The following is a 57,671-nucleotide window of genomic DNA, read 5'->3' on the forward strand; positions in this document are numbered from 1 at the left end:
GGATTCAATCCGGATGAAGAAATCGGTCTGGGAGCACACAAGTTCGATGTAGAAAAGTTCGGATGTAAATGGGCTTATACCATGGACGGAGGAGAAGTGGGAGAACTGGAGTTTGAAAACTTCAATGCCGCTGCTGCCAAAGTACATGTAAAAGGACGTAACGTACATCCGGGATATGCCAAAAACAAAATGATCAACTCGCAACTGGTGGCTCATGAATTCATCTCCATGCTGCCTGCCAACGAAACTCCAGCTACTACCGAAGGTTATGAAGGTTTCTATCACCTGATTGGTATGGAGGGGGAAGTAGAATCGTCTACCCTTTCTTACATCATCCGTGATCATGACCGTCAGAAATTCGAAGCACGGAAAGCTTTCATGCAGGAGTGTGCTGCAAAACTGAACGAAAAATATGGCAATGACACAGTTTGTGTGGAACTGAAAGATCAGTATTACAACATGCGCCAGCAAGTGGAACCGCTGATGCATATCATCGATATTGCTTTTGCTGCCATGCAGGAAGCTGGAGTAGAGCCTAAAGTAAAAGCAATTCGCGGAGGTACAGACGGAGCACAGCTGTCGTTCAAAGGACTGCCTTGCCCCAATATCTTTGCCGGAGGACTGAACTTCCACGGACGTTATGAATTTGTTCCTATCCAGTCGATGGAAAAGGCCATGAACGTAATCGTCAAGATTGCCGAACTGACTGCCAAAAGATATTAATCAAGACAACAACTCATTATCATATTCACGTGGGCCAACGGTATTATTCTCGATGGCTCACGTGATTTGTATATACCCTCCCCTAAATTTACGCTGTGCAATCCTTGCCATCTGAGAAATAATTGCTATCTTGCCATCAAAACCTTATTTTCTATAGCAGTTATGAAAACAACTCCATTTACAGACAAGCACATCGAACTGGGTGCCAAGATGCATGAATTTGCAGGCTACAACATGCCTATCGAATATTCCGGAATCATAGACGAACACATGACCGTATGTACGGGAGTAGGTGTCTTCGACGTATCGCACATGGGAGAATTTTGGGTAAAAGGTCCGCATGCACTCGAATTTATCCAACAAGTCACTTCCAACAATGCAGCTGTCCTCACACCTGGGAAAGTGCAGTATACCTGCTTTCCCAATGAAACAGGAGGTATCGTAGACGATTTGCTGGTTTATGCTTACGAACCGGAAAAGTACATGTTGGTAGTAAACGCAGCCAATATAGACAAAGACTGGACTTGGTGTGTATCGCATAATAGCGTAGGAGCAGAACTTGAGAACTCATCCGACCACATCGGTCAGTTGGCGATACAAGGTCCCAAAGCTATCGACACACTACAAAAGCTGACTCCCGTCAATCTGTCTGAGATTCCTTATTATACATTCCGGACCGGAGAATTTGCAGGTGTACCGGAAGTCATCATTTCGAATACAGGATATACCGGTGCAGGAGGCTTCGAACTGTATTTCTATCCTCAGGATGCCATGAAGATATGGAACGCTATCTTCGAAGCGGGTGCTGAATTCGGTATCAAACCAATAGGTCTGGGAGCACGCGATACCCTCAGACTGGAAATGGGCTTCTGCCTGTATGGAAACGACATCGACGATACTACATCGCCGTTGGAAGCCGGACTGGGATGGATTACCAAATTTGTAGAGGGCAAAAACTTTACCAACAGAGCCTTCCTCGAAAAACAAAAGGCAGAAGGTGTATCACGAAAACTGATAGGTTTTGAAATGATAGACCGAGGCATCCCTCGCCATGGCTATGCGCTGACCAACTCAGAAGGTGAAACCATAGGACATGTGACTTCCGGAACCATGTCGCCTACCCGTAAAATCGGAATCGGAATGGGATATGTAAAAACAGAATATGCAACTCCCGGAACAGAAATATATCTTGACAACAGAGGCCGGAAACTGAAGGCACAGGTAGTGAAGCCACCTTTCCGGAAGATATAACATTTCTATCATAAAGACTTATCAGGAAAAAAGCAAGCAGCCGCTGATTCACATCAGCGGCTGCTTTTCTTAAGTAATGCAACATTAATACATTTACTTTACACTTAAAAATAGATTTGATTCGATGCCTATTTATTCTATTACAACTTCATCAATAAACATCCAGGACTCACCCTGTACACGGTGCCAGGATGGTAAAGTCTGAGGATGTACCGCCTTGATACGTACATAGCGGGCGTCTTTTTTCAACTTTTCAAAAGTGAAAGGAATACGGATATAATCGTATTCTCCGGCTCCCTGACGTGCCTCTCCATAACGTATCTTCTTCACGGAACGGAAGTTTTCTCCATCTTCAGAAACCAGTACTTCCACTTCCTTTGGAGGCATTACCCATGCGGTAAGCGACTGCATGAAACCTAAAGAAACACGGTTGATACGCTGTACGCTACCCAAATCTACAACCAAGTCGATATCGTTGCCGATATACCCATGCCACAAAGGAGCCTGTGCATTCAGAGGAGCAAAACGTCCGTCGGTCATTGCTCCGTCTCCTCCGGCTGTATACTTCGGACTATAAGGCTTCAGATAAGTCACCTTGGCATCCAGAGCCTTGTGCGCAGCAATAGTCTGCGATTCTTCTGCATAAGCCTTTCCGTCCTTGTCGTATACACGTGCACGGATTGTTTTCACGCTACGTACTTCGAAAGGCGACTGGTAAAGAGAAGAACGCTTGGACGGTTCGCTGCCATCGGTCGTATAACGTATCTCTCCCCCTTCCAGATAACAATCCATGGATACCATGAAACCTTTTCCATCAGCAGTACGCTGCGGCAGAATAGAAAGTTCCGGAGTAATCTGTACCAAATCGAACCAGGCAGTACCCTCTCCTCTTAATGTAATGGATCCGGCCGCTCCGCCATGATGTGTACGCTTGTATTCCCGAGGAGGGCATACCAGTTGGAAACGAGTCCATGCAGTATCGGTCAGTTCAAACTCCTTCTCACCCAGTGAACCCAATGCCAGTTTAAAGGTCAGTTTTGTTCCTTTTGCACGATGCAAATCCAAAGTACGCTGGTCTGTACGTGCCCAGACCGAAAGAATATAAGTACGGTCCGATTCATTGTCTATAGGGAACAAGCCACGCGCTGCACCTGCATCGGGGAAAGGATTGTGCAGACGGAGTGAAGTTTCTCCGTCGAAAGCCACACGCGTATCGGGCATCAGTGTAGCGCCCTTACCGCCGGCTCCTCCACTACCACCGGTCATCTGACCAGCCTCCACAGAGAGTTCAAAGCTCGGGTTGACAGAAAGATTTCCTGCTACGACAGCCGAAGCCTCTTTTACAGGTTTGATTTTATATACTCCTGTAGCAAACGGTGCCAGTATATCGCTAAATTGTCCATTCTTTACAACGACTTCACGATCCTCGAATATCACTTGAACCGGAGTTCCGTCTGCAACCTGTTCCTTCAAGGATACAGCAATTTCACGAGGTTTGTTCTGCATATTCTGTACCACAGCCAGCAGACGACCTTCACGATGGAACACACGTGCCAGCAACCCTTCTCCTACCTGTACTTTGTACGAATAGGCATCATACAGATAAGGAGCAATCTGCTGCAGCTCTACAGCCACTTCCTTGAATCCGTTCCACAACAGCGGAGAACCGGAGTCGGGCATACGGTGGAAACCCTGTACACCACGGGCACCTTCCAGCACACTGCCATACACCATGGCACGCACTTCACGGGCAGAAGGTTCGCGTGTCCAGATTTCTCCCCCACCAAACACCTGCGGTACAAGCCATACAGCCTTTTCATAACGCATCTGTTCGTAAATTTCACGAATCATATCAGAAGCCGATGATGCCGGTCCGTTAGGTATCGGATAAGGATCGGCCATGATGATATCGTAAGTATCGGCATAACGGCGTGCCGGCAACGAGCTGATGATAACCACAGATACCGGATGATAAGGGTCGAGTTCATGAATCAGGTCGTAAGAACGTTTCAGTACCTCCGGACTTACTCCCTGTCCGTCCGGTTCGTCGGCAATATAATACGACAGCAAAGCCGGATGATCTTTCACTCTCAGAATCTCTTCGCGCAAGGCAGCAAGTTTTTCCTCCTGAGTAGCCTTGATATTCAGTCCCACACCCTGACTGCCTGCCAGACTGCATACATTATAGTTCACCTTTATACCCAACTGAGCACAAAGATCCAGATACGCCATACGGTCGGCACGGTTGTCTTCCGTAATGTTATGATAAGGCGAATACAGGTTGATGCCTTGAGTCACTTCACTACGCAGAAAATCAAAGTTTCTTCCGTTCAGGCTGGAATAAAATCCTACCGGCATCCACTGCCAGCCTTCTACACGCAACGCTCCTGTCAGGCGGTCTATCTTCACTTCATTGGCCTTAGCCGGCAAACACAATACCTCTACCGGATATTGCTCAGTTTCAGTTTCCGACTTCAGTTCAACCGCACAAGTATTGTTTCCCTTTTTCAAAGAAGACATCGGGATAGAAAGCACATTCACTCCTTTATGCAAGGCAACCTTATTTCCTTCCCACTCTGCTACTGTATAAGGCACATTTTCTTCTTCAGGAAGACAAACCAGAATCTCCGCTTTTGCTTCATTGGTATAATAATTCATGCGGGAAATGACTTTCACTTCTCCGGCATACACTACCGAACAAAAAGCAGATAGTATGGACATACAAGCCCATACTATCAATAATTTATATATATTCATAATACCTATTTGCATTATAAAGTTACTTTATATTTTTCAACGCTTTCAGCCAACCGTCTGCATGTTCCTGCTGACCCAATGAAGAGAAATGAACTCCATCGGCACGTTGGTAAGCCTTATCCAACTTATCTGTATCAGGACCTAAGTAAATATCCTTGTATTTCTTAGCCAACTGCATCTGTGCTTCACGGATTTCCCGGCTGCATCCTTTGTCTTCTTCCAGACAGTTAGGATGATAGCTTGCTACAGCCACTACGATAGGAGCGTTGATGCCACGAGAGCGGAAAGCTTCACGGATATTTTCGAACATACGGATATAATCTTCTGTAGAAGTATTGGCGATATTGTCGCTTTCTCCCTGATGCCACAAGATGTAGTCGGGTTCGATACCCTGTTTCTTCATCTGTTCGATAGTCTCAATCAGTTTACCATTCAGGAAGCCACCTTCTGCCCAGGCAGAGATTTCCACACCACCAACACCGATAGGAATCAGTGTTACAGAAGAAGCCATCTTCGCATCAATCATCTTATCGGCCAGGATATTCCATACACTACCGCCTTCGCCGGTAGCACCAATCAGCGGATCCTGTGACGGATAAGTCATTCCTTCGAAATAGTTCAACACCTTATTATGCGGTTTGTACAAGCCCTGTCCGTGATTTGCAGAATTCGACTGACCGAAAGTAAACAAGACCTTATTGCCTTCTTCTTTCTTCACAGGAGCAGCCTGATAATTCTTAGCCCAGTCGCGCATCATTTCGATGGCCTTTACCAATACACCGGCTTCGCCACGGAAAGTACCCGAACCCTTAGGCTCGCCCGACTGTGTATACCATTCGTTGAATCCTTTGTTTGCTACCACGCGGTTCAGCATCGGCACCAGTTCTGTATATGCTTCTTTGATAAACCCGTTTTCAATCAGTCCCCAAATCATACGGGCACCAAACCAAGTCCAGTCACCACCATTCTGATAACCGTACGGATACATGCCCACACCCTGGAATGCACCTGCCGGATAAGTCGGATACATGGTCAAGCCGATAGTCTGTGCACCGGCAGCCTTTACATTTTCCAGCATCTTACGGTTTGCATCTGCAATTTCTTCTTTCGAATGAAGACCTGCCAGAATAGCTACCGCTGTACCTCCATGATAATAAATCTGATTTTCATCGAACGAAGCCGGGAAAGGCGATCCGTTCAAGTAAATATGAGGAATGTATTTTCCTTTTTCCTTATCCCACAAATGTTTGCGGATATTCTTAGACAAATCCGCCTTGATAGCTGCATACTTATCTTTCTTAGCCTGATCGTCGGTCAGTTCCATCAGGTTATTCAATGCGATAATCAGCATGGCATTGTCGTAAATATCGATAGAGAAATGAGTATTCTCATCAATCTCTACTCCCCATGCATGTTCCGGCTGCACATCCCCCCAGTCGGCTGTTGTAGCACCGATAATCAATCCATACTGCTTGTTGAATTTCTCTGTCATCAGGAAGTTCAACGCATCTTCCAGACGCTGTTCTACAGTCTTTCCGTTGATAACCGACTTCAGATAAGCCTTATTACCACTCTTCTTTACATACTGATACACGGCCTGAATAAGCGATGTTTCGTGGTCTGTTTCTACTGTATTTTTATGAGCAGCATACTGAGGACAAGAATCTGCCAGTCTGTATTTATATCCGCCCACATTATCCAGTTCAGCTTTCTTTATATCAATATATCCGTCTACGATATCACCGGTTTTTCCCTGGAAATGGAAAAATGTATTCAAGGCATGTGTCACCACAGAATCGGGAGATACATCCATAGCCACTTGAATAAAGGTATTGAAGTCTCTGATCCACACTTCCCCATATCCGTCTCCGGCATTCAATCCGGAAGAAACAATCTGATGAGCCATTCGGTTCACCTCATCGATGGTCCGATTTTCAAGAATCTGTTTCTGCACGATTCTCAAATCATCTTCTTCATTAGCCCATGCTGACGCAGTCAGGCAACCCAAGGTAGCTGTCAAAAAAAACTTTCCGATTTTATTCATATTGATTACTTATTGTGTTTATTCATATTTATTTTTCACAGTGATTTGATAGTGCAAAGAAACGACTATTTCACCACAAGCACAGTATAAAATATCTCGTTTTTCTTGTACTATCTTGTTATTGCTTCATCTTTTACTCCTTTTTCACTCTACACAGCTATTTTCCCTTGTCTGTGGCGAAATACCGGCCCAAAAACCCGGCTTAATGTATAAAAACATCAAAAACGAAAACCAACCGAGTCTTCTGTAAAACAGCCTATAAAAAAAACATGTAAATTTGCATCCGTTTTTTTAAGGTATAAAGGTATATGGATAATAGCGTAAGCGAAAAGCGCTCCCGAAGCAACGAGATAGACATGCTCAACGGACCGCTGTTTAAGAAAATATTACTATTTGCCCTGCCTATGGCAGCCAGCAGTCTGTTGCAGGAACTGTTCAACTCGGTAGACGTGGCCGTGGTAGGTCATTTTGTAGGAAGCAATGCACTGGCGGCGGTGGGAAGCAATGCTCCGGTCATCGGACTGCTCATCAATCTGTTTGTAGGAATTTCGATGGGAGCCTGTGCCATCATCTCCAACCACATCGGACAGAAAGACGAGAAAAGTATACACAATGCCATCAATACAGTGGCTCTTGTAGCTGTGCTCAGCGGATTTTTCCTGCTGATACTGGGAGTAAGTGTGGCAAGACCGATTCTGAGCTGGATGGGAACTCCTCCCGATGTGCTCGACGATGCGGTGATGTATCTGCGTATTTATTTCCTCGGAATGCCGTTTATCATGGTATTCAACTTTGGTGCCGCCATTCTGCGCAGTATGGGCGATACCCGGCGTCCGCTCTACATTCTGGTTATGGCGGGAATAGTCAATACGTTGCTCAACCTGCTTTTCGTCATCGGTTTCGGAATGGGGGTAGCCGGAGTGGCAATTGCTACCGGAGTGGCCAACATGGTCAGTGCAAGCCTCATCATCCGTCTGCTCCGAAAAGAGAAAGAACCCTACCGCCTGCATTTCGACAAGATGAAAATCAACTGGACGGAGCTGAACCGCATGCTGCGGATTGGAGTACCAGCCGGACTGCAAGGTATGATATTCTCCATCTCGAATGTAGTAGTACAGTCGTCTATCAATACCTACGGTGCCGATGCCATTGCCGGCTCTTCTGCAGCCCTCAACTTCGAGTATTACTGCTATTTCATCATACAGGGATTCAACGGAGCAGCCATCAGCTTTATTGCACAAAACTACGGCGCCGGAAAAATGGACCGCGTACGCCGTATCTTCTGGACTTGTATGGCCTCCAGTGTAGCTTTCTGCGCTGCCTTCAACTGGCTTTTTGCCTGGCAGGATGAATTCTTCCTGAGTTTCTTCTCCAACGTGCCCGAAGTACAACATTACGGCAGCATCCGCATGCATCTGGTACTGGCTCTTCAGTTCCTTGCCAGCAGTTACGAAATAGCCGGTTCTTCGATGCGTGGAATGGGCAAATCGCTCACTCCTGCCCTGCTCACGGTTTTCGGTACCTGCATGCTCCGTATGGTTTGGGTATATGCAGTTTGCCCGGTATGGAGAGGATATGATATACTGATGCTGGTTTATCCCGTATCGTGGATACTGACCGGTACACTGGTGCTCACTGCTTACTGGATGACTATCCGCAAGCAGGGGAAGCTTACAAGAGTGTAAGTGCTGCAAGTACTGCCCTGTCCGATGAAACAGAACCGAGGGCAGCATGATAGGTTATGATAGGTTATGAAAGATTGTTTTTGGGGCAATCTTTCAGCGTTATTCCTTGATAATCAATATAGTTTTTGCCTTATGAAAGATATGAAGGATATTTTTACTATGTTGCAGCAATGACAACAAAATAGCCACCTTTAAAGGTGGGGGTTTTAGTGTACATTTTGAAACATTATACAAAACACGCTTCATATCTTTCATCTTTCAGCGTAAGGCACTGATTAATAAAATATTGAAAATTCTTTACTCTTTAAAATCTCTTTTCCGTGTTACATTCGCAGTTGTCGTTTTCGGGGCAAAACTGCTGATTTTTGCATCCAATTTACGCGACTTGAATCGTGAGCTTACGTGACTAATACCATTCGCTTACGATACAAGTATCGTGAGCTCACGATTCAAGTCGCGTAATCGCATGCTTAAAGAAAGGCTCAGGCAACGGAAAATTATTTCAACCCAAAGGAGAAAATGTACTTCCGGGAAAATACCTGTATAAACTAAAAAAAGCAGAAATACCCAACGTATTTCTGCTTTCTACTATATGTATTGAATCTTATTTCAATTACAGCGGCATGTTACCATGTTTCTTAGGAGGATTGCTCTGGCTCTTGTTCTGAGTCATTTCCAATGCCTGAATCAACTTGTAACGTGTATCCTTCGGCAGGATGATTTCATCGATGTATCCCTGCTCTGCTGCACGATACGGATTCGAGAATTTTTCCTTGTATTCTTCTACAGCTTTTGCCTTTTCTTCCGGAGTAGCCTTGCGGTACAGGATGTTTACAGCACCGTCGGCACCCATTACAGCGATTTCCGCAGTAGGATAAGAGAAGTTTACATCCGAACCGATAGGTTTACTGTTCATTACGATGTATGCACCACCGTAAGCCTTACGGGTGATCACAGTAATCTTAGGCACAGTAGCTTCTGCATAAGCGTATACAATCTTCGCACCGTGACGGATGATACCGTTGTGTTCCTGTGTACAGCCCGGAAGGAAGCCCGGTACGTCTTCGAAGGTAACGATAGGAATATTGAAGCAGTCGCAGAAACGGATGAAGCGAGAAGCCTTGTCGGAAGCATTGATATCGAGCACACCTGCCAGATAAGCCGGCTGGTTGGCAACGATACCTACCGAACGACCGCCCAAACGAGCAAAACCTACTACAATGTTCTTTGCAAAGTGAGGCATTACTTCGAAGAAATAGTGATTGTCGACTACCGGTTCGATGATATTCTTGATATCATAAGGCATGTTCGGATCGTCTGGAATCACAGTCATCAATGATTCTTCTGCGCGGCGGATGTCATCGGTGCAAGTCTGCATCGGTGCATCTTCCATGTTGTTTGACGGAAGGAAACTCAACAGCTCACGGATGCTCATCAAAGTTTCTTCTTCAGTATCGCACAGGAAGTGAGTGACACCACTCTTGCTGCTGTGTGTATACGCACCACCCAGTTCTTCCTTGTCAACTTCTTCGTGTGTCACAGCTTTTACTACATCCGGACCAGTGATGAACATGTGGCTCTTTTCCTTCACCATGAAGATAAAGTCGGTCAGAGCCGGAGAGTAACATGCTCCACCTGCACAAGGACCCAGAATAGCAGAAATCTGAGGGATTACACCCGAAGCAATGGTATTCTGGTAGAAGATAGAAGCATATCCTGAGATACTGCCTACACCTTCCTGAATACGTGCACCACCCGAGTCGTTCAAAGCAATGACAGGAGCACCGTTTTTCAGAGCCAGTTCCTGTACTTTTACGATTTTCTTGGCACCGGTAGCACTCAATGTACCACCGTATACAGTGAAGTCGTATGCATATACATAAACCAGACGGCCGTCGATTTTACCATATCCGCATACGATACCGTCGCCAGGGATGTGGTTCTTGTCCATACCGAAATCAGTACACTGGTGGATAACCAGCTTGTCGATTTCATTGAATGTACCTTTATCGAGCAACATGTCGATACGTTCGCGTGCAGTCATGTGTCCGTTGGCATGCTGTCTTTCTACACGTTCTACTCCACCACCTTGAGAAGCCAGTTTATCCAACTCCTCGAATTTTTTATATTGTTCTGCTGTTGTCATAAGTTTATTCCTCCTCTTTTACTACATCGAGTGTCATAATCACCTGGTTGCTGTTTACAGAGTCTCCTTCGTTCACCAGGATTTCCTTTACCACACACTCACTGTTTACCTTGTAGTTACTCTGCATCTTCATGGCTTCAATTACCACTACAATGTCGCCAGCCTGCAGACGGTCGCCCACCTTTACAGGAATCTTCACTACCTTACCCGGCATTGGAGAAACAATCTTGTCCTGCTGTTTCTCTTCACCTCCTTTTCGCATGCGCAAATATTTAGCCTGCGAGTCAATGATATCGATGTTGTACGACTGGTAATGTGCATTGACGGTATAGCTTTTTCCACCTTCCTTACGGATCAGTTCGGCATTGTACGATTTACCTTCGTGCAAAATAGAGCAACTTCCGTTTTCTGCCATTACGATATCTACATCGTAAGGAACACCGTCGATTGTCAGTTGCACTTTGTTACCTTCCTTGCTAACCAGTGTAACATCGGCAATTCTATCACCAATATGTATTTCCATATCTTTTGAGTTTTTAAGTTGATAAGTCTTTTAAGTTTGCAGTTCCTGAGTTTGTCCAGCTTTTGAGTCCGTTATAGTACGAATGATGAAAACAAACTCAAAAACTTAAAAACTTACAAACTTAAATTCGTAATACTCCTTTTTTCAGGCCAAACTCACGCCAGCGGCTGATAGGACGATTATCGGATGAGCCGGAGTTGTTTTCTTCCAGATTCATCAGGTAGTCGATATACGCAGCAATCATGGCGATGTTTTCGGTTTCCTCTTCTTTCTGTCCGGCCCATTCGCGCAACATATCCTGATGTTTCGGAATGAACAGTGTATTATAATGTCCTTCAACGAAATCGGGCACATTCATAATATGACGCAGATAACCGATGTTGGTCTTCAGACCTGTAATCTTGTATTCGTACAACACACGACGCATACGTTCGATAGCAAATTCACGGGTAGTAGCCCATACAATCAGCTTACCGATCATCGGGTCGTAGTAAATAGGAATTTCGTAGCTTTCGTATACATAGCTGTCGATACGTACTCCGATACCGTTCGGTTCAATCAGCTGACGGATGATACCCGGAGAAGGCATGAAGTTGTTTTCTGAGTCTTCTGCACAGATACGGCATTCGATAGCGTGTCCGCGCTGTTTCAGGTCTTCCTGCTTGAAGTGCAACGGTTCGTTGTTGGCAATACGAAGCTGTTCCTTTACCAAATCCACACCTACTACTTCTTCTGTGATAGGATGTTCTACCTGCAAACGGGTATTCATTTCCAGAAAGTAGAAATTGCGGTGCTTGTCTACCAGGAACTCAATTGTACCGGCTCCCTTGTAGTTGACAGCCTTGGCAGCTGCTACAGCAGCTTCACCCATTTTCTGACGCAATTCGGGAGTCACAAAAGGAGAAGGAGTTTCTTCTACGATTTTCTGGTTACGACGCTGAATAGAACATTCGCGTTCGAACAAATGTACAGCGTTGCCATGATTGTCTCCCAAAATCTGGAACTCGATATGATGAGGTTCTTCTACGAATTTTTCCAGATAAACGGTATCGTCACCGAAAGAAGACATTGATTCTGAACGGGCAGTATTGTAAGCCTCTTCCACTTCGCTTTCGTTGTGAATGAGTCGCATACCTTTACCACCACCTCCCATAGAGGCTTTCAGCATGACAGGATAACCAATCTCGTTACAAATACGTATGGCTTCTTCTACACTTTGAAGTGGTTTTTCGGTACCCGGAACAACCGGAACTCCAGCTGCAATCATGTGCTTACGGGCAGAAATCTTATCACCCATTGCATCCATTGTTTCAGGATCGGGACCGATAAAGATAATACCTTCTTCGCGGCAACGACGGGCAAATTCGGAATTTTCCGACAAGAAGCCGTAACCGGGATGAATGGCATCTACACCATGACGCTTGGCTGCCATGATAATCTTATCAATATTCAGATAACTTTCACGAGAAGCTGCTGGACCTATCAGACAGGCTTCGTCAGCATAAAGTACGTGGCGAGCCGTTCTGTCGGCTTCGGAAAACACTGCCACTGTACGAATGCCCATTTCACGACAAGAGCGCATCACACGTACAGCAATTTCACCACGATTAGCTATTAATACTTTGTGTATCATGCTTTACGATTTAATTAGTATCTTCTATTAATTATTCCGGACGTACAGTACCTTTACGCATTGGCACACCCCGCCCAAAACTGTGCAAAAGTAGCAAAAAAACGGATATCAATCCAATAATCAGCCTTTTTTTTGCTTTCCGCAGGCTTTTTGGAATAAAATAAACCGGTTTAGAAGAGAAAAAAATTATAAAGCAAAAGAATAGCAATACAGAGATTGCAAAATAGAGGAAATATTATTGTTTCTTTTCGCGCTCTTCTTCCTGCGGAATACGGAAGGCGGTATACAGTTCAAGTACGGCTGCTATACTCAGACAGGCCACCCACTCGTTGCGGTGCCAGAGAATCATCATCACTCCGGCTACAACCAGCAGCATGGCTCCTATCACTTGCTGACGGCGCAAACGGCGGATTACAATGTTACGGCCTTCATATCCGGACATAACTTGTACATAGGCAAACATCACCGCACCTACTATATATACATAAGGAGCAAAAAACAGTTTTGTGATTTGCAACATGGCTCCTATCAGCAACAACACTGCTCCTACAGCAGAAATAACCGTATAATATTTGTTCATTATTGTTTCTTGTTCAAATCTTCCTCGAATATGTAAATATCTTCATTGGGCTTTTTCATCAGATATTTCTCACGAGCTACCTTTTCCAAAGCTTCCGGATCTGAAGATATCTCCTTCAGACGCTTGCTGTCGCGTTCGTACTGATTGCGATAAAATGTTATCTCAGATTTCAGCTTATTAATTTCCCGCCAATGAGAAAAACGTTGCAACAAACTGTTTTCCTCATCAAGCACACCTATAATCAGCGCAAAAGTAACAAGGGTTATCGCATACTTATGCCGACGAATAAAATTCCAAAACAGAACCAGCTTACTCATAAAGATTTACACTTGTTTTATCGTGCTGCAAAGATAGAAATAAATCATTGCAAGCCATGCGAAAACGGAGAATTTATGTATTTTTGCATTTATAAAGAACAAAATTTATGGAGAATTACATCGTTTCGGCACGCAAATACCGCCCTGCAACTTTTGATACCGTAGTAGGACAAAAAGCCTTGACCACAACGCTGAAAAATGCGATTGCCAGTCATAAACTGGCACATGCTTATCTTTTCTGCGGGCCTCGTGGAGTAGGAAAAACTACTTGCGCACGAATCTTTGCCAAGACCATCAACTGTCTGCATCCCACGGCCGAAGGGGAAGCATGCAACGAATGTGAATCGTGCCGGGCGTTTATTGAACAACGTTCTTATAATATACATGAACTGGATGCTGCATCAAACAACTCTGTGGAAGACATCCGCTCGCTGATAGACCAGGTACGTATTCCGCCACAGATAGGAAAGTACAAGGTGTATATCATAGACGAGGTGCACATGCTTTCTCAGGCTGCATTCAATGCTTTTCTGAAAACTTTGGAAGAGCCTCCTCATCATGCCATCTTCATTCTCGCTACTACAGAAAAGCACAAGATACTTCCTACGATTCTGAGCCGTTGTCAGATTTATGACTTCAGCCGCATCAGTGTAAGCGATACCGTAGAGCATCTGGAAAATGTAGCCAGAAAAGAGCATATCGAAGCCGAACCGGAAGCCTTGAATGTAATTGCACAAAAGGCCGACGGAGGTATGCGTGATGCTTTGTCTATATTCGACCAGGTGGTAAGTTTTACCAACGGACATATTACATACAAGAGTGTAATAGAGAATCTGAATGTACTGGATTATGAATATTATTTCCGCTTGACAGACTTTCTTCTGGAAAACAAAATAGCAGAAAGTTTGCTCATCTTCAATGATATTCTGAAAAAAGGATTCGATGGAAACCACTTCATCACGGGACTGACTTCGCACTTGCGCGATTTGCTGGTCAGCAAGGACGAGGCTACTCTGACTTTGCTGGAAGTGGGTGCTTCTATCCGTGAACGCTATCGTGCCCAGGCTCAGAAGTGCACTCCTCAGTTTTTGTATCAGGCCATGAAACTGTGCAACGACTGCGACTTGAACTATCGCCTCAGTAAGAACAAACGTTTACTGGTGGAACTGACCCTTATACAAGTAGCCCAGCTGACAATGGGACCGGAAAACCCGACTCCTCCACAAGGGACGAAAAAGAACCTGTCTCCGGTATTCAATCAAGGTGCAACTTCTGTACAGACCAATACAGCTCAGACTACAGGAGGAAATACTACAGCGAGACCGCAGGGAAATGCAACTCACTCTCCTGTCGGTACAGCTCCTCAGGCACCGGCTCCACAGCCTCACGCACCGGTAGCAGCCGGAACCAAAACTACACCTCCGCAAGGGCCGTCAAACACTCCGCAAGCTGCTGCCCCCAAAGGAGTACAGCCGGCAGTTCAAAATACCGATAAAAAAATTCCTGTGATGAAAGCCGGGAATTTAGGTATTTCCATCCGACGCCCCCAAACGGTTGCTCCTACCAATACAAGCACAACAGCAACGGTAAAAGCCGTTCAACCGCAAGAAGAGGAGAACTACGAAGATTACATCTTCAACGAAAAAGATCTGGATTATTACTGGCGAGAATTTGCTGCCCGCCTGCCTAAAGAGGAAGCAGCAAATGCCGGACGTATGATGAATATACAGCCTCATCTGCTTTCCGACAAAAAGACATTTGAAGTAGTGGTCGATAACGAACTGGCACAAAAATACATGCAACAGCTTGCACCACAAATAGAGGCTCACCTGCGCCAGCAGCTTCATAACCGCCAGATAAGAATGACGACACGGGTAAGTGAAGCCAATGAAAACATCCGGGCCTACAGCCATGTGGAACGTTTCCAGATGATGAGCAAAAAAAATCCGGATTTGCTGAAGCTTAAAGAAGCATTCGGCCTTGAGCTTTCCTGATATTTACTTTCGTCTCTGCCTCAATCATTTTTTCCGATACAAAAATCCCCTTACCCACACAAAAGGCCGGCAAGGGGATCTGTTCGTATAGAGTCTTAATAAACAAGACTTACATTATCTACCCAAAACTTATTTCCCGGAGAACCGATAAAAGCACCTCCAAGGCTGGAAGTAAACTGAAGAATAAGATGAGTAGGTGCTTCACCTTCTTCTGCCCATCCCACTTCTTTTATCTGCTTGCTTTCTCCTTTGCTGTTACGGGCATAATATCCACCGACCCCCAGCTTCATCAACTCTTCCTGATATCCGGCATCCTTTGTAATGTCGCCATACATTATTTCATAAGTAGCACCGTTTTTCCAATCTTCTGTACGGCTATAACGCACCACAGCAGTACCCACACGCTTGGCAATAATATTACCCTCGGCGTCTTCTGTACGTTTCTGGAGCAAACAAGTCATAATTGCACAGTCTTGTCCGGGCACCACAGACTTTCTGCTAAATCCAGTCTGCCGAATACGATTGGGCTGACCGGACATCTGTACCTTATAATCGTAACGAACAGCTTTCGGACGTGTTGTAAACGATACTCCTGAGTTCAGAGCCATTTCTCCTTCCTTTGTTCCGGTAATCGGTTCTTTCATATCGCCCAAAAACAACGATCCGGAAGCCAGCACTGTGATATTGACCAGCCCCAGTACCTTAACGCTTTCAATATGAGTTTCCAGACGGGCGCAATATCCATTTCCTCTTTTTTCAGGGTACACACTGGTATTGGTCTTTACAATACCCATAACCTTGGCCATTACATTGGAATTTGCCCAGGGAGAACCACCCAGATTTACATAAGGCTCATTGCCATCAATTACCTTTGTGGGAGCCACTTCATACAACAGCTTGGTTTTTCCGCCAATTACTCCTGACTCATGAATCTTACGTGTCACCCACTGATCCATATTTCCGTATTTCAAAGGAACCACTTTTTCCTGTCCCTTCATATTCAAAGGCAGCATAAATAGCGCACACCCGAATAACAATCCTATTTTTTTCATCATTTCTATCAATTCAAGTTATCCGGCAAAGATAAAAAAAAAGCGACGGCCTGAAAAACCGTCGCTTTATATTCCACTAAATAGAATACATATTCTTATTCATGTACTATATTTCCATTTACAGAAGATTAGTATACACGGTACAACAACCATGCAGCCTGGAAATCTTCACGATGAGGATATTTAGCCTTGAATGCATCTCTTGCACGTGCAGCTTCTTCACGAGTATCGAACGATTCTACTACCACACGATACATATTCTTTTCTGCAGCATACACTACTTTTGCATTGTAACCATCGTTATCCAAAGTAGCTTTCAATCCTTCTGCATTAGCCTTTACTCCAAAGCTACCGCATACTACGCTAAATGCTTTCAAGCCATTTCCAGAAACCAGTTCAACTTTTTCTTCGCGAACAGTTCCAACTGTAACCGGAGCTTTTGTTACAGGAGCAGCTTCTACTACCGGAGCAGCTTCTACCACCGGAGTCTGTGCCGGAGTTTCTGCAGTAGCTTCTGCAAGTTCCTGCTGTTTTGCTTTTTCGTAAGCTTTCTTATAAGCACTTTCGCTTGACTTACAAGAAGAGAATGCCAGTGCTACGCACAATCCCATTCCCAATACAACAATCTTTCTCATGTCGTTTTGTTTTTATTATTAGTTAATATTTAGTCCTATTTTCAATATATAATTACGCGCAAAAGTAGTAATATAAAAGAAGTGAAACTATTAAATTCTGTTAATTATACAGTTTTATCCTTCGTTTCCTTATTTTTCCTCAAAAGAGTGACGACTTATCAAAGTTTTTATTAGATTTGTACATAGGAACTTTAAATAAGTGGAATTATGAAAGCACTAAATTATGTAGCCGCTTTTTTAGGCGGAGCAGCCTTGGGAGCAGCAGCAGGCTTATTGTTTGCACCGGAAAAAGGAGAAGATACCCGTAAGAAAATTGCAGAACTTTTGCGTAAAAAAGGCATTCGTCTGAATCGTGAAGAAATGGATGACCTGGTAGATCAGATTGCAGCAGAAGTAAAAGACGCTGAATAAAAATTTAACAAAACAGGCAGACTTAATTCACATTTCAAAATTGAATGAGTCTGCCTGTTTTTTCACTTTAACAAACCGCATATGTTTTCTCAAGACAAAAGCATAGACAATCTGGAATCTCTTGTAAAGGAGATGAAAAAATACATTGAACTGCAAGGAGAATATCTGAAATTCGATCTTGTGGAAAAACTGACTATCCTGCTGGGTACCCTTATTCTTATTTTACTCATTACCGTATTAAGCATGATGGCCGTATTTTACTTTTCATTTATGCTGGTATACGCCCTCGAGCCTATCACAGGAAGTCTGACCGGAAGTTATGCCATGATAGGAGGAATTATCCTGCTATTGGCATTCCTGATATACATATATCGAAAAAAACTGATATTCCAGCCGATGGTAAACTTTTTGTCACATTTGTTTTTAGACAATCCCAATAAGGAGAAACAGGCATGAATACGAAAGAAATCTACACCATAGAATTGATCTCTCAAAAAAAAGAGGAAAAAAGAGCGGAAATACAGGCTTCCCAAAAAAGAATGCAGCATATTTCACAAGAACTTTTCTCACCCACCAGAAGTGATAATAAAATAGATAGCATGATGCAGCACATCAACATGGGAATAGCTGCCTACGACGGCATCATGACCGGCATAAAAGTGCTAAGACGCGTTCAAAGCTTTTTCTCACAAAAAAGGAAATAAGCCATACAATCCTCCTGCGTCATTCAAATAAATATTTGGAACTATCCGACAAATAATTTATATTTGTTACTTGATTTATTTAATGACAATTAATGAAAAGGATTGAATCTCTTGCATCTATTCCATCTAATTTACAAATGTTTACAGGAATAGATATCATCGGGAACTTAAAGCAACTATTCAAGTTCCCCACACAAATGCCCGGCTGCCTGTTCCTCTTATGCACAAGAGGCAATTGTGTTGCAACCATACACCTTACCCAATACGAACTCCGTCAGAACTCAATGGCTGTAATCATGCCTGAAATGTTCTTTCAGATCACATCACAAAGCCAGGATTGCCGTTTTACACTGATTGGGTTTTCAAAAGAACTTATCCGCCACTCTACATTGTTCTCTAAAACAATCGAGTATACTCCTCACATTTTCGAAAATCCGGTTATCCATCTGCAAAAAGAAGTTGCAGAAATTTTTCAGGAATCCTTCAAAACCATAATCAAAGCCCAGCATTTGGGCGACGTATTCATTACCCCTGCACAGACAGACTTGATTTATTCACAAATCATTCTGACATTAGGTAATATAACCCGGAAAAAAGAAGAGAACTCACAAGTACGATACAACCGTAATCAGGAAATAGTAAAAGAACTGGTGCGCATTATCGTACAAAACTATAAATCGGAAAGAAACATTTCATTCTATGCAGAAAAGATGCACCTCTCTCCGCAACACCTGAGCACCACCATCAAAAAAACAACCGGGAAGACACTGACGGACATTATTTCTTCCTTTGTCATACACGATGCACAGGCCAAATTACGGTCCACGGAACTGACCATCCAGGAAATAGCCTATTCACTGAACTTTCCGGATATCTCCTTCTTTGGAAAATATTTTAAACGATATACAGGTATGTCACCTAAACAATACAGAAACTCTGGAAAATAAGAACAAAAAAAATGTTACCGATATCACCCACATCGGATATCGGTAACATTCTTAAAAATCCGTCATCAAATTACAGACCGGTTTCTTATTCTATAATTTCCACATCGGTTACTTTTTCATTTCTTTTACGGCGATAAAACAGCAAACGAATCAAATCGGTTGCTCCATATACAATTGCCGACACTCCCAATACAATAAAAGGAACAGTAGCTGCCTGGAAAGGATTAAACAGAACAACCAGTCCGGCAATCAGCACCAGCACAGAAATAACATACCAAACCACCGGCACTTTTACCACGTTACGCACCGATATAAAATTAGACAATTGAGTGACGCCTCCAAGTACCAGAAGCACACCTAATATATACATCAGAATGCTTACAAAAAATGCCGGCATAATCATCAGCCACAGGCCAAAGCAAGCGCTTCCCAATGCAACGATAGGAAAAGGACGGCTCATACCATCCGACTGTCTGGAAGATGCAAAATAGCCGAACAATCCTAATAACCCCGGCAACAGAAACAAGACACCGATTGTTATCACCAGATAATTTACAGCAGCATCAGGCCATACGACCAACAGTATGCCAATAATCAAAGCACACAAGCCGCTCATCAAAGCATAGTTCATTGTTTTCATCACGTTTTATATTCTTAGTTATACGAAAATAGCAAATTACACAGATATAAACAAATGAAAAGACAAAATTCCCTATAGTCTTCCTTTTTTCTTACCATTATCTTTCATCAACCTTACATTTTCATTGAAAAAGGCAGAAATACTCCTTTTTTCTGGCATTTATAAAAACACTATCTAATGAATATCTCGTACAAAAGGCACTTGATATAAAGCAATTTGTTATTTTTTCACCATTCGTACTCCCTTTTTAAAGTATTTATACTATCTTTGTGGCAAATTTATTACGACAGAATTATGATTAAGCCAGATTATCCTTCCGTTTTGCTAATCTATACAGGGGGTACAATCGGTATGATTGAGAATCCGGAAACAGGTGCATTGGAAGCTTTTAATTTCGATCAACTTCAAGAAAATGTACCAGAATTGAAAAGATTTAACTACAGAATTTCATCTTATCAATTCAATCCCCCCATCGACTCCTCCGACATGGAACCAGCCTTGTGGGCTAAACTGGTAAAGATTATCCATTATAATTACGATAATTTCGACGGTTTCGTCATCCTTCATGGAACTGATACCATGGCATACACAGCCTCTGCTCTTAGCTTCATGTTGGAAAATCTGGCCAAACCCGTTATCCTGACAGGAAGTCAGCTCCCGATAGGTGTACTGCGTACCGACGGAAAAGAAAACTTAATCACTTCTATAGAAATAGCTGCTGCCAAATATCCGGACGGAAGGGCAATAGTACCAGAAGTTTGTATATTTTTCGAAAACCATTTATTACGTGGTAACCGTACCACCAAAATCAATGCAGAAAACTTCAATGCTTTCCGTTCCTACAACTATCCAGCGTTGGCCACTGCCGGTATCCATATAAAATATGAATACGACCGCATCCGTAAAGCAGATTTATCACTTCCGATGCACCCTCACTATGTATTCGATACCAATGTGATGATTCTGACAATCTTCCCCGGTATTCAGGAAAAGGTAGTCAGCACAATGCTAAACACACCGGGCCTGCGTGCTGTAGCCCTAAAGACATACGGTTCAGGAAATGCTCCTCAAAAGCCATGGTTCATCAAGCTGCTGAAGGAGGCAACCAGCCGGGGTATTATCATCGTAAACATCTCACAGTGTCAAACCGGTATGGTAGAGATGGCACGTTACGAAACAGGCTTACATCTATTGGATGCCGGAGTGATAAGCGGATACGATGCGACGGTAGAATGTGTGATTACCAAACTAATGTTTTTGCTCGGCCACAACCTGTCTCCGCAGGAAATACGGCGGGAAATGGGGCGTTCCATTGCAGGAGAGTTTACCCGGCCGGAATTGTAATACAATTGTAACAATTATTTCATGGCTCCGAAACAAAGAAACGTCATCTTTGCAGAAACTCAAAAATACCAAAACAATATGAATGATTACCGAATACTTGTTGTAGATGACGAAGAGGATTTATGCGAGATTCTAAAGTTCAATCTCGAAATGGAAGGGTATTTCGTAGACACAGCCAACTCTGCCGAAGAAGCCCTTAAACTGGATCTTACGCAGTACCAGTTGTTGCTTTTGGATGTGATGATGGGAGAAATTTCCGGATTCCGTATGGCAAGTATGCTGAAGAAGAACAAAGATACAGCAGAAATTCCAATCATATTCATCACTGCCAAAGATACAGAAAACGATACAATCACCGGATTTAATCTGGGAGCCGATGATTATATATCCAAACCGTTCTCTTTGCGTGAAGTAATCATGCGTGTAAAAGCGGTATTACGCCGTACTGCCGGAGTGCAGATGAAAGAACAGGACCAGTTACAATACAAAGGGTTAGTCATACATATCTCCAAAAAGAAAGTAACAATCGACAACGAAGAAATCTCATTAACCAAGAAAGAGTTCGAGATTTTGTTGCTTTTACTACAGAACCAAGGACGAGTATTCTCACGAGAAGACATACTGACCAAAGTATGGAATGATGAATCGTATGTATTAGATCGCACTATCGATGTGAATATTACCCGATTACGTAAAAAAATCGGTGAATATGGTAAACAAATTGTAACCCGATTAGGCTACGGTTACTGTTTCGAATGTGAATAATACAATTTGACATGACTACTTTTTTTTCTCGTATTCTTTCCTTTAGCCAGAAACTATTCTTTCTGGTTATCTCTCTTTTTATCGCTTTTTCGCTGTGCTTTATGTGTTTTCAGTACAGACGGGAAAAGGTATTCAAGAGTGAACTTTTAAATACACAGCTTCAAGACTACAACTCACGGCTATACGATTTCATAAACGAAAACGGTAATCTGAATGCAGATAGTCTGCAACAGTATGTGGCTACTCACATGATCCCGAACCTGCGGGTCACACTCATCACATCCACAGGTATCGTAATCTACGACAACATAGAAAAGAACTGGAAGAAGTTCAAGAATCATTCTTCACGAAAAGAAGTCATAGATGCCCTGATGTATGGCAGCGGATATGCCATCAGCCGGCACTCTGAAAGCTTAAATGGAGAAGAATTCTTTTATTCGGCCAAATACTACCCCAGTAAACGGCTGATCATACGTTCTGCCCTTCCCTATAACGTCAGCTTAAGCGAACATCTTAAAGCCGACTCGGGATACGTTTGGTTTACATTGGTAATCAGTTTATTCCTGATTGCCTTGTTCTATCGTTTCACTTACAAACTGGGGATGTCCATCACCAAACTGCAACAGTTTGCATTAAAGGCCGACAGAAACGAACCGATAGACATTGAAATCTTACAAGCGTTCCCTAAAAATGAATTGGGAGAGATTTCCCAGCATATCATAAAAATATACAAACGGCTCCACCGTGCCAAAGAAGCCCTCTACATCGAGAGAGAGAAACTGATTTCGCATCTGCAAACCTCGCACGAAGGACTTGGAGTCTTTACCAAGGAACGCAAGGAGATTCTGGTAAACAACCTTTTTACACAATATGCCAATATCATCTCCGACAGGAACTTAAGTTCCACCGAAGAAGTTTTCGACATACCGGAACTAAAACCGATCAATGAGTTTCTGACTAAAAATGAAAACAACCCCAATAAAGAAGAAAAGCGTTTATCCCTTCATATAGACAAAAACGCACGTTCTTTTTTGGTAGAAAGTATCATTTTCCAGGATTTGTCATTCGAAATTTCCATCAATGACATTACTCAGGAGGAAGAACAGGCCCGGCTGAAACGCCAGTTGACACAGAACATCGCCCACGAACTGAAAACTCCGGTAAGCAGTATACAAGGATACATAGAAACCCTGCTTAACAATCCGAATATCAGCCATGAGATGATGCAAACATTTCTGCAAAGAAGTTATGCTCAAAGTAACCGGCTCACCCTTCTTCTGCGGGATATCTCCGTACTGACCCGTATGGACGAAGCTCCGGACATGGTTTCAAAAGAGAGTCTGAATTTAAGCAAGCTGGTAGAAAACATGTTAAGCGAGGTTGCTCTGAATCTCGACGAAAAACATATACAAGTCAACAATTTGCTCCCGCCCAACATGAATATTGTCGGAAACAGCTCTTTGTTGTATTCTATTTTCCGGAATCTGACAGACAATGCAATAGCCTATGCAGGTGTGGGTATACAAATCACAATAAACTGCTTCCGGGAAGACGAAAAATTCTACTACTTCAGTTTCTCCGACACAGGAGTAGGTGTTCCCGAAGAACACTTGAACCGACTATTCGAACGCTTTTACCGCGTAGACAAAGGACGCTCCAGAAAACTGGGAGGAACAGGTTTAGGACTGGCTATCGTTAAGAATGCAGTCTTATTCCATGGAGGTACCATTTTTGCCAAAAATATTCCGGGAGGAGGACTGGAATTTGTCTTTACTTTACAGAAAGGAGTGAATTAAAACAATCACCATAAAATAAAAACCTCTCAAATACAAAAAAAGCTTGACTCTTGATTATTCAACAGTCAAGCTTTTTATATTCCAGTGCCAGTTATAAATCCTGCAAGTCATTGTCTACAGCCAACGATGACGGCTATAAAATCGACGTCGTCGATTCGCCATCCGACGTCGTCGGATGCATATTCTGCGGCGCCGGTTACAGTATGTACGCTCTCATACCCAGCCATAGTACCATTAACCATCCATCATGCAAACGGATTCTTTCATCCGGCTGCATAAAGAAAAAAACGTTTCATTCTGCTGTTTCCGCATCCACAGTCCACGTACAGACAAAATCATCGCGAAGCATATAATGTATCTGATAATGGTTATTCATCTCTGTACGATACTCTTCAGCCTCAAAAACTCCTTCCTCCGATGCAGTAAAAGGACAGATATACAGGTGCTTCAAGAAGTCCACCTCATTGGTATCAAGCAACTTAAACAAGGTCTCTTTTGCCGACCAGTGCAGCAAATACTGATAAATCAACATACGGTCTGACAAATGTTCCCGACCGGGCATTTCATCCTGGCGGACAAAGCGTGAAACGACCTTTTTCACCCTGTCGCCATAATACTCTATATCCATAGCAATATTCCACTTCGGGTGAATACCGACGGCAATATAGCCTTTGGTATGTGAAATTGTAATCTGATATTCTCCCGAAAGAATATAAGGTTTTCCGGATGCATAATGCCCAATACACATTTCCTTTCCAGACAATGCTTTCAGCAAAACCCTTACACCCAAATACTCCATCTTCCGGGAGAGAGACTTCAGCCCGGCAAGTTCTTCCTCGTAATTGAAATTCTGCGACAACCGGCTACGTAACTCTTCCTGGCTCTCGGTCAGTTGCCATATTCCGAAACACCCTCCCTGCCAGTTCCATTGTTTAAGAAGCGACATATCCCTCTTCTTTATGCTCTTTAGGAAGTACCGTTACCTTTACTTTCAAAATACGGCGAGAATCCATCTCTACAATTTCAAAACGATAGTTCTTATAGAACAAGACTTCTTGCTGTACCGGGAATTCCCCCTTCAGTTCGAGAATCAATCCCGCCAACGTGTCGGCATCGGCCGCAATATCTTCAAATTCATCCGAATCAATCTTCAAGACTTTATAGAAATCGGTCAGGAACGTCTTTGCTTCAAACAAATAAGAATTATCAGAAAGTTTAATATAGGTACGTACTTCCTCATCGTACTCATCATTTATTTCGCCTACAATCTCTTCTATGATATCTTCCATGGTTACAATACCCGACGTACCACCAAATTCATCCACTACAATTGCAATATGAATTTTATTGATTTGAAAATCATGAAGAAGATCGTCAATTTTTTTCGTTTCCGGAACAAAGAAAGCCGGACGAATCAAATTCTGCCACTTGAACTCATCACCCTGCTTCAGATAAGGCAACAAATCTTTTATATACAAAATTCCCTTGATATTATCACGAGACTCTTCGTATACAGGAATGCGGGAATAAGCGTTATCTACGACACATTTCAAGACCTTGGAAAAAGGAGTATTCAGTTCAAGATCCACCATATCAAGACGGGCAGTCATCACTTCTTTGGCAGTTTCCTCTCCAAAGCGAATAATTCCTTCAAGCATGGTACTCTCTTCTGAAATTTCATTCTTATCGGTCAGTTCCAGAGCCTGAGACAGTTCATCGACAGACAAGTTGCGCACCTTATGCTTTTTAGTCAATTTGTTGACCACAAAAGACGAATGTACAAGCAGATTCGACATCGGCTTGAATACCGACCGAAGCACATAAATAACCGGAGCAGCTTTTCTGCAAAAAGAAAGTGTATGCTGTGCAGAATATATTTTAGGCATTATCTCCCCAAACAACAGCAATAAAAAAGTCAGGACTACGGTAATAACCAGAAACTCCAAAATCTGTGCCTGACCAAAATCTATTACGCTGGCAAAGAAGTAATTGCACAACATAATAATGGTCACATTCACAAAATTGTTTGAAATAAGAATGGTAGCCAACAAATGTTCAGAATCTTCCAGAAGACTTTTAATCTTCGTATCAGAAGGAGATTTTTCTTCTTCAATCTCATTCAAATCAGAAGGAGACAATGAAAAGAAAGCAATTTCGGAAGCAGAAACAAAACCTGATGCATACAGCAAAAGAATAGCCAGCATCAATGCAATAATCGCTCCTAGAGAAGGAGACATAACAGTTACTCCGTTACATAAATCCGATAAACGGGATAAATACGAGTCAGGGTCCAAAGATTTAAATTTTAGTTAGACATAAGTTCATTTTAAAACGGCAAATCGTCTGATGCCGATTCCGCAGACACAGATGCAGTCTGCGAAGCAGCAGCCGGTTGCTGAACCTGTCCGGCAGGCTGTTGGACAGCACGCGGAGTCAGCATTTCCATATTATCACCGAATATCTCCACTACGTAACGTTTTATGCCGTTCTGGTCGTCATAAGACCGGGTACGGATTTTTCCCTCGATGTAAAGTTTGTCTCCCTTACGTACATATTTTTCGGCAGTTTCAGCCAATCCGCGCCACAAAACAATATTGTGCCATTCTGTACGTTCAGGAACCTGTGTTCCATTGGCCAAAGTATATGCTCTATCTGTTGTAGCCAACGGAAATGTAGCCACAGCTACACCGCTATCCAAATATCTTACATCGGGATCTTTCCCCACATTACCTATCAACTGGACTTTATTCAATGACATGATTTACTTCGTTTTAATATCAGAGTCCAAAATTACAGAAAAAAAATGAGACAACAAACGTGATACAGGGAATTTATATAAATCAGCCACCGGAACCCTTTGATACTTTTCCGGCAACAGACTTTTTTCCGTTACTTCTACCTCATAACAATCGGCATAAATTACCCGGTGAGACAGCACATGCTTTACCCTTTGCCCCATCCGCCGTACCAGCTTTACCTCACACTGCGACAGCAGTTGCTGGAATTCCGGAAAACTGAAAAGTTCTTCTTCCGACAAGCTCCTATCAGGTTCCAATAACGGAAACTCATATAAATTTTGCCAAATATCGCCAGCCGGCCGCTTGTATAAAAAAGTACAACCCGATGTATGGATATAGAGATAAATAAAATGACGGTCGAGTACCTTAGTCTTACGTTTCTTTTTAGGCAATTCGCCCACCAGACCTTTACGAAAGGCCACACAACTGTCCATCAACGGACAAACCTCACACTTGGGCGACACAGGCACACACTGCAGTGCCCCAAAATCCATAATGGCCTGATTATACAGGCCTGGCGTTTCTTTCGGCAATAATTCATCGGCCAAAGCTGCAAATATCTTTTTCCCCTCCGAGGTGTCAATCGGAGTATCCACGCCCATCCAGCGCGACAAGACACGATACACATTTCCATCCACTACCGCATAAGGCATATCGTAAGCGATAGAACAAATGGCGGCAGCAGTATATTCCCCCACCCCTTTCAAGGCACGTACTTCTGCATACGTTTTCGGGAAATACTCTTGTGAATCAATCGAGCGGGCAGCTTCATGCAGATTTCGCGCCCGAGAATAATACCCCAGCCCCTGCCAATACTTCATCACCTCATCTTCATCGGCCTGAGCCAAAGCATGAAAATCCGGGAACCGTTCTATAAACCTGCAATAATAATCATATCCTTGAGCCACCCTTGTCTGCTGAAGAATTACCTCCGATATCCATATTTTATACGGATCTTGAGTCTGCCGCCAGGGAAGTTCTCTTTTATTATGTTCGTACCAGTCAATCAACAGCGGAGCAAATTGATTCATTTCTATATATTTATTCTATTAACCAAAGTTTTTTATTATTTTTGCAAAAATAGGAGTTTTCGGAGGAAGCGAAAGATACTTTTAGAAAAAATTGTTCTGAATATATTTTTCAGAGTACAAGAAAAGCTATATATTTGCAGTCCAAAAATTTAAGATAACGTATAACAATAATTATTAGCAAAATGACTAAAGCGGATATTGTAAACGAAATTGCTAAAAACACAGGTATTGACAAGACCACCGTGTTGACAACCCTTGAAGCGTTCATGGACTCAGTAAAAGAATCTCTGTCTAATGATGAAAACGTATACCTTCGCGGGTTCGGCAGTTTTATCGTAAAGAAAAGAGCTCAGAAAACTGCTCGTAACATTTCAAAAAATACAACTATCATCATTCCGGAACACAACATTCCGGCATTTAAACCAGCTAAGACATTTACTCTTTCAGTAAAAAAATAATTAACATTAGTATTAACCCTATAAAATTTTGAAGCTATGCCAAGCGGAAAGAAAAGAAAAAGACATAAAATGTCTACACACAAACGTAAGAAAAGACTAAGAAAGAACAGACATAAAAGCAAAAAATAATCATTAGTCTGTCCGACTTCAATAAAGAACAAACTTGTAAAGCCTTTTATAGTCCTTTCAGGTTTGTTCTTTGTGTATTAGTCAAAATGTACGTTTAGAAAACAATTTATAAACTTTAAAAACCAAATAATCAAGTGACAAGCGAATTAGTAGTTGACGTACAGCCCAAAGAAATCTCTATCGCACTGTTGGAAGACAAGAATCTGGTAGAATTTCAGAAAGAAGAAAGAAATCTCTCTTTCTCCGTAGGGAACATGTACTTAGGCAAAGTGAAAAAACTGATGCCTGGACTAAATGCCTGCTTCGTGGATGTCGGCTTTGAGAAAGACGCTTTCCTTCACTATTTGGACTTAGGACCTCAATTTCACTCCTATCAGAAGTATCTGAAACAAGTAATAAGCAATAAGCAGAAACTTTATCCTATTTCAAAAGCTTCTTCCTTACCTGATATTGAAAAAGACGGTACAATATCCAACGTACTGCAACAGGGACAGGAAGTCATCGTTCAGATTGTAAAAGAACCTATCTCTACCAAAGGACCTCGCCTAACTTGTGAACTATCCTTTGCCGGAAGATATCTGGTTCTCATCCCATTCAACGATAAAGTTTCCGTTTCGCAGAAAATCAAGTCGAGCGAAGAGCGCGCCCGACTCAAACAACTGTTACAGAGCATTAAGCCTAAAAATTTCGGCATTATAGTACGTACCGTAGCCGAAGGAAAGCGCGTTGCAGAGCTGGATGCCGAGTTGAAGATTCTGCTAAAACACTGGGAAGAAACTATCACTAAAGTACAAAAGGCCAGCAAATTACCGTCTTTAGTTTACGAAGAGACAAGTCGTACCGTAGCTATTTTACGTGATTTATTCAATCCTTCATACGAAAATATCTACGTCAACGACGAAACGGTATACAACGAGGTAAAAGACTATGTGGCATTGATAGCCCCCGACAGAACAGGAATTGTCAAACTTTACAAAGGCCAACTTCCCATATTCGACAATTTTGCTATTACCAAACAAATCAAATCCTCGTTCGGTAAAACCATATCCTACAAGAGTGGCGCTTATCTCATCATCGAACATACCGAAGCCCTCCATGTAGTAGACGTAAACAGTGGAAACCGTTCAAAATCAGGAAACGGACAGGAGGCCAATGCGCTGGATGTCAATTTAGGTGCAGCAGACGAACTGGCCAGACAACTCCGTTTAAGAGATATGGGAGGCATTATTGTAGTCGACTTCATCGATATGAATCTTGCCGAAAATCGCCAGAAACTATACGAACGCATGTGCCAGAATATGCAGAAAGACAGAGCCAAACACAACATTCTTCCACTCAGTAAATTTGGCTTAATGCAGATTACCCGCCAGCGCGTACGTCCGGCAATGGATGTAAATACAGATGAAGATTGTCCAACCTGTTTTGGTAAAGGCAAAATAAAACCTTCTATTTTATTTACAGATACTTTGGAAAGTAAAATTGATTACCTGGTCAATAAGTTGAAGATAAAAAAAGTAACCTTACATATACATCCTTATGTAGCTGCTTACATCAATCAAGGACTGGTATCATTGAAACGTAAATGGCAAATGAAATATGGATTTGGTATAAAAATCATCCCAAATCAGGATTTTGCTTTTTTACAATACAAATTCTACGATGTACACGGAGAGGAACTAGACATGAAAGAAGAGTTCGAAATCAAATAAGAACAACAAAAATCCGGTAACTTTTTATCAAAGATTACCGGATTTTTTGTTTCTTCAAATCTAATAAAAAACACATACAGTTATAAATCTCCAGATAAACTGTTCGCATACAATTATCCGTCGAAATATAAATTCCACCCTATTCTTCACGAACGAGGTGGAAAAACAAGAAATGAATATGTTGTGAAAAAATCAATTATCAGCGCCTCCTCCCAAAGCATGGTAAAGACTAATCACACTTTGAATCTCAGAATTCCTGTCGGAAACCATAGTCAAACGTGAAGATAAAAGCGATTGCTGGGCTGTAAGAACTTCCAAATAGTTGGTTGTACCATGCTTCATCAACAAGCGGGTATCATGTACAGCAACCGACAAATGTTCTACCTGCTGACCATCCAGCACCACTTTTTGCCGCGCATTCTGCCATTGGTTTAATGCATTGTTCACTTCCCCTCCTGCATCAAGTAATGACTGCTGAAATTGAAGTAATGCCTCTTCCTGCTGTGCTTTGGATATTTTCAGATTGGCGATGTTTTTACCTCGATTAAAAATAGGCTGGACAAGCGAACCGACAGCCTGTAAAAGCCAGGTTCCAGGATTGGTGATTGTCGCTCCGGCATTATTCGTCCATCCGGCCGAACCACTCAAGGTTATACTTGGATAAAAATCGGATCGGGCCTGATTAACTCCATAAAAGGCTTGCTTCAGTTCAGCCTCAGCCTGCATGACATCGGGACGACGTGACAACACCTCCAAAGGAACTCCCACAGACAGCTGCTGAGGAAAAACCTGACATTCCAGCGTACTGCGTTCGATACCTGCAGGCTGCCATGCCAGAAGAGAACAAAGCGAATTCTCCATTTCTACAACCTGCTGTTTCAAGTCGAGCAACGATGCTTCTGCTCCAAGGCGGGAGGCTTCTGCCTGACTGACTGCCGCACGGTCTGCTTGTCCCGATTTCATCAGCACCCGCAAACTATGAATATATTCCTTCCAGTTTTCTATCGTTTCGGTGGTAATATCAATCTGCTCGTCGAGCATCAATAAAGTATAATAACTTTCGGCAACCGTAGCTATCAGCTGCGTCTGTACGGCCTGCTGATAAGCTTTACTTTGCTCCAACACAGCCAATTCACTACGTTTTGCATTAGTCAGCTTACCAAACAAGTCAATTTCCCAACTGGCCGAAGCCCCGAGCGTATAAGTCTTGGCAGTCTGTCCATCCTTCACCTTACTAAGCGAACCCTCCGGATTCAGTTGCACCGAAGGCAAATAAGCCAGTTTTGCAGACATCAGAGAAGCCTGTGCTTCTTGTACTTTCAGTCTGGCTACATTCAAATCAGTATTAGCATCAAGCGCACGAGTTATAAGTTTCTGCAACAAAGTATCCGTAAACAATTCGTGCCACTTCAAATCAGCAATAGAAGAACAGGTATCAGTTTCCACCGGCATCTCCCCAAACAGGTTATCGGTCTTTACTTCCGGTCTCCGATATTTGTTATAGATGCCACAGCCGCTGAATAATAGAGCGGCTGCTATACATATCAATATATAATCAGCTTTTTTCTGCATATTTCATGATTTCTAATAAAACAACCAATTCCAAACTACATCTCTTCATCGTCGTCTTCTATCCTGCGTTTAGGCATTACCCGCTCCTCTATTGCCTGAAAGACCATAAACAATACCGGAACGACAAAGAGTAAAGCCAATGTACCGACCAACATACCTCCCACGGCGCCTACACCCAGCGAACGGTTTCCGTTAGCTCCGGCTCCTGATGCCACAACCAAAGGAAACAAGCCGATAATCATAGTCAGGGCAGTCATCAAAATAGGACGCAGACGAACACCGGCTGCCGAAATTGCCGCCTGTGCGATAGACATTCCTTGCTTGCGGCGCGAAGAAGCATACTCCGTAAGCAAAATGGCTGTCTTCGAAAGCAAACCAATAAGCATAATCAAACCAGTCTGCATATAAATATTATTCTCCAGTCCGAAACATTTTGCAAACAAGAAACTTCCCATCAGACCAAAAGGTACAGACAAGATGACAGCCATAGGGATAAACATACTCTCGTACAAAGCACACAAAATCAGATAAACAAACAATATACAAATCACAAAAATTATAACCGTATTGCTTGAACTTTGTGTTTCCTCACGAGTAATTCCACTGAATTCATAGCCATATCCGGTAGGAAGCGTCTGAGCTGCCACTTCTGCTATTGCATTAATGGCATCACCCGTGCTATACCCTTCGGCCGGCATACCATTAACAGGTATAGAGGTATACATATTGAAACGCGTAAGAGTTTCTGCTCCATATACCTTTGTCAAGGTCAGGAACTGCCCTACAGGTGCCATTTCACCACTACCCGTACGCACAAACATATTATTCAATGATTCCTTATCAAGCCTGTAATCCTTGTCAGCCTGTATCATTACACGATAAAGTTTCGAGAAGCGATTCAAGTTCGAAGAGTAATTACCCCCGATAAAGCCGGAAAGCACTCCCAGTACATCAGAAACCATAATACCTGCACGTTTACATTTGGCTGCATCTACCTCAACCATGTATTGAGGGAACTTGGTATCGAAAGTAGTATAAGCCATAGAAATTTCGGGACGCTGATTCAAAGCAGCAATAAAATTCTGACAATATTTCTGCAAGGAATTCACATCGCCTCCTGCACGGTCCTGCACATAAAGTTCGAAGCCACTACCCATTCCATATCCGGTAATAGTAGGCTGTGCAAATGCAAACAATTTAGCCGATTTTATATCAGCCGTACGTGCATAAATCTGGGCAAGGACAGCATTTATGTTATCTTCCGCTTCAGTCCGTTCATCCCAATGTTTCAATTTGATAATAAGCATACCTCCCGAAGCAGCCTGTCCTCCCATCATACTATATCCGCTCACATTACTGTAAAGCTTTATCTGCGGAATTTCCCGAATGCGTTCGTCGATCTGCTCCATAGCCTTCTTGGTCTGCGCAAGACTACTTCCCGGAGGAGTTGTGACATTCACGAATACAGTTCCCATATCCTCGTCGGGCACAAGACCAGTCTTGGTGGTGCGGAGGAAAAATACCAGCAACCCACAAGCTGCAATCAGTGCAATCCAAGCCAGCCATCGGCGATGCAAAAAGTAAGAGACTCCATTTTTATATTTCAACACCAAACGATTGAATGATGCTTCGAATGCATGATGGAAACGACTCGAAAAACTCAGTTTTTCACCCGTAGCTTTATCCATATGTGGCGTCATAATCAAAGCACATAAAGCGGGGCTCAATGTCAAAGCATTAATTGCAGAAATACCTACGGCTACCGCCATGGTAAGTCCGAACTGTGTATAAAAGACACCACTGGTTCCTCCCATAAAGGAAGTAGGAATAAATACAGCCATAAATACTAAAGATGTAGTAACAATAGCTGCCGATATACCATCCATAGCAGCAATAGTAGCTTTATACGGAGAGCGGTATCCTTCATCGAACTTAGCTTGAACTGCCTCCACAACCACTATGGCATCATCCACCACTGTACCTATGACAAGTACGAGCGCAAAAAGGGTAAGCAGGTTCAAGCTGAAACCAGCCACATACAGAAACGCAAAAGTACCTATCAGTGAGACTATAATAGATATAGAAGGAATAATAGTAGAACGTACACTTTGCAGGAAGAAATATACCACAAGGATAACCAGAATAATGGCTTCCACCAGTGTTTTTACCACTTCATGTATGGAAGCATCAAGAAAGTCCTTTGTACTCATCAGGTCGGTAAGTACCAACCCTTTCGGCAAATCCTTCGAAATTTCTTCAACCAGTTTGTCTACCTCTTTCACAATCTCGTTGGCATTGGATCCTGCCGTTTGTGAAATCATACAGGTAGCTCCCGGATGTCCGGCTATCTGGCTATTGTAACTATATGTCTGCGCACCAAGTTCAATCCGGGCTATATCCTTCAAACGAAGAACTTCGCCTGACGGAAGTGCCTTGATGACCATGTTACCAAATTCTTCTTCCGTTTCATAACGTCCACGATACTTAAGCGTATATTGAAATGTATTTTCAGAATCTTCACCCAACGTACCTGTAGCCGCCTCAATGTTTTGTTCATCAAGCAGGGAAGTCACATCATTAGGAACCAACCCATATTGTGCCATAATCTGTGGATTCATCCAGATACGCATAGCGTAATCTCCACCCATCACATTGACATTTCCTACACCAGTGATACGAGACAAGCGAGGCTCCACATTTATTTTAAAATAGTTATTTACAAAATTCTGGTCATAACTATCATCTTCGCTGTAAAGAGCCAAAATCTTCACCATACTATTCTGGCGCTTCTCTACCGTAACCCCAATCTTGGTAACTTCGGCAGGCAACACTCCTTCAGCTTCCGACACACGATTTTTTGTATTGATAGTTGCCATATCCGGGTCTGTCCCCTGTGAAAAATAAACCGTGATAGAAGCCGAACCGTTATTCGTGGCCGTAGAAGTCATGTATGTCATATTCTCTACACCATTTATGGCCTCTTCCAAAGGAGCAATCACACTTTTCTGTACGGTTTCTGCATTAGCACCGGTATATGTTGCCGAAACAGTAATAGTAGGCGGAGCAATATCCGGATATTGTTCCATAGGCAAATTGACAAGCCCGATAATTCCCAGCATCAAAATCAGTACGGAAATTACACACGACAAGATAGGACGATCTATAAATGTTTTCAGTTTCATGATACCCTCCTTCCCTTATTGCTTCTCTTGCAAAGAATTAGCAACCTGTGTATTTTCCTGAATTAGTCCGGCTCCTTCTGCCACAATTGTTTCTCCTTGCTCCAAGCCTCTTTCTACAATATATTCCTTTCCGTCATTCAAAGGAAATACGGTAACTTGTGCAGACTCTGCTTTTCCTTCGCCATTCACCTTATACACATAAACTCTGTCCTGAATTTCAAATGTCGCTTCCTGAGGAATCACAAACACACCGTTTTTGACATAAGGGAAAACTATTGTTGCAGTGCTTCCATTACGCAACATTCTTTCCGGATTCGGGAATACGGCACGCAAGGTAATCGCTCCGGTTTCTGTATCTGTAGTACCGCTAATAGCATCTATTTTTCCTTTATGAGCATACATTAGTCCATCACTTAAACGCAATTCTACTTCCGGCATCTCTGCAAGTGCTTTATCCATTGTGCCATACTGACGCACCAATGATAAAATCTGCTGTTCAGTCATAGAAAAATAAACGAATATCTCCTCATCATCCGATACAGTAAGCAACGGAGTTGTAATAGAGGAATTAACTAATGCACCTACACGATAAGACGACATACTTGCAACTCCATTCACGGGACTTTTAATTACAGTATACGAAAGATTATTCCTTGCATTGACTTCCTCTGCTTTAGCCTGCGCTAATGTAGCCTCAGCCTCCAGCAAAGAATTTTGAGCGGTTTGTCTATCAAAATCGGACACTACATGTTCCTGAAATAACTCTTCTTTACTTTCTGCAGTAAGACGAGCCGTAGCAACAGCTGCCTCTGCACTTTTTACATTGGCCAAAGCAGTCTGCAAAGCAGATAAATAAGGAACCTGGTCAATGACAAATAAAGTTTGTCCTTTTATAACCTTAGCACCTTCACTCACACAAATTTCTGTAATGGTTCCACTGACCTGCGGACGAATTTCTACACTCTGTCTTCCACTGATCACTGCCGTATAAGAAGTTGTCAATGTACGATCTGTTCTTTCTACGGTCATCAATTTGTAATCGCTTCCTTCCTGTTGTCTCACTGGCTGACTACATGCCGCAACAAGTAACATCAAAGAGACAAAACCCATCGGTAAAAACAATCTATTCATATTTCCTTTCTTTTTTAGTTAAAATCCGATGTAAAGTTAAAAGAGCGAATCAGTAAAATATTTGTCCTAAACCGAAAGAAACTTGTCCTAAACCGACATTTAGGAATTTTTCTGTTTACAAAATATAAAACACTTAAAAGCCTTTTTCGTGATTAAAATATATCTGTATTTTTATTGCGTTCAAACAGATTCGAAAATGAAAAGATATGTTATTTCACAATGGATAAACAACGAAGCTATACTAAAAGGACAAGCAGAAGAACTGGCAACAAACGATAAAATGGCTGTATTTTTACTAAAAGGGGAAAATATATTACGCTCCAGCCAACTAGAAGAATCACATCCTGCTTTTCTGTTTCTGAGCAAAGGAAAACTTAGTTTCAAATTAAATGAAGACCATATAGAAATTCACGCTCCCGCTCATTTGGATTTCATACTTATACATCCCTGGAGTAAGATGAAAACCAGCAAAGATTTCGAGGGATATTTCATTATGACAGAAAAAAGTTTCTTCATCAGCATATCCGAAAGTATACGTTCTAAATTTGTCGGACTGATCTACCAATATGCACACAGACCTTTCGTCCCCCTCAATGAACAAGTAGTACAAAGGATATCTCTTTATATTAATATATTGATAAATATTATCACACAGCCAGAATATCATTTCCGTAATGAAGCCTTGGAAAATATGTTGCGCATGTTTCAACTTGAAATATGGAATACGGTCTTTAATTTATACAAGAATGAAAATACAGACGAACAACACTTATGGAATGACATTCTCTCTCATTTTCTACATTTAGTACGTACCAATTGCCGTTTTCACCATGATGTAAAATGGTACGCCACTCAATTGTGCGTATCCTCTGATGCACTTTCTGCAAAGACCAGAAGAATGTATGATAAATCGGCCAGCCAAATTATAGACGAATATTTATTGGTAGAAGCCAAAGCCTGTCTGAATAATCCTATTTATTCTATACAAAATGTGGCAGAATTATTATCTTTTTCAGATCAAGCTGCTTTTTACAAGTTTTTCAAAAGATGCAGCGGAATCTCTCCCAGCCAATTTAAGAAAGAAAAAAAACAAGAAAATTTAAACAGCAAAAGAAACGACTAATTCGCCATATTACATCCATCTTTATGAAAATCCCATCAAAAACAATATAAAAAAAGAAGCATTTAAGAATGAATTCCTTAAATGCTTCTTTTAGTAGCGGGACCCGGGATTGAACCGGGGACCTCATGATTATGAATCATGCGCTCTAACCAGCTGAGCTATCCCGCCATCTTTTAAAAAACCGCCAGGCGTGGAAGCCACCCAACGGCAATCTTTTTCTTTGTAGCGGGACCCGGGATTGAACCGGGGACCTCATGATTATGAATCATGCGCTCTAACCAGCTGAGCTATCCCGCCATCCTTCTCGATTGCGGGTGCAAAGGTAAAACAAGTTTTCGAATTAAACAACATTACGCCCACTTTTTTCTCACATTTTTTTAATTTTCATTCAAAATGAATCCCATTCCCTTTTAAAATCGCAAGAAAATACATTCAAGATTAACCGCTTTCCATAATTACTGAAAAGCGAATAAAAAATAATCATTTTACTATGCTATATACAAAAAATTAATTTAATTTGCCGCCGTTACTTAAATTTAACAAACAAAAAAAGAACTATGAAAAAGAAAATCCAAATAGAATACCCTTTAAACCCTTCATCAGGAAGTGTTATTTGGGGAGCAATCAGTACTCCTTCCGGACTGGAAAGATGGTTTGCAGATGATGTCAGAAAAGAAGGAAAGAAATTTATCTTCAAATGGGGAAAGACTGAAAGTCGTGATGCCGAAATCATCAACAACCGTACAGAATCTTTCATTCGCTTTCATTGGACAGATGAAGAACCTCGCACCTATTTCGAATTTAAAATACATTACAACGAACTCACAAAAGACCACTCGCTGGAAGTAATTGATTTTGTAGACTCCACCGAAGAAGATGATACAAGAAGCCTATGGAATTCTCAAATAGATGTTTTAAAAAGAGTCTTTGGTATATAATTCTTTAAAAATATACAATACATAGTTTTCCTCTTCGTTTTTTATACTAATTTTGCACATTAGATAACGAGAATATTGGGAATGCTACGCATAAAAAAACTTGATATATTTGTATTAAAGAGTTTCTTATTACTCTTTTGTGGTACTTTTTTTATCTGTCTTTTTATCTTCATGATGCAATTTTTATGGAGATATGTAGACGAATTGGTAGGAAAGGGATTGGATATGAATGTGCTTGCACAGTTCTTCTTCTATTCCGGGTTAACCCTTATTCCTATTTCCTTACCTTTGGCCATTCTGCTGGCCGCTCTGATGACGTTCGGAAACTTTGGAGAACGTTATGAATTATTGTCCATGAAAGCAGCAGGTATTCCATTGTTGCGCATCATGGCCTCAGTTGTTATTTTCAGCATCTTTTTGGGAGGAATGTCTTTTTTTTTCCAAAATGTAATTGGTCCTAAAGCCCAAAAACAACTTTGGACTTTATTGGTCTCCATGAAACAAAAGTCACCGGAAGTTGACATTCCGGAGGGTGTATTTTACAGCGATATTGAAGGATACAATATCTATGTCAAAAAGAAAGATAAAGACACCGGCATGCTAAAAGATGTACTCATCTATAACTTTTCCGATGGATTTGAAAATGCACATATCGTATGGGCTGAAGAAGGAAAACTGGAGTTGACAGCAGACAAGCAACATTTATATCTGCATTTGTACAATGGAGAGCAATTTGAGAACCTAAAATCACAATCGGTTATTTCTCAAAATGTTCCTTACCGACGGGAAACCTTCAAGGAAAAACATACCCTCATCAAGTTTGATTCCGAATTCAACATGGTAGACGGAAGTTTCCTTGACCGACGTTCGGATATTAAAAACATGCGTGAAATATCTGTAGCAATCGATTCTTTGATTGCCTATGGAGACAGTGTAGGACGGGCTATGCATGCAGAAACAATGCAACTAACCTATAAGCCTGCCCAGCTATCATCTTCCGACTCCATCAAACTACAAAAGGAGCATATTACTGTTGTCAATGTAGACAGTGTTTACAACTCGATGACATCGGCAGAAAAGCTAAAAACCGTAACTGCCACAAAAAACCGTTTATCTTCACTGGCTTCCGACTGGAACATGAAGAGCTATATTACACAGAATACAGATAGTGACATACGCAGCCACCAGTCGGACTGGCATAAAAAAATCACCTTGTCACTGGCTTGTGTCATCTTCTTCTTCATCGGTGCTCCCTTAGGAGCAATTATCCGAAAAGGGGGATTAGGAATGCCTGTTGTGATATCAATTATCATCTTCCTAATTTATTATATTGTAGATTCCGGTGCAACACGCATCGCCAAGAGCGGAGGAATGAATATTATTTTAGGAACTTGGATGAGTACCATTGTACTGGCGCCACTCGGGGCTTTCTTTACTTACAAGTCGAATAAAGACTCGGCAGTATTCAATGCTGATATGTATATCATGTTTTTCAGAAAACTATTTGGTATACGCATATCAAGACACATGTTTAAGAAAGAAGTGATTATTCACAACCCTACCTATAAGGAAGATTGGGAAGTATTGGAGGATATTTGTAATTCATGCGAACAATATGCCCGCACACACCGTTTATTAGGTCTGCCTAATTATATTCAGATTTTCACGAATAACAAGCATGATGATGTCATCAAAGACATCAATCAGAAAATGGAAAATACGATTGAGGATTTATCAAATACCAAAGATCATATTATCCTGAACTATATGAATAATTACCCGTTCCTATCGACCACAGCCCATAAGAGCCTGTTCGATAACCGCTGGTTAAATCTGCTTGTCGGTATTGTTATTCCTGCAGGCCTGTTGGTATATCTGCATATTTGGAGATACAGAATACGTTTGGACAAAGACCTGAAAACTATTATAAAAACAAGTAGAGATATTCAAGAACAAATAAAGAATCAACATTTATATTAAAATACATTATGGACAAAGTCAAATTAAACACCATTGAAGAAGCTATCGAAGATTTTCGCAAAGGCGAGTTTGTTATTGTTGTTGACGATGAAGATCGTGAAAACGAAGGCGATTTGATTATTGCTGCCGAACTGATTACTCCCGAGAAAGTAAACTTCATGCTGAAACATGCCAGAGGTGTACTTTGTGTTCCTATTCCCATTTCACGTTGTCAAGAGCTCGACTTACCTTATCAAGTCGCTAACAATACCTCTGTATTAGGAACTCCGTTTACCGTTACAATCGATAAACTGGAAGGATGTAGCACCGGAGTTTCTGCAGCCGACCGTGCTGCAACCATCCGTGCTTTGGCAGATCCTAACTCAAAGCCTGAGACTTTCGGACGCCCGGGACACATCAACCCACTGTATGCTCAGGAAAAAGGAGTACTCCGCCGTGCCGGTCACACCGAAGCATGTGTAGACATGGCTCGTCTGGCAGGTTTGTATCCAGCTGCCGCATTGATGGAAATCATGAACGAAGACGGTACAATGGCACGTCTTCCTGAACTTCGCAAGATGGCTGACGAATACGGATTTAAACTGATTTCAATAGCCGACCTTATTGCTTACCGACTGAAACAGGAATCACTGGTAGAGAAAGGTGTAGAGGTTAATATGCCGACAGTATACGGTAATTTCCACCTGATTCCTTTCCGCCAGAAAAGCAACGGACTGGAGCACGTAGCTTTAATAAAAGGTGAATTTACCGAAGACGAACCGGTATTGGTACGTGTACATTCATCATGCGCAACAGGTGATATTTTCGGTTCTATGCGATGCGATTGCGGAGACCAGCTTCACCGTGCAATGCAGATGATTGAAAAAGAAGGAAAAGGTGCAATCATCTATCTCAATCAGGAAGGCAGAGGCATTGGACTGATGGAAAAGATGAAAGCTTACAAACTCCAGGAAGAAGGCATGGATACAGTAGATGCAAATATTTGTCTGGGACATCAGGCCGACGAACGTGATTACGGTGTAGGCGCTCAGATTTTAAGAGAAATCGGTATTCACAAAATGCGTCTGATGACCAACAATCCGGTAAAACGTGTCGGACTGGAAGCCTATGGATTGGAAATCGTAGAAAATGTACCTATCGAAATCACTCCTAATGAGTACAACGAACGTTACCTTCATACAAAAAAGGAGCGCATGGGACATACTCTCCACTTTAACAAGTAAATAGATACTTATATATAAGTCACACAGCAGGAGATAAAATCGGATAAAAACATATATTTTACTTTTAACCGGTTTATCTCCTGTATAATAAATTAACTTTCAACTATGGAAACAAATAATCTCGTAAGGAATTATACGGCAAAAGCCGCTCAGGCAACTCTCCTCCGCAGTGTATATTTATGGATGACTCTTGCCCTAATTATTACAGGCTTTGTAGCTATGTATGTAGCAAAATCATATACACTGGTAAATATGATGATTCAAAACTCCATGATGTTTTGGGGAGTACTGATAGCTGAAGTAGCATTAGTATGGTACTTATCTGCCCGTATCTACAAAATGTCATTTACAACAGCTACCATACTATTTATAGTCTACTCTATATTAAATGGTGTAACCCTCTCCATTCTACTGCTTGTTTACACGGCAAGTTCCATTGCAACTACATTCTTTGTCACAGCTGGAACATTCGGCACCATGGCCATCTTTGGCTACATAACCAAAAAAGATTTAACCCGCATCGGAAGTCTCTGTATCATGGGAGTAATAGGAATTATCATAGCTTCGCTGGTTAATTTATTCCTGCAAAACTCTATGATGGATATGGTTATCTCTTACATAGGAGTATTACTGTTTGTAGGACTGACAGCGTACGACTCTCAGAAAATAAAGAGATTGCTATCCGGCGATGATATCGAAGTCAATGAAGTCACGCAAAAGATAGCTTTAATGGGAGCAATGACACTATATCTCGACTTTATTAATCTATTTATCTACCTACTTCGCATTTTAGGCGACAGAAAGTAAGAAAAAGAAGCTAAATTCTTTTATATATGAAAGAATTTAGCTTCTTTTGCAAAATAAATATTCAATCTTAAAAATAAGGACAAAACAATGAACCAACTTTCAGATCGTTTGAACAGCCTGTCTCCGTCAGCGACTCTGGCTATGTCTCAAAAAAGTAGTGAATTAAAAGCACAAGGTGTTGATGTTATCAATTTAAGTGTCGGTGAACCTGACTTCAATACTCCCGACCATATCAAAGAAGCTGCTAAAAAAGCAATTGATGATAACTTCTCACGCTATTCTCCTGTTCCCGGCTATCCTGCTTTGCGTAATGCAATTGTAGAAAAGCTGAAAAATGAAAATGGTCTGGAATATACCGCAGCACAAATCAGTTGTGCAAATGGTGCAAAACAATCTGTTTGCAACACTATCATGGCTCTTATCAATAAAGGAGACGAAGTGATTGTACCGGCTCCTTACTGGGTAAGTTATCCGGAAATGGTAAAACTGGCAGAAGGTACTCCAGTAATTGTACGTGCAGGAATTGAACAAGATTTCAAAATAACTCCAGCACAGCTCGAAGCAAGTATCACCCCTCGTACCAGAGCTTTGATTCTTTGCTCTCCTTCAAACCCAACCGGTTCTGTATATACACAGGAAGAATTGGCAGGACTGGCTGCAGTATTGGCTAAACACGAACGAGTAATTGTGATTGCTGATGAAATTTACGAACACATCAACTACATCGGAAAACATCAGAGTATTGCTCAGTTCAACGAAATCAAAGACCGTGTAGTTATTGTTAATGGTGTATCTAAGGCATATGCAATGACTGGTTGGCGTATTGGTTTCATTGCCGGTCCGGAATGGATTGTAAAAGGGGTAAATAAACTACAAGGTCAATATACTTCTGGTCCATGTTCTGTTTCTCAGAAAGCAGCAGAAGCAGCTTATACAGGCTCACAGGCTCCGGTAGAAGAAATGCGTAAAGCATTCGAACGCCGCCGCGATTTAATTGTGAAACTGGCAAAGGAAATTCCGGGCTTCGAAGTCAACGTTCCACAAGGTGCTTTCTATCTCTTCCCTAAATGCGACTCATTCTTCGGTAAGAAAGACGGAGACCGCGTTATTGCTAATGCAGACGACTTGGCTATGTACTTGCTCGAAGTAGGTCACGTAGCTTGTGTAGGAGGTACTTCTTTTGGTGCACCTGAATGTATCCGTATGAGTTATGCCACTTCCGATGAAAATATCATCGAAGCAATGAAGCGTATTAAAAATACATTAGCCCGTTTGAAATAATAAACTCAACCCTTATTATAAGCAAGAAGGTATATCTGATGAAGCAATTTCATTCGATATACCTTCTTTTCATTACTTTTCTAAAGTCACAAGCAACATAAAAAGTCATGCAACTTTCACATCACGCTGTAAAAAACAAATAGAAAAATCCAGGATCAATGATGAGAGCATACATGGCCGGCTTCATGATGTCCTGCACAACCGACTCCTGAATCTTGAATTTTACCAGCCAGATAAGCTTCAGCTACCTCTAAAACAGCACCTTTACAGCCTCGTATTACCTTAATGTTGCACGATGAAAGTTTATTCAAAGCCCCTTCTCCCATATTTCCAGCCAACATTACTGTTACACCATCTTCCTGAAGTTTGAAAGCAATATTCGATTTACATCCACAACCTTGCGGAGAAGGAATAGTCTCACTCATCACAATCTTATTGTTATCATCTACTGTAAGAATAGTATAAAACTCACAATGACCGAAATGGTCGTCTATCATTCCATTTCTGGTAGGTAAAGCTATTTTTTTCATCTCTTTATAATAAATTGGGTTTAACTCTTTATCTTCAATCTCCACACAAGGTTCCTTACACAACGGACATACCGTATGATCGAGTGTAACACTAGGAATAATGTTGTTAAACAAAAAGCCACACTTACTACAACGAAACCACCGGGCATCCATATAAGAAGTCCCCCCTTCTATAATCAAACGACATGAACCAATGATTGCCTCAGCTATTTTTTTTCTCGCAGATGCATAAATGCGAGTTAAAGTAGAACGTGAGATTCCCATACTTTCTGCAGCTTCTGCCTGAGTTTTCCCCTCATAATCACATAAATAAACAGCTTCATACTCTTCAACATACAATATGATTTCTTTCAAACATAAGGGGTTGTCTAAAGGTGCAAAACCTACAGATAGAGGAATACCTCTTACTTTTCTGATATTTTTAGGACGTGGAGACATATTTTCATCATATTACGATGCAAATATAATGAACATATGTTCATTATAAAATAAAAATTACTGATTTAACGCTCCACAATGCGGACAAATTCCTTTGGCTCTCATCTTAGCTCCGCAAGCTCCACAAGCATAAGGATAAGAATTGGACTTTCTTAATCGGGTAATACATAATACCGTATAACTTATCCAACAAAGATAAGCCAGATAAACCCATATATAAGTGAAGAAGATATAAAGAAAAATACAGCAGGAAATAAATCCTACCAAATAGAAAAATGAAATTTCCAAAGTAGCCTGATGAAACAAGTCATCAAGCATTGCAATACCTACTAAACCAATCATCCCCACACAAACAATGAATAGTCCTAAAATGAAGGGAAGTTCAAAAGGATTTAAAGTCGGATTATAATAATACTGCATCCAGGTTTGAGGAACAAAATGCAAGATACTATTATAAAGTACTGCTGATGAGGAAAGCAACCAAGACAATACTATAGGAAATACACTATCTATATCATTGAGTCCTAAAAGTTTTATCTGCTTTTTACGAACAGCCTTCAACACCGTCCAAAGAAAAAACAATCCTACTATTATAAAGAAAACGACTGTATGTGTATTGCTGAACCAATGGATACATTTAGATATCGGATCTACAGGAACAATATTTTTCAAAAGCGTACGTTCACAAAGCCAGCCAATGGTCTCCTGATCGCGCGCCACCTTTACCCATACCGAATCTTCTTTTTCTTGCCGATGTACCGAAAATTCGGCTACCACCAAACGGTCCCCCCGAAAGACCTTTACAGAATCCGTAAAAGGAAGCTGATAGAGCCACAAAGAGTCTGCAGTGACTTCAAAATTGCTATTCAATGCATATAAACGAGGCGTATTAAGGTATAAAGAGTCTGCTCCTTTCCCTTTCTGCAAAGGAAAAGAAGCCGGATAATGACATGCTGTAATACAAAATATTACCCCCAACAACCCTATTACATACCTTATAAGCCTCATCTATTTTTATTCTGCCAATACTTTCATCTGACAAGCCTTACAATCAAACTGTAAACGGAAACGACGTCCGTCTGCACTGACTAGAAAATAAGGTTCTTTAAAAGGAGAGCGTGTCTTATGGTGTGTAGGACACCATCCCATACTATAGCGGATACAATGTTTGCAGAACATCAATACAGCCTGTTCCGGTTGCTCCTTTTCAAAAGCCGGAAGAATACGTTTCACACCATGGTCATGATAAAAGCTCCATGCAGAGCGGTTCATCACATTTCCCAAATAGGTAAGTTCCTGTGCTGGAAATGCATGCGTAGTTTCTGGCATTTTCGCAATCTCCCTACGATAATTTATCTTGCGAGATTCCAACAACTTCTCTACGGCTCTACGACGCAACTCCGACAATTCAGAAGAAGGTATAAACCAGTTATCGGATAAAGAAATGACTATTTCTCTCATCTCGAAAGGTGTATTTCCCAACTTACTCAACTGATTTTTCAGATTCTCAGCCTGAGGAGTACGCGCCAGTTCTTTTTCTCTCTGTAAGGTAACTACGATACGATTATTATCTTCATCGGCCATTTCCAAAGCAAATCCCCAATTCGACTCTGTCAGTTCCATACGAACGGCAATTTTACGCTCTGCAGACTTTTTCTGCATCACTCTTTCAAACTCCTGGTCGAAGTTGCGATACAGTTTTGTCTTAGGTTTTAGTCTGGGCATTTCCTGAGGATACAGCTTATTGTTCTCTACCCTATTTACACGGAAGCCTTGCAATTTTCCCTGCTCATCCAAGAAGCAGAGTCCGTCTCCATTGGAAAATGGCTTTACACCTGCCACCGTCAGATAATTTCCACGCACCTCTTTCACCACTCCCATTTCTTCTCCAAGTGATTTGGGAGTATCAAAAGAAAAGATACCCGGATTACGTCCATGTACAAAATAATCAGTAAAACCACGGCTGAAACTTTTATCCAGCTGAGGAGTAAATGCCAGTTTCACCCGTCCCGATGAAGCCCGTACATATTCCTTACGGCGCTTCAGAATAGCATCCAGCTTCTGTCTGTAATATGCGGTTACATTCTTTACGTACGAAACATCTTTCAGTCGTCCTTCAATCTTCAGAGAAGAAGCTCCTGCATCAAGTAAGGCTTCCAGATTTTCACTCTGATTCATATCTTTCAAAGACAACAAATGTTTGTTTTTTGCTATCACCTTACCTTCTGAGTCAACCAAATCAAAACCCAACCGGCAGAACTGTGCACATTCTCCACGATTGGCACTACGTCCGTAACATGCCTGGCTTACATAGCACTGACCGCTATAGCTGACACATAACGCTCCGTGTACAAACACTTCAAGAGGGGTATCAGGACAGGTCTGATGAATTTTTCTAATTTCTTCAAGAGTAAGTTCACGGGCAAGCACAACCTGGCGAAATCCGGCCTCAGCAAGAAAACGTACTTTTTCCGGAGTACGATTATCCATTTGTGTACTGGCATGCAAAGGAATAGGAGGAAGATTCAAACGAGTGATACCCATATCCTGAATAATCAGTGCATCTACCCCTGCCCGATAAAGATCCCATATCATCTCTTCTGTTTCCTTCAGTTCCTCATCGTGCAAAATGGTATTCACCGTCACATAAATACGCACATTAAACGTATGTGCATACTCCACCAGTGCAGCAATATCTTCCAGCGAATTGCCGGCAGCAGCACGGGCACCAAAGCGGGGAGCACCAATATATACTGCATCAGCACCATGATTAATGGCTTCGATACCACACTCCAGATTCTTAGCCGGAGCCAATAATTCAATAGGACGTTGCTTTACCATTATTTTATTTCATTTATATCGTATGGTGTTTCCTGATATACATAATAATTCAGCCAGTTAGAGAACAGCAGATTGGCCACACTACGCCAGCGCACCAACGGACCGTTGTCTGGGTTATCTCCCACATAATAGTTCTTGGGAATATCAATAGGCAATCCTTTTGCCACATCACGGCGATACTCTGTATCCAATGTATAGGGAGAATATTCCGAATGACCGGTTACAAAAAATTCACGTTCTCCTCTTGCCATCACAATATGTACTCCCGAATCATCCGATTCTGAAATGATTTTCAGTTCCGGATGCTTCTCTATATCCTCACGGCGTATTTCTGTATGGCGGCTATGGGGAACAAAAAACAAATCGTCAAAGCCTCTGAAAATAGGTAACTGACGGAATCCTTCACAAATATGATGTTCGAAAATACCAAACATCTTTTTGTCCAACGGATACTTAGGTATTCCATAATGATAGTACAGCCCAGCCTGTGCAGCCCAACAGATATACAGAGTAGATGTAACATGAGTACGTGTCCAAGCAAAGATATCAGCTATTTCCTCCCAATAGTTCACCTCTTCAAAAGCAAGGTGTTCAACGGGAGCACCAGTAATAATCATACCATCGAACTTCTCATTCTTCATCAGTTCGAAATCCCTGTAAAAAGCTTTCATATGCTCAATAGGGGTATTCTTCGAAGTATGGCTCTTCAGCTTCATAAAGCTGACCTCAATCTGCAAAGGTGAGTTGGACAAGAGACGAATCAAATCAGTCTCTGTAGTAATCTTTATCGGCATCAGGTTTAAAATCACAATCTTCAACGGACGGATGTCCTGTGCCGTAGCCCGCGAATTATCAATTACAAAGATATTTTCTTCTTTCAATAAATCAATAGCAGGCAGTCTATCGGGTAAATTTAATGGCATATCTTCTCTTTATTCTTTTCCATGACAAAATTAAACATTTCGGCCGGATTACAGAAATATAAAGAAGCTCAATAATCAATATTCCATTTCTTCAACAAACGAAAATCTTCGTCGTCCATCTTCATATCCTTTAGTGAGCGCGCCTCATTATGATCGTTCAGATACACACGTGGAGATTCCACAAAGTTTTGACTCGCTACAGAACAATTTTCCTTCCGGTATACAGTTTCAACTCCTGCTAAATCAAGCATAGTATGAAACAGAGAAGAACTGGAGGAAATATTTTTCAGACGGTTTGCTTCCAAAGCCTGTACTTTATCGGAATAAGCAGTCTGATATTCATCCGAAGTCCAGACAACAAAAGGTACATAAATCTGATAAGCTGAAGGAACAGGAGATGCATGAAGAAATAAACGACGATCGTCATCGTATAAATCTTCTCCGTGATCAGAAGTATAGACAAAAGCTGTTTGTGCCTGCTCCTGCTTCAAAAGTGACATCAAACGAAATAAAAAATAATCTGTATAACGAATGGTATTGTCGTAAGCGTTTTTTAAATTTTCACGATATTTGACTGATACATCCAACGGAGAATCCGGTTTGAAATATGCAAAATCATTCGGATAACGTTCTTTATAGCTAAAATGAGAACCGTATGTATGCAATACCACAAACAACTTTCTCTGTTTCTTTTTCAATTCTTTTTCTAATAACAACAGCAAGTCTTCATCCCCGGGATTGAGACAAGATTCTTTTTCTTTAATAAAATAGCTATTCTCCGCTTCTTTACCGAAAAAATCAATAAATGAATTATTATACCGCTGATTAGAAAAAAAGGCAGTATGGAAACCAGCCTCTTTAAATGCCGTCAATATTCCTTTCCGGAAATAAATAGAATCGAAGTTTTCTGCACAAATATCCGACAGCAACATCGGTACACTTTTATGAGTGGTATTCGATTCTGTAAGAACCTTCGGAAAAGCGACCAACCCGTCCGTTACAGACAACAAAGGATTTGTGTCACGGTCATATCCATATAATTTCCAATTTAATGCACGAGATGTTTCCCCCACAACCATCACATAAATTTCCCGTTCCTCTTCTGCATGGGAAGAATATGCATGAAAAGAGAAGTCTTTTGAGGTCTGGTCATACGACTCGGTCTTAATCTCCCTCTGTACTGCCAAATATGCATTATAACACACATTTACCGGATAAAAAACGGACTTGAATTCATATTGTTCATCAGTCCAAACTGTCAAGAGTAAAGCCAGAACTCCTAAGAAAAGCCCCAATACCGATTTTTTACGCTGTCTGCGAAGGAAATCTTCGGAAACAGTTCTTTTATGTACCACGCTTATTATTCCCCAAACAATTATAGGGATATATAATAAAAACACCACCACCAATGCGGGGATTAAATTGTCTAATAATTCAAATGCTTCTGCGGAATTAGTCGTTACCAGATTCAGAAACATGTCAACAGCAATGACCGACTTTCCAAACAAATAAAGTAAGACTATCTGAAAAGCTCCCAAAAAAACAAACAAAAACAAATATCCCACCATCTTAGCACTGCTTCTCGACAATGTCATCAGCGTATAATAGCATCCAAGCGGTAACAGAATATTGGTCAGCTTCGCACCAACAGACATCTGCTCGGTAATACACAACAATATATTGGGTACAATTAAAACAAATAAAAAACAGTAAAATAAATTCCTTTGATCTTCAAACCACTTCTTCATATTGCTAAAAAGCTTCATTTATATTAAAAATAAACCCGGTCTGGTGCCTGCCAAATCCTAAATCTAACCTTACATTCACTCTTTTCTTAAACTCCCAACGATAACCGACACCATAATTGGGTAGTAAATGTTTCCATCTCAGAGCAGAAAATTCGGGAAAGACTGTACCACCTCCTACCCATACGGCTATACCATTCCGTTTCCATACATGCTGACGAAGTTCTATTTGTGCATCCATAGCACATTTATCCCGATATCTTCCTTCATAATACCCTCTCATGGAATAAGAACTTCCCAGTGTAGCCATCAATCCCCAAAAAGGATCTCCATAATTCAATTGGGTATGAAACTGTCCGGCCAATATACCTCCCTTCCATACCGGTCTGTAATAGTTTGCAGTAAGTTCCGTACTACTAAAAGCGTAATCATTACCTAAAAACGAAGGACTGAATCTCTGGTCGAGACGTACATACATTCCTTTATAAGCATTAGTCAGAAAATCTCTGCTATCATATACTATAGAAAACCCGGGAGTAATGCCAATTGTTTTCTGATCCATTCCATTTAACAATTCCGGCTTTTCAAAATCATACCCCCGAATGTAGTCAAAAGCAAAAGTTGGTCCTACATAGAGATTGGAACTGACGCGGAACATAAAATCCAGTTTAACCTGAGCTTGAAAGCGTTTATATTCACTTTCGTTATCGTCATTAGCTCCATTATCATACCCCGTTCCCCAATAAAGGCTCGGAAAAGAGAAAAAATAAAGATTATAATTAAAGCGATAGCGGTCTTTCGGGAACAAATGAGTACCTCTCACTCCCAGCAAATAGAAGCCTACAGTAGAAACATCTCCGTACAAGGAAACATTGGAAGGAGGAAGAAGAGAATCTGCACGGTCTGTCCGATACAATCCGGCCGCAACCAACCCGATACCCAGTTTGGTATCAGTAGAATAATGAGGTCCTCCAATGATGCTGAAATCAAATTTTTTATCACTTTTTTCCTTGTTGGCATCATTGAAATAAGCTAGAAATTTCTTTAAGAAACCTGTTTTTTCAGTTTGTAAAGAATCATGAGCAGAAATTTCTGTCGAATCAGAAATAATCCCCCTTTTATCAACTTCTTCTATCACATGAGTTTGAGAAAACAAGTTAATAAAAGTGAGGATTGTCAGGCATAATACAGTAAGTCGTAGCATAACAATCGTATATTTATGTAAATATACGATTTATTCTACATTTAATGTTATACTACGTGGCTTTTCCATCGGAAATGCCACAAAAACCGAGAATTTTACAGCCTATAACCTGTTTTTATAAATATCAGCCATCAGTTTCTGATATTGATTTTCTATCTGAATATAAGCTTGAAGATTGCGGTATACTCCGTCTACCTCTACATAATATTCAATAATAGATAGTTGCCCAGCCATAACAGCCTGTTTCAACATATCCAGCGTTTCGTGCATCAAAGGTACATCGTATGCTTTCATTGCTTCCTGCAATTGCAGTACTTCATTATAACGGCTCTGTACCGTTGCTTCTGCCTGCAAACGTGCGTTATCCAACTGTAAGCGAGCTCCTACTTCCTGGGCACGGGCAATCTTCACTTTTTTCCGGTTGGAGAACAGAGGAATACTCCCTCCAATAAGAAATCCGTTACTCTTTTCATCCAAAGAAGTATTCCGGCGGTAGCCAACCGAAAGCTTAGGCAACCAGTTTTGCTTGTTTACACTTACCTCTTTGGCAGCAGCACGAGCAGCCGCATCCGAAGCCAATAAATCAGCATCAGTCAGCATAATTTCATCGTACAAAGCATTGTAATCGCTTATTTTTTCTATCTGCGGATAAGTATCAGCAGTAAACTCCAAAGGCAAGTTACCGTTCATTGCCAACAGCGACTGTAAAGCGGTACGGTGTGCGGCATTATTCTGAGTAACCTCAGTCTGCACATTCATCCGTTCCATTTTTATTTTATTGACCTCAAGTATTCCGGCATCCCCTTCCTGAAGACGCTTTTCGAACAAAGTAAGCAGTTCATCAGCATTTTTCTTACGGGCATCCAGCAGAGCTTTCTCCTGATTCAGACGTATCAAATCCAGACACAGATTTTTGGCATCCAAAAGTATGCTACGACGGACAGCCTGCTGCTGTCTGTCCAATACTTCCTGTTGCAATTTTCCCGACTGTCTGCGTGCTGCATACAGAGTAGGAAAATCAAATTCCTGTGAAACAACCAGCTCCGAACTGGCTACTCCATCTACTCCTTTTGCAAAAAACGGACTATAATCTATCGTTGGATCCGACAGACTGTTCTGTGTCTGAACTTCCATCTTTGCAGCTTCTGTCAGTTGCAACTGTGCCTGCAGCTCTTTATTGTTACGCTCAATACTCTGCAAGACATCTGCTATATTCTGGGCCTGCAAACTGCCGGCAAGAAACAGTCCCACAACCCCAATCATATATTGTTTTCTCATAACATTATTTTTTTACAGTTGACTTTTTCCGATTCATTAACTCATATACAATAGGAATAATAAAGGCATTCAGGAAAGTAGAGGTCAGCAGACCACCCAGAATAACCTTTGCCATCGGACTCTGTATTTCATTTCCCGGCAAATCTCCACGCAAAGCAAGCGGAATAAGTGCCAATGCCGATGACAATGCCGTCATCAGGATAGGATTCAGACGATCCAGCGAACCGTGTACAATACTTTCACGGATTCCCATATGCTGCTCCTCACGCAACAAATTGTAATGGCTGATCAGCAACATACCATTTCGGGTAGCAATGCCAAAGAGAGAGATAAAACCGATAATAGCCGGAATACTCATTTCTCCCGTCGTACACAATAAAGCAAACACTCCTCCAATCAATGCCAACGGAAGATTCAACAGAATAACTCCACTTTGAGCCACATTCTTAAACTGCACATACAATAAAAGGAATATCACCACAATACTCATCAGTGAAGCCAGCATCAGAATACGACTTGCAGCCTGTTCGCTTTCAAACTGTCCACCATACTCGATATGATACCCTTCCGGCAAACTGATTTCCTTATCCACTCTTTCGCGGATATCATTTACCACACTGCGTAAATCGCGTCCGCTTGTATTGGCAGAAATAACAATCTTACGCTTTACATTCTCTCTATTGATGGTATTGGGTCCCATAGACGATACCACATCTGCTACATACGACAAAGGAACTTTGTTTCCCTTTCCGGTATCAATCATCAGGTCTTTCACACGTTCTATTTCTCCTCTGTCTTCTTCTGCCGAACGGACTATCAGATTGAAGGCCTTTCCCTTTTCATACACTTGCGATACCACTTCACCTGCCATGCAGACAGTAACAAACTCATTAAACTGCGGCAACGACATACCGTATTTGGCCAAAGCTTCGCGACGGGGAACAATCTTCAGCTCCGGACGTTCTATCTGCTGTTCCACGTTCAGGTCGGCAATACCTTCTACATCACTGATGGCAGCCTTTATCTGATTACCCAAAGCAAACATCCGGTTCAAGTCGTCTCCAAACAACTTGATGGCAATGCTGGCCTGTGTACCACTCAACATGGCATCGATACGGTGACTGATAGGCTGTCCTATTTCGATATTGGCTCCGGTAAGTACAGAGAGCTTATGACGAACTTCCTCCAGCAACTCTGCATGCGAGCGATCCTTTAATTCAAAAGGTGCTTCTATTTCGGATACGTTTACTCCCAGTGCATGCTCATCCAATTCAGCACGACCGGTCTTACGAGCTACTGTCTGAATTTCAGGAATTGTCATCAGCAATTCTTCTGCCTGGCGTCCAATCTTATCCGATTCCTCCAGTGATATACCTGGCATGGAGCTCACATTAATTGTGAACGAACCTTCGTTGAACGGAGGCAGGAAGCTACTTCCTAATGTAAAAAAACTGCCTAGCGCAACTACAAATAAAGCCCCTGTAAATCCAAGCACCACTTTCTTATGTTCCAATGCCCAGCACAGACTTGCTTCATAATGCTTCTTCAACCAGACTGCAAGAAAAGCCTCCTTTGGCAACCCTTTTTCCAAGGTTTTACCTCCCAGCAAATAACTGCACAGAACAGGAGTCAAAGTCAGAGCCACTACAGTAGAAGCAAACAAGGATACAATAAAGGCAACTCCCAGCGGAACCAGCATACGTCCTTCCATTCCGCTCAGGAAAAACAGAGGAACAAAGCTGACTATAATAATCAGAGTAGAATTCAAGATAGGCATACGTACCTCACGTGAAGCGTTGAAGACAACCTCACGTATCGGACGGCGCTCTGCCACAGGCAGCATTCTGTTTTCACGCAAATGCTTCCATACGTTTTCTACATCCACTATGGCATCATCGACCAGCGAACCGATAGCAATAGCCATACCTCCCAAACTCATGGTATTGATACTAAGTCCCATGTAGTGAAGTACCAAAATCGCTACCACCAAAGACAAAGGCAGTGTTACCAAAGAAATAAGTGTAGTACGTGTATTGGCCAGGAACAGGAAAAGCACAATAATTACAAAGATGGCTCCCTCGTACAAAGAGCTCTGTACATTGCTGATTGAGTTTTCGATAAAACGAGACTGACGGAATATGTCGGTAGAGACCTTCACATCGGGCGGAAGATTCTTCTGCAGATCCTTCAAAGCTGCCTCCAGTTGTTCTGTCAGTTCAATGGTTCCAGTATTAGGCTGCTTGGTGACTGTAATCAGCACTGCCGGTTTACCCTTTTCGGAAGCGAGTCCCAGTTTAGGCTGCTGTGCACCAATCTGTACATCAGCAACATCTTCCAACATGACAGGATCTCCCTCCACGTACTTCACCATAGTACGCTTCATCTTCTGAATCTCATCGGTAGAAATCACTCCGCGTACAATGTATTCATTGCCGTATTCGTAAATTACACCCCCGTTTGTGTTCTGGTTCATCGAGCGGGTTACCTCCATGACTTCTCCCAAAGTCACTCCATAATGACGCATACGCTCCGGATGAATCAGAATCTGGTATTCCTTGATATCTCCTCCCAACACAGCTACCTGCGCCACACCTCCGGTAGACAGCAAACGGGGACGGATGGTCCAGTCTGCAATTGTACGCAAATCGAGCATTGAGGTACTGTCTGCTGTAAGTCCTACAATCAGCAACTCACCCAGAATAGAAGACTGGGGACCTAAAGTGGGATTTCCTACATATTCGGGTAAACTCTCACCCACTGCAGCTATCTTTTCCGACACAATCTGACGGGCAAGATACACATCGGTATCCCAGTCGAATTCTACCCATACCACAGAGAATCCGGTAGTAGACGAAGAACGCACACGGCGTACCCCCGTTGCCCCGTTTACAGCTGTCTCGATAGGGAATGTAACCAACTGTTCCACCTCTTCGGCTGCCATACCTCCGGCTTCTGTCATGATAACTACGGTAGGAGCATTCAAATCAGGAAAGACATCCACTTCTGTATGAAAAGCCGTATAGGTTCCCCCTATCAGCAACAGCACAGAAGCAACCAACACCAAAAGTCGGTTATGCAATGAAAAATGTATAATCTTATTCAGCATAAATATTCTGTTTTTAGTTTTTTTGAGCGTGTAAGTTTATGAGTTCTGTTCATGCTCCTACAAAGAGAAGCACGCGTAGCTCATCCACTCACCTACTCCAATCAATTGCTTTCCCCAATCATTAATGATTATGAGTATGTCCTGGAATTGCATTCGAAGCCGAAGCCAGTTTCACATGAATGGCACCCTTTGTCACAACCACATCTCCACTCTTCAAGCCGGAGAGTATTTCTACACGCTTGCCGTTGGTTGTACCCAGTTTCACTTCCTGTTTTCTGTAGCATTCCGCATCCATACGGACATAGACAAAATACAATCCTTGTTCCTCGGTCAGTGCACTCTGAGGAATAGTAATGACATCAGGTATTTCATTGGAAAGAAGGTAAACTTCTACAAACGAACCGGGAAGGATATTTCCCTGATTGTTGAATTCAAACGTAACCGGAATATAGAAAGAAGCATCGCCCAGCGACTTGCCATAAGTAAGCAGACGGCCATCCATTTTATCCAGTTCAAACACACGGTCGTTATAACAGGTCTTGAAGTTGGCAGAAGAAATGGAGCTCAACTGCGGGTAATAACGTTCGGACAAATCGGCACGCAGTCTCAGGCGACGGGTTTGAGTAATACTCATAAGCGGCTGACCTACCGTTACATAATCCCCTTCTTTTACCAGACAAGTTTTTACATAACCTGCCAGCGGAGCCAATACAGCTACTCCTTTTCCTTTTTTATCGGGAGAAAGCGCTTCATAAGCAATACGGGCATTCTCATACTTTTCACGGACAGTCTCAAAATCTTTCTGCGACACAATCCGATCTGCTACCAACTTTTGAGCACGTTCGTACTCTTTCTGTGCGGTTTCGTATGCTACCCGTGCACGAGTAACCGGATCTCCATCCTGCACATTACGTGCTGAGATACTCATCAGCTCTGCTCCTTTTGCTACCTGCACACCTTCGGCTATATTATGCGTAAAGGTCACGATACCCGATACTCCTGCTACCACAGTCGCCTCATCTCCTTGTGCAGCCAGAATCTGTCCGTGCGTCAGAATACTCCGGCGGAATGGTGCAGGCTGTACTGTTTCCACTTCTACACCGGCAGCCTCAGCCTTTTCGGGAGTTAATACAATTTCATCGGAATGATGTTCGTGTGCAGCCTCTACTTTTTCCCCCTCATGTTCATGCTCGTGATCATGATCGTGTGACGCATGGTGCATACAAGAAGCCGACAGGCATACCATCAGCACCCCTCCTAAAATATGTTTCTTTTTCATAGATTATAATACAATTAAATTCAATAGAAAACGATATACGTATCCGAGCCTGCAATCTCCAATAAGAACGCAAACACTCAGAATAAAAAATGATTTGAAATACAGAGAGACATAAGACTCTGTATCGAAATTAATGCTTAAACAAATACAGCAGGAGGTGCACGAAGTCCCGTACTACGCACAAAAGCGCACGTATACAGGCTGTTTACATAAGAGAAGACTGTTTTCTCAGGTTTTCTGTTCGCCCAGGGAGCCAGAAGTTCGGCACAGTCTAAAAATGAATAAAAAAGAAAATAAAAAGAATGATCGGGTGCAATATGCACAATATCTTTATTCGAAACCGAACATTGGAAATTCGCAATACAGTCGGCTCCGCATGTATGTCGGTCGGTATCATCGGAGTGATGCATGTGGTCAGCACAAGTTTCTGTACGGGCCGCATGTACCAGATCGGGAGCCAGACAATAATAACCTGCATGATGATGATGCGGAAAAACCTCGGCCACTTGCATCAGGATGCAAACGGTCAGCAAAATATAGGCCCACATTCTTTTCTTCATACTTCGGTTATCTTATTATTTTTTCACACGCAAAGATAAGACTTTCGTTTTTGCCCTCCAAATAAAAACCATGCAACGGGGTTGCAATGTGCTGAAATATCCAATCAAATACCATCTGTTTACGTGACTTGTATCGTGAGGCAACGTGACTTGTATCGTCAGCTCTCGATACTTGTATCGCAAGCCCACGATACAAGTCAGGTTTTTTACCTTCAAGAAGGTTTCAGACAAAAGACAAGAATCCGGTTTTCCTCTTTTCCTTTCCTCGACAGGAAAAAGAGAAAAACCGGATTCTTATTATTTTATCAAAGTGAGTATTACTGTTTGTCTTCGTCCGACACGGCAGCTTTCAGCTTCCGGTCGTCCGGACCTGCTGGGTGAATCACTCCATCCAAATAAAGGTCGAACACCAAAGTAGTATAACCCGGTATATCACCCTGTCCGTATACACCATACCC

General features: G+C 41.9%; 47 protein-coding genes and 2 tRNA genes (2 of these 49 only partly in view). 19 read left to right on the forward strand and 30 right to left on the reverse strand.

Features of this window, described 5'->3' with window-relative positions:
* Positions 1-723: the 3' portion of a peptidase T gene (pepT, locus tag O6P32_RS07105; protein WP_269877681.1), read on the forward strand. Its footprint begins 504 nt before the window's first position; the window shows 723 of its 1,227 coding nt (coding positions 505-1,227); its start codon lies off the left edge, out of view; it ends in the stop codon at positions 721-723.
* 162 nt (positions 724-885) lie between these two features.
* Positions 886-1,974, forward strand: a complete 1,089-nt coding sequence (gcvT, locus tag O6P32_RS07110) for a glycine cleavage system aminomethyltransferase GcvT (protein WP_269877682.1) — start codon at positions 886-888, stop codon at positions 1,972-1,974.
* A 132-nt stretch (positions 1,975-2,106) separates the two neighbouring features.
* On the opposite strand, the gene O6P32_RS07115 is transcribed toward gcvT, so the two are convergent.
* Complete coding sequence (locus tag O6P32_RS07115) at positions 2,107-4,731, reverse strand: FN3 associated domain-containing protein (RefSeq protein WP_269877683.1); 2,625 nt, start codon at positions 4,729-4,731, stop codon at positions 2,107-2,109.
* 22 nt (positions 4,732-4,753) lie between these two features.
* Complete coding sequence (locus O6P32_RS07120; RefSeq protein ID WP_269877685.1) at positions 4,754-6,775, reverse strand: sialate O-acetylesterase; 2,022 nt, start codon at positions 6,773-6,775, stop codon at positions 4,754-4,756.
* A gap of 308 nt (positions 6,776-7,083) precedes the next feature.
* On the opposite strand from O6P32_RS07120, the gene O6P32_RS07125 reads away from it, so the two are divergent.
* Positions 7,084-8,460, forward strand: a complete 1,377-nt coding sequence (locus O6P32_RS07125) for an MATE family efflux transporter (RefSeq protein WP_269877687.1) — start codon at positions 7,084-7,086, stop codon at positions 8,458-8,460.
* A gap of 613 nt (positions 8,461-9,073) precedes the next feature.
* Here the strand turns inward: O6P32_RS07125 and O6P32_RS07130 are convergent.
* From O6P32_RS07130 to O6P32_RS07150, 5 genes are all read right to left on the reverse strand, one after another.
* Positions 9,074-10,606, reverse strand: a complete 1,533-nt coding sequence (locus tag O6P32_RS07130; protein ID WP_269877688.1) for an acyl-CoA carboxylase subunit beta — start codon at positions 10,604-10,606, stop codon at positions 9,074-9,076.
* A gap of 4 nt (positions 10,607-10,610) precedes the next feature.
* On the reverse strand, positions 10,611-11,129 hold the full coding sequence (locus O6P32_RS07135; RefSeq protein ID WP_178266707.1) for a biotin/lipoyl-containing protein: 519 nt from the start codon (positions 11,127-11,129) through the stop codon (positions 10,611-10,613).
* A 121-nt stretch (positions 11,130-11,250) separates the two neighbouring features.
* Complete coding sequence (accC, locus tag O6P32_RS07140) at positions 11,251-12,762, reverse strand: acetyl-CoA carboxylase biotin carboxylase subunit (RefSeq protein ID WP_178266706.1); 1,512 nt, start codon at positions 12,760-12,762, stop codon at positions 11,251-11,253.
* A gap of 235 nt (positions 12,763-12,997) precedes the next feature.
* Complete coding sequence (locus O6P32_RS07145; RefSeq protein ID WP_269877690.1) at positions 12,998-13,342, reverse strand: hypothetical protein; 345 nt, start codon at positions 13,340-13,342, stop codon at positions 12,998-13,000.
* A complete protein-coding gene (locus O6P32_RS07150) occupies positions 13,342-13,659 on the reverse strand; it encodes an FtsB family cell division protein (RefSeq protein ID WP_178266704.1) in 318 nt (105 codons plus the stop codon). The genes O6P32_RS07145 and O6P32_RS07150 overlap by 1 nt, the downstream gene beginning before the upstream one ends.
* Before the next feature lie 107 nt (positions 13,660-13,766).
* Here O6P32_RS07150 and O6P32_RS07155 point away from each other — a divergent pair, with 107 nt between their 5' ends.
* Positions 13,767-15,653, forward strand: a complete 1,887-nt coding sequence (locus O6P32_RS07155; RefSeq protein WP_269877692.1) for a DNA polymerase III subunit gamma/tau — start codon at positions 13,767-13,769, stop codon at positions 15,651-15,653.
* Between the two features lie 95 nt (positions 15,654-15,748).
* Here the strand turns inward: O6P32_RS07155 and O6P32_RS07160 are convergent, their stop codons facing one another.
* A complete protein-coding gene (locus tag O6P32_RS07160) occupies positions 15,749-16,705 on the reverse strand; it encodes a PCMD domain-containing protein (protein ID WP_405371418.1) in 957 nt (318 codons plus the stop codon).
* A gap of 128 nt (positions 16,706-16,833) precedes the next feature.
* Entirely contained in the window at positions 16,834-17,340 is a 507-nt protein-coding gene (locus O6P32_RS07165; RefSeq protein ID WP_178266701.1) for an SPOR domain-containing protein, read from the reverse strand.
* 207 nt (positions 17,341-17,547) lie between these two features.
* On the opposite strand from O6P32_RS07165, the gene O6P32_RS07170 reads away from it, so the two are divergent.
* The 4 genes from O6P32_RS07170 (at position 17,548) to O6P32_RS07185 (ending at position 19,402) form a co-directional block, all read left to right on the forward strand.
* Complete coding sequence (locus O6P32_RS07170) at positions 17,548-17,751, forward strand: YtxH domain-containing protein (protein WP_178266700.1); 204 nt, start codon at positions 17,548-17,550, stop codon at positions 17,749-17,751.
* A gap of 81 nt (positions 17,752-17,832) precedes the next feature.
* Positions 17,833-18,207 carry an LPXTG cell wall anchor domain-containing protein gene (locus tag O6P32_RS07175; RefSeq protein WP_178266699.1) on the forward strand — a complete coding sequence of 125 codons (375 nt, stop codon included), beginning with the start codon at positions 17,833-17,835 and terminating at the stop codon, positions 18,205-18,207.
* The gene (locus O6P32_RS07180) at positions 18,204-18,455 is read left to right on the forward strand and encodes a hypothetical protein (RefSeq protein WP_269877694.1); all 252 of its coding nucleotides are present in this window, start codon (positions 18,204-18,206) and stop codon (positions 18,453-18,455) included. Before O6P32_RS07175 ends, O6P32_RS07180 begins: the two co-directional genes overlap by 4 nt.
* 92 nt (positions 18,456-18,547) lie before the next feature.
* Entirely contained in the window at positions 18,548-19,402 is an 855-nt protein-coding gene (locus tag O6P32_RS07185; RefSeq protein WP_269877696.1) for a helix-turn-helix domain-containing protein, read from the forward strand.
* Between the two features lie 85 nt (positions 19,403-19,487).
* On the opposite strand, the gene O6P32_RS07190 is transcribed toward O6P32_RS07185, so the two are convergent.
* Complete coding sequence (locus O6P32_RS07190) at positions 19,488-20,042, reverse strand: DUF308 domain-containing protein (RefSeq protein WP_178266696.1); 555 nt, start codon at positions 20,040-20,042, stop codon at positions 19,488-19,490.
* 294 nt (positions 20,043-20,336) lie between these two features.
* Here O6P32_RS07190 and O6P32_RS07195 point away from each other — a divergent pair, with 294 nt between their 5' ends.
* The 3 genes from O6P32_RS07195 (at position 20,337) to O6P32_RS07205 (ending at position 23,947) form a co-directional block, all read left to right on the forward strand.
* Complete coding sequence (locus tag O6P32_RS07195; protein WP_178266695.1) at positions 20,337-21,386, forward strand: asparaginase; 1,050 nt, start codon at positions 20,337-20,339, stop codon at positions 21,384-21,386.
* A 78-nt stretch (positions 21,387-21,464) separates the two neighbouring features.
* A complete protein-coding gene (locus tag O6P32_RS07200; RefSeq protein WP_178266694.1) occupies positions 21,465-22,151 on the forward strand; it encodes a response regulator transcription factor in 687 nt (228 codons plus the stop codon).
* Positions 22,152-22,162: 11 nt separating this feature from the next.
* Positions 22,163-23,947, forward strand: a complete 1,785-nt coding sequence (locus O6P32_RS07205) for a sensor histidine kinase (protein WP_269877699.1) — start codon at positions 22,163-22,165, stop codon at positions 23,945-23,947.
* 292 nt (positions 23,948-24,239) lie between these two features.
* Here the strand turns inward: O6P32_RS07205 and O6P32_RS07210 are convergent, their stop codons facing one another.
* The 4 genes from O6P32_RS07210 to mutY are packed head-to-tail and all read right to left on the reverse strand — an operon-like array spanning position 24,240 to position 27,776.
* Complete coding sequence (locus tag O6P32_RS07210) at positions 24,240-24,893, reverse strand: 4'-phosphopantetheinyl transferase family protein (protein ID WP_269877701.1); 654 nt, start codon at positions 24,891-24,893, stop codon at positions 24,240-24,242.
* Complete coding sequence (gene gldE / locus O6P32_RS07215; protein ID WP_178266691.1) at positions 24,880-26,241, reverse strand: gliding motility-associated protein GldE; 1,362 nt, start codon at positions 26,239-26,241, stop codon at positions 24,880-24,882. The genes O6P32_RS07210 and gldE overlap by 14 nt, the downstream gene beginning before the upstream one ends.
* Before the next feature lie 32 nt (positions 26,242-26,273).
* Positions 26,274-26,705 carry a single-stranded DNA-binding protein gene (locus O6P32_RS07220; protein WP_269877703.1) on the reverse strand — a complete coding sequence of 144 codons (432 nt, stop codon included), beginning with the start codon at positions 26,703-26,705 and terminating at the stop codon, positions 26,274-26,276.
* 3 nt (positions 26,706-26,708) lie between these two features.
* Positions 26,709-27,776, reverse strand: coding sequence for an A/G-specific adenine glycosylase (mutY, locus tag O6P32_RS07225; protein ID WP_269877705.1), 1,068 nt, complete (start codon positions 27,774-27,776; stop codon positions 26,709-26,711).
* A gap of 182 nt (positions 27,777-27,958) precedes the next feature.
* On the opposite strand from mutY, the gene O6P32_RS07230 reads away from it, so the two are divergent.
* Both O6P32_RS07230 and O6P32_RS07235 read left to right on the forward strand, forming a co-directional pair.
* On the forward strand, positions 27,959-28,234 hold the full coding sequence (locus O6P32_RS07230) for an HU family DNA-binding protein (protein WP_178266686.1): 276 nt from the start codon (positions 27,959-27,961) through the stop codon (positions 28,232-28,234).
* Positions 28,235-28,497: 263 nt separating this feature from the next.
* Positions 28,498-30,072 (forward strand): Rne/Rng family ribonuclease, encoded by a 1,575-nt coding sequence (locus O6P32_RS07235; protein WP_178266685.1) that lies wholly within the window; start codon positions 28,498-28,500, stop codon positions 30,070-30,072.
* Between the two features lie 192 nt (positions 30,073-30,264).
* Here O6P32_RS07235 and O6P32_RS07240 read toward each other — a convergent pair whose 3' ends face one another.
* Genes O6P32_RS07240 through O6P32_RS07250 form a run of 3 tightly spaced genes read right to left on the reverse strand, consistent with a single transcriptional unit; the run spans position 30,265 to position 35,957 of the window.
* Positions 30,265-31,644: a TolC family protein gene (locus O6P32_RS07240; RefSeq protein WP_269877708.1), complete on the reverse strand. Its 1,380-nt coding sequence runs from the start codon at positions 31,642-31,644 to the stop codon at positions 30,265-30,267.
* Positions 31,645-31,679: 35 nt separating this feature from the next.
* Positions 31,680-34,826: an efflux RND transporter permease subunit gene (locus tag O6P32_RS07245; RefSeq protein ID WP_269877709.1), complete on the reverse strand. Its 3,147-nt coding sequence runs from the start codon at positions 34,824-34,826 to the stop codon at positions 31,680-31,682.
* A gap of 15 nt (positions 34,827-34,841) precedes the next feature.
* Entirely contained in the window at positions 34,842-35,957 is a 1,116-nt protein-coding gene (locus tag O6P32_RS07250) for an efflux RND transporter periplasmic adaptor subunit (RefSeq protein WP_269877711.1), read from the reverse strand.
* Positions 35,958-36,153: 196 nt separating this feature from the next.
* On the opposite strand from O6P32_RS07250, the gene O6P32_RS07255 reads away from it, so the two are divergent.
* A complete protein-coding gene (locus O6P32_RS07255) occupies positions 36,154-37,080 on the forward strand; it encodes a helix-turn-helix domain-containing protein (RefSeq protein ID WP_269877712.1) in 927 nt (308 codons plus the stop codon).
* A 94-nt stretch (positions 37,081-37,174) separates the two neighbouring features.
* Here the strand turns inward: O6P32_RS07255 and O6P32_RS07260 are convergent.
* Together O6P32_RS07260 and O6P32_RS07265 are read right to left on the reverse strand one after the other, a co-directional pair.
* Positions 37,175-37,248: transfer RNA gene (locus tag O6P32_RS07260), tRNA-Met, on the reverse strand.
* A gap of 55 nt (positions 37,249-37,303) precedes the next feature.
* Positions 37,304-37,377, reverse strand: a tRNA-Met gene (locus O6P32_RS07265).
* Positions 37,378-37,637: 260 nt separating this feature from the next.
* Here O6P32_RS07265 and O6P32_RS07270 point away from each other — a divergent pair.
* The 5 genes from O6P32_RS07270 (at position 37,638) to O6P32_RS07290 (ending at position 43,309) form a co-directional block, all read left to right on the forward strand.
* Positions 37,638-38,018, forward strand: coding sequence for an START-like domain-containing protein (locus O6P32_RS07270; RefSeq protein ID WP_269877713.1), 381 nt, complete (start codon positions 37,638-37,640; stop codon positions 38,016-38,018).
* A gap of 81 nt (positions 38,019-38,099) precedes the next feature.
* Positions 38,100-39,998, forward strand: a complete 1,899-nt coding sequence (locus O6P32_RS07275; protein WP_178266683.1) for an LptF/LptG family permease — start codon at positions 38,100-38,102, stop codon at positions 39,996-39,998.
* 8 nt (positions 39,999-40,006) lie between these two features.
* Positions 40,007-41,221 (forward strand): bifunctional 3,4-dihydroxy-2-butanone-4-phosphate synthase/GTP cyclohydrolase II, encoded by a 1,215-nt coding sequence (locus tag O6P32_RS07280; RefSeq protein ID WP_269877715.1) that lies wholly within the window; start codon positions 40,007-40,009, stop codon positions 41,219-41,221.
* A gap of 105 nt (positions 41,222-41,326) precedes the next feature.
* Positions 41,327-42,028 (forward strand): Bax inhibitor-1/YccA family protein, encoded by a 702-nt coding sequence (locus O6P32_RS07285; RefSeq protein ID WP_178265776.1) that lies wholly within the window; start codon positions 41,327-41,329, stop codon positions 42,026-42,028.
* 87 nt (positions 42,029-42,115) lie between these two features.
* Positions 42,116-43,309: a pyridoxal phosphate-dependent aminotransferase gene (locus O6P32_RS07290; RefSeq protein ID WP_269877717.1), complete on the forward strand. Its 1,194-nt coding sequence runs from the start codon at positions 42,116-42,118 to the stop codon at positions 43,307-43,309.
* Between the two features lie 155 nt (positions 43,310-43,464).
* On the opposite strand, the gene O6P32_RS07295 is transcribed toward O6P32_RS07290, so the two are convergent.
* From O6P32_RS07295 to O6P32_RS07345, 11 genes are all read right to left on the reverse strand, one after another.
* Complete coding sequence (locus O6P32_RS07295; RefSeq protein WP_269877719.1) at positions 43,465-44,277, reverse strand: DUF134 domain-containing protein; 813 nt, start codon at positions 44,275-44,277, stop codon at positions 43,465-43,467.
* Positions 44,278-44,334: 57 nt separating this feature from the next.
* Positions 44,335-45,285 (reverse strand): hypothetical protein, encoded by a 951-nt coding sequence (locus O6P32_RS07300; RefSeq protein ID WP_178265773.1) that lies wholly within the window; start codon positions 45,283-45,285, stop codon positions 44,335-44,337.
* A 6-nt stretch (positions 45,286-45,291) separates the two neighbouring features.
* Positions 45,292-47,118, reverse strand: coding sequence for a peptidase U32 family protein (locus tag O6P32_RS07305; protein WP_269877721.1), 1,827 nt, complete (start codon positions 47,116-47,118; stop codon positions 45,292-45,294).
* Positions 47,118-48,041, reverse strand: coding sequence for a homoserine O-acetyltransferase MetA (gene metA, locus O6P32_RS07310; RefSeq protein WP_269877722.1), 924 nt, complete (start codon positions 48,039-48,041; stop codon positions 47,118-47,120). The genes O6P32_RS07305 and metA overlap by 1 nt, the downstream gene beginning before the upstream one ends.
* Positions 48,042-48,109: 68 nt before the next feature.
* Positions 48,110-49,807 carry a phosphoethanolamine transferase gene (locus O6P32_RS07315; RefSeq protein ID WP_269877723.1) on the reverse strand — a complete coding sequence of 566 codons (1,698 nt, stop codon included), beginning with the start codon at positions 49,805-49,807 and terminating at the stop codon, positions 48,110-48,112.
* Positions 49,794-50,990, reverse strand: coding sequence for a BamA/TamA family outer membrane protein (locus O6P32_RS07320; RefSeq protein ID WP_269877724.1), 1,197 nt, complete (start codon positions 50,988-50,990; stop codon positions 49,794-49,796). Before O6P32_RS07320 ends, O6P32_RS07315 begins: the two co-directional genes overlap by 14 nt.
* Positions 50,991-51,092: 102 nt before the next feature.
* The gene (locus O6P32_RS07325) at positions 51,093-52,268 is read right to left on the reverse strand and encodes a TolC family protein (protein WP_269877725.1); all 1,176 of its coding nucleotides are present in this window, start codon (positions 52,266-52,268) and stop codon (positions 51,093-51,095) included.
* A gap of 4 nt (positions 52,269-52,272) precedes the next feature.
* Positions 52,273-55,374: an efflux RND transporter permease subunit gene (locus tag O6P32_RS07330; RefSeq protein ID WP_269877726.1), complete on the reverse strand. Its 3,102-nt coding sequence runs from the start codon at positions 55,372-55,374 to the stop codon at positions 52,273-52,275.
* Between the two features lie 121 nt (positions 55,375-55,495).
* A complete protein-coding gene (locus tag O6P32_RS07335) occupies positions 55,496-56,653 on the reverse strand; it encodes an efflux RND transporter periplasmic adaptor subunit (protein ID WP_269877727.1) in 1,158 nt (385 codons plus the stop codon).
* Between the two features lie 137 nt (positions 56,654-56,790).
* Complete coding sequence (locus O6P32_RS07340) at positions 56,791-57,213, reverse strand: DUF6769 family protein (RefSeq protein WP_269877729.1); 423 nt, start codon at positions 57,211-57,213, stop codon at positions 56,791-56,793.
* Positions 57,214-57,530: 317 nt separating this feature from the next.
* Positions 57,531-57,671 carry the 3' portion of an FKBP-type peptidyl-prolyl cis-trans isomerase gene (locus tag O6P32_RS07345; RefSeq protein ID WP_269877730.1) on the reverse strand. It continues 543 nt past the right edge of the window, so the window shows 141 of its 684 coding nt (coding positions 544-684); its start codon lies beyond the right edge, outside the window — the gene reads right to left on this strand; the stop codon is at positions 57,531-57,533.

This window comes from Phocaeicola acetigenes (assembly GCF_027529745.1).
Taxonomy (GTDB): Bacteria; Bacteroidota; Bacteroidia; order Bacteroidales; family Bacteroidaceae; genus Phocaeicola; species Phocaeicola acetigenes.

Bases quoted from the DNA above. Each gene is read 5' to 3' on its own strand.
- O6P32_RS07220 (WP_269877703.1), bottom strand. From the start codon at position 26,705: ATGTCATTGAATAAAGTCCAGTTGATAGGTAATGTGGGGAAAGATCCC.
- gcvT (WP_269877682.1), top strand. From the start codon at position 886: ATGAAAACAACTCCATTTACAGACAAGCACATCGAACTGGGTGCCAAG.
- mutY (WP_269877705.1), bottom strand. From the start codon at position 27,776: ATGAATCAATTTGCTCCGCTGTTGATTGACTGGTACGAACATAATAAA.
- metA (WP_269877722.1), bottom strand. From the start codon at position 48,041: ATGCCATTAAATTTACCCGATAGACTGCCTGCTATTGATTTATTGAAA.
- O6P32_RS07330 (WP_269877726.1), bottom strand. From the start codon at position 55,374: ATGCTGAATAAGATTATACATTTTTCATTGCATAACCGACTTTTGGTG.
- O6P32_RS07245 (WP_269877709.1), bottom strand. From the start codon at position 34,826: ATGAAACTGAAAACATTTATAGATCGTCCTATCTTGTCGTGTGTAATT.
- O6P32_RS07315 (WP_269877723.1), bottom strand. From the start codon at position 49,807: ATGAAGCTTTTTAGCAATATGAAGAAGTGGTTTGAAGATCAAAGGAAT.
- O6P32_RS07150 (WP_178266704.1), bottom strand. From the start codon at position 13,659: ATGAGTAAGCTGGTTCTGTTTTGGAATTTTATTCGTCGGCATAAGTAT.
- O6P32_RS07270 (WP_269877713.1), top strand. From the start codon at position 37,638: ATGAAAAAGAAAATCCAAATAGAATACCCTTTAAACCCTTCATCAGGA.
- O6P32_RS07175 (WP_178266699.1), top strand. From the start codon at position 17,833: ATGTTTTCTCAAGACAAAAGCATAGACAATCTGGAATCTCTTGTAAAG.
- accC (WP_178266706.1), bottom strand. From the start codon at position 12,762: ATGATACACAAAGTATTAATAGCTAATCGTGGTGAAATTGCTGTACGT.
- O6P32_RS07210 (WP_269877701.1), bottom strand. From the start codon at position 24,893: ATGTCGCTTCTTAAACAATGGAACTGGCAGGGAGGGTGTTTCGGAATA.
- O6P32_RS07195 (WP_178266695.1), top strand. From the start codon at position 20,337: ATGATTAAGCCAGATTATCCTTCCGTTTTGCTAATCTATACAGGGGGT.
- O6P32_RS07305 (WP_269877721.1), bottom strand. From the start codon at position 47,118: ATGGTAAAGCAACGTCCTATTGAATTATTGGCTCCGGCTAAGAATCTG.
- O6P32_RS07115 (WP_269877683.1), bottom strand. From the start codon at position 4,731: ATGAATATATATAAATTATTGATAGTATGGGCTTGTATGTCCATACTA.
- O6P32_RS07335 (WP_269877727.1), bottom strand. From the start codon at position 56,653: ATGAAAAAGAAACATATTTTAGGAGGGGTGCTGATGGTATGCCTGTCG.
- O6P32_RS07205 (WP_269877699.1), top strand. From the start codon at position 22,163: ATGACTACTTTTTTTTCTCGTATTCTTTCCTTTAGCCAGAAACTATTC.
- O6P32_RS07190 (WP_178266696.1), bottom strand. From the start codon at position 20,042: ATGAAAACAATGAACTATGCTTTGATGAGCGGCTTGTGTGCTTTGATT.
- O6P32_RS07155 (WP_269877692.1), top strand. From the start codon at position 13,767: ATGGAGAATTACATCGTTTCGGCACGCAAATACCGCCCTGCAACTTTT.
- O6P32_RS07200 (WP_178266694.1), top strand. From the start codon at position 21,465: ATGAATGATTACCGAATACTTGTTGTAGATGACGAAGAGGATTTATGC.
- O6P32_RS07340 (WP_269877729.1), bottom strand. From the start codon at position 57,213: ATGAAGAAAAGAATGTGGGCCTATATTTTGCTGACCGTTTGCATCCTG.
- O6P32_RS07275 (WP_178266683.1), top strand. From the start codon at position 38,100: ATGCTACGCATAAAAAAACTTGATATATTTGTATTAAAGAGTTTCTTA.
- O6P32_RS07160 (WP_405371418.1), bottom strand. From the start codon at position 16,705: ATGAAAAAAATAGGATTGTTATTCGGGTGTGCGCTATTTATGCTGCCT.
- O6P32_RS07145 (WP_269877690.1), bottom strand. From the start codon at position 13,342: ATGAACAAATATTATACGGTTATTTCTGCTGTAGGAGCAGTGTTGTTG.
- O6P32_RS07320 (WP_269877724.1), bottom strand. From the start codon at position 50,990: ATGCTACGACTTACTGTATTATGCCTGACAATCCTCACTTTTATTAAC.
- O6P32_RS07120 (WP_269877685.1), bottom strand. From the start codon at position 6,775: ATGAATAAAATCGGAAAGTTTTTTTTGACAGCTACCTTGGGTTGCCTG.
- O6P32_RS07300 (WP_178265773.1), bottom strand. From the start codon at position 45,285: ATGAGGCTTATAAGGTATGTAATAGGGTTGTTGGGGGTAATATTTTGT.
- O6P32_RS07180 (WP_269877694.1), top strand. From the start codon at position 18,204: ATGAATACGAAAGAAATCTACACCATAGAATTGATCTCTCAAAAAAAA.
- O6P32_RS07230 (WP_178266686.1), top strand. From the start codon at position 27,959: ATGACTAAAGCGGATATTGTAAACGAAATTGCTAAAAACACAGGTATT.
- O6P32_RS07290 (WP_269877717.1), top strand. From the start codon at position 42,116: ATGAACCAACTTTCAGATCGTTTGAACAGCCTGTCTCCGTCAGCGACT.
- O6P32_RS07250 (WP_269877711.1), bottom strand. From the start codon at position 35,957: ATGAATAGATTGTTTTTACCGATGGGTTTTGTCTCTTTGATGTTACTT.
- O6P32_RS07130 (WP_269877688.1), bottom strand. From the start codon at position 10,606: ATGACAACAGCAGAACAATATAAAAAATTCGAGGAGTTGGATAAACTG.
- O6P32_RS07170 (WP_178266700.1), top strand. From the start codon at position 17,548: ATGAAAGCACTAAATTATGTAGCCGCTTTTTTAGGCGGAGCAGCCTTG.
- O6P32_RS07185 (WP_269877696.1), top strand. From the start codon at position 18,548: ATGAAAAGGATTGAATCTCTTGCATCTATTCCATCTAATTTACAAATG.
- O6P32_RS07165 (WP_178266701.1), bottom strand. From the start codon at position 17,340: ATGAGAAAGATTGTTGTATTGGGAATGGGATTGTGCGTAGCACTGGCA.
- O6P32_RS07240 (WP_269877708.1), bottom strand. From the start codon at position 31,644: ATGCAGAAAAAAGCTGATTATATATTGATATGTATAGCAGCCGCTCTA.
- O6P32_RS07280 (WP_269877715.1), top strand. From the start codon at position 40,007: ATGGACAAAGTCAAATTAAACACCATTGAAGAAGCTATCGAAGATTTT.
- O6P32_RS07255 (WP_269877712.1), top strand. From the start codon at position 36,154: ATGAAAAGATATGTTATTTCACAATGGATAAACAACGAAGCTATACTA.
- O6P32_RS07135 (WP_178266707.1), bottom strand. From the start codon at position 11,129: ATGGAAATACATATTGGTGATAGAATTGCCGATGTTACACTGGTTAGC.
- O6P32_RS07285 (WP_178265776.1), top strand. From the start codon at position 41,327: ATGGAAACAAATAATCTCGTAAGGAATTATACGGCAAAAGCCGCTCAG.
- O6P32_RS07325 (WP_269877725.1), bottom strand. From the start codon at position 52,268: ATGAGAAAACAATATATGATTGGGGTTGTGGGACTGTTTCTTGCCGGC.
- O6P32_RS07295 (WP_269877719.1), bottom strand. From the start codon at position 44,277: ATGTCTCCACGTCCTAAAAATATCAGAAAAGTAAGAGGTATTCCTCTA.
- O6P32_RS07125 (WP_269877687.1), top strand. From the start codon at position 7,084: ATGGATAATAGCGTAAGCGAAAAGCGCTCCCGAAGCAACGAGATAGAC.